Origin of the sequence: Sphingomonas cynarae (assembly GCF_039537815.1) — a bacterium.
GTDB lineage: Bacteria > Pseudomonadota > Alphaproteobacteria > Sphingomonadales > Sphingomonadaceae > Sphingomonas > Sphingomonas cynarae.
Window position 1 is genome coordinate 170,817 of record NZ_BAABBF010000001.1, and the last position, 55,241, is coordinate 226,057.

The window sequence follows — 55,241 nt, forward strand, 5'->3', positions numbered from 1 at the left end:
CGCGCGTCTCCGCCACGATCAGCGGCGCATCGCCCTGATCGTCCTCCTCGGTCGATTCGGCGAACAGGGTGTAGCCGGCATTGTCATAGGCGCCGGCCTCCGCCACCTCGATCGCCTGCGCGGCGTGGCGGTCCTTCAGGCGGCGCATATAGCGGCGCAGCTGCTTCTCGATCTTCTCGGCTGCGCCGTCGAAGGCGGGGTGTGCATCCTGGGCATCGTTGCTGCCCTTCAGCACCAGGCCCTTCATCACGTGCGCGACGATATCGCACCGGAAACCGACATCGTGCGGACCGCTGCCGAAAGTGACCTCGGCGGAAATGGCCCGGCTGAAATATTTGTCGGCGATACCCTGGAGTCGGTCTTGGACATGGATCTTGAGCGCGTCGCCCGTTTCGACCTGATGACCTGAAATCCGGATATCCATTGTCTTCTCCATTGAACGGACAGTCCTGTTGGCTCTGCCCCGAACGGCGTCATCCGGACGCCACGGCCCCCTCGATCGATGGTCCCCACAGGGAATCGGGAATACCTTTCATGAACGCCGCATGGGCGGCAACGTCTCCCTCGGGGACGGTGAAAACGCGCATCGGCCGGACCGGACGGCGCACGTCTGCGACGACCGGCGCCGCACCGGCCGCCGGCGCCGCCTCGCCCAGCCCAAGCCCGATCTGGCGACCGCCCATCAGCTCGACATAGACCTGCGCCAGCAGTTGCGCGTCGAGCAGCGCGCCGTGCAGGACGCGGTGCGACCGGTCGATCCCGAACCGCGCGCACAGCGCATCCAGCGTATGCTTGGCGCCGGGATGCCGGGTCCGCGCGATCTGGAGCGTGTCGATCATCCGCGTGCGCTGGCAGATCGCCGAATGGCCCGCCTGCATCAGTTCGCCGTTGATGAAGCCGAAATCGAAACTGGCATTGTGCGCGATCAGCGGCGCATCGCCGACGAAGTCCAGCAGCTCGGCCACGCCGTCCGCGAACAGCGGCTTGTCACGCAGGAAAGCGTCGGACAGGCCATGGACCCGTTCGGCATCGGCGGGCATCGGCCGCTGCGGGTTGTAATAGGCGTGGAAGGTGCGGCCCGTTTCCACCCGGCCCACCATCTCGACGCAGCCGATTTCCACCAGCCGGTCGCCTTCGGAAAACTTGAACCCCGTCGTCTCGGTATCGAACACGATCTCGCGCATCGGTACGGTATCGCCCTTCGCGATCGATCAGGCAAGCGCCCCGCTGCGCAGGCCGGCGATCATCCGGCGCACCACGGCGCGGGTATCGCCCAGCGATCCGTCGGTCGGGATCACGATATCGGCGCGCGCGCGCTTCTGCGCATCGGGCAGTTGGCGGGCGAGGATCGCGTCCAGCCGGGCGGGCGTCATCCCCGGCCGCGCCAGCACCCGCGCCCGCTGTACCGCCTCCCCCGCCGAGACGATGGCGACCCGGTCGCAATGGCGCTCGCCCCCCGTCTCGAACAGCAGCGGCACATCGAGCACGACCAGCGGCGCGGTCGCGTGATCCGCCAGAAACGCCGCGCGCTCGGCCGCCACGGCGGGATGGACGATCTCCTCCAGCCGCGCCAGCGCCGCCGGGTCGCCCAGCACCGCCTGTCCCAGCGCCGCCCGGTCCACCCCGTCCGCGCCGGTGGTGCCGGGAAACGCCGCCGCGATCGCCGCCACCACCCCGCCGCCCGGCCCCTGCAACCGGTGCACCGCGGCATCCGCGTCGAACACCGGCACGCCTTCGTCCGCGAACATCGCCGCGACGGTCGACTTTCCCATCCCGATCGATCCAGTGAGGCCGAGGACGATCATCCCCCCCTCACCCCGCCAGCAGCGCCCGCAATTCGTCGTCCCGCTCGCGTGGCGGTTCGGTGCCGAACAGGATCGCGAACGCCACCGCCGCCTGCGCGATCAGCATCTCCAGCCCATCGACCGTATCCAGCCCCCGCGCCCGCGCCGCCGCCAGCAGCGGCGTTTCCAGCGGCGCATAGACGATGTCGTAGACGATGCCGTCGTCGGGCATCGCCGACAGGTCGATATCGAGGGGTGGTTGCCCGGTCATCCCCAGGCTGGTGGCGTTGACCAGCAGCGCGGCCGGCGGCACCTGCGGCGTCAGCGGCAGTGCCTGCCCCTTCAGCCCGAACGACGACAACAAGGCCGCCGCCTTCAACGGGTTGCGGTTCAGCACAGTCACCTTGCCCACCCCGACGCGCGCCAGCGCCCACAGGATCGCCCGCGCCGCGCCGCCCGCGCCGATCACCGTCACCGGTTGCCCGGTCAGGTCGAGATCGCCGATCGGACTCCAGAATCCGGCGGCATCGGTGTTAGTCCCCGCCAGCGCCCCGTCCTGGCGGAACACGGTGTTGATCGCGCCGATCGATGCGCGCACCCCGCCCGGATCGGCGACATGGCCCAACGCCTCCACCTTGTGCGGCACGGTGATGTTGCACCCGCGCCAGTGCGAGTCGTCCGCCCGCGCGGCGAAGAACGCCGCCAGATCGTCCGCCGCCACGCGGGTGGCGCGGTAGTCGCCGTCGATCCCCAGCGCGTCCAGCCAGAAGCGGTGGATAAGCGGCGACTTGGAATGCGCGATCGGATCGCCGATCACCTCGGCATAGGGGCGGTTCGGGCTCGGGTCGCCCGCGGCGAAGTCGGTGAACGAAGTCATGGCCGTCGACCTATCGCGATTCCCGTGCGCTGCGAAGCCGGGAAGAAGGTAGAGAGGTTCGCGCGGAGACGCGGAGACGCGGAGGGGTTGCGTGGCCGGCGATCGGAAGACCGATCACGAACGATGGAAGTGAGCGGGCCGTGGGAGGCGAAGGTCGTGCCTCATTCGATCCTCCGCGTCTCCGCGTGAACCTCTTCTTCTTTGCGGCTTCGCGTAAACTTGTCTTATCGCATCAACATTCCGCGCACCCGCGCATAGTCGAGCACCTGCAGCAACGGCAGGCCGAGGATGGTGAAATGGCTTCCGTCCAGCCGGCTGAACAACTGCACCCCCGGCCCCTCGACCCGGAAACAGCCGACGCAGCCCGCGATCGCCGGCCATTCCGCATCCAGATACGCCGCGATGAAGTCGTCGGACAGCAGTCGGACATGCAGCCGTGCGCGGTCGACATATCGCCACACCGCCGCCCCGCCCTCCGCGACCACCGCCGCGCTCCAGAGATCGTGGGTGCCGCCGCTCATCCGCCGCAGATGGTCCGCCGCCTCCTCGCGGCTTTCGGGCTTGTCGAGCCGGGTGCCGTCGGCCAGCGCGATCAGCGAATCCGATCCCAGCACCAGGTCGCCCGGTCGGCTCCGCGATATCTTCACCGCCTTCAGCTCCGCCAGCGCATCGGCCAGATCGCGCGGGGAAAGATGCGCCATCGCCGCCTTCGCCGCGTCCTCGTCGACCCGCGCGGGCACCGCCTCGAACGGCACCCCTGCCGCGTCCAGCATCGCCCGGCGCGACGCGCTTTGCGAGGCGAGAACGAAACTCACAGGTCCACCCCGACATCAGGTGCGGGGTTGGCGCGCCGCTGGTTGACCAGCGAGACGATCGCGGCGGCGGTTTCCTCGATCGAGCGGCGGGTCACATCGATCACCGGCCAGCCATTGTCCGCGAACATCCGCCGCGCGAACGCGATCTCGCGCGCCACCGCGTCCTGTTCGACATAGGGGGTGTCAGCCTGCTGGTTCAGCGACAGCAGGCGGTTGCGCCGCACCTGGATCAGCCGGTCGGCGCTGGTCGTCAGCCCGACGATCAGGGGGTTGCGCAGGCGATAGAGGATCGGCGGCGGCGGGCTTTCGACCACCACGGGGATGTTGGCGGTCTTGTAGCCGCGATTGGCGAGGTAGATCGAGGTCGGCGTCTTGGACGAACGGCTGACCCCGGCCAGCACGATGTCCGCCTCTTCCCATTCCTCCCACGCGATGCCGTCGTCATGCGCGATCGTCCACTGGATCGCATCGACCCGCGCGAAATAGGCCGCATCCAGCACGTGTTGCCGCCCCGGCCGCGCCTTGGCCTGCTGCCCCAGCATCGCCGACAGCGCGTCGTTGACCGGATCGATCGGCGCCACCGCCGGCAGGCCCAGCGCCGCGCAGCGATTCTCCAGAATCCGCCGCGTCGTCGGATTCACCAGCGTATAGACGACGAGGCCGGGATTTTGCGCGATCTCCTGCAGGATGCGCTCCAGATGCGTCTCGGTGCGCACCATCGGCCAGAAATGACGCACCGTCTCGACGTCGTCGAACTGCGCCAGCGCCGCCTTGGCGATGTTCTCCAACGTCTCGCCGGTCGAATCCGACAGCAGATGGAGGTGGAGCCGGGTCAGCGCCACGCGCTGTTCCGGGCGGCGGGGCAGGGGGGCGAAAACCCCCGGTATCGGGCTGTGGATAACATGAGGGCGAATCGTAGCGTAACCGGCCGGGGCCGCCAAGCCGCGCCGCGGCCGGTGATAATCCCCGACTTATCCACAGGCGCGTCCACAGGGCATAAAGTTATCCACAGATTGTGGAAAACGTGTGCTCATGATTCCGAATCGTGGAGGCCCGGCGCATGCGTATGAGTCAAGCTGTTGGCAATCCGGGGATGAATCCGTAATCCCCATTGCCCACGCGCCTACTACTACCACGACCTTTTTCGATTCTTCTTTGATGAGTAGATGCTCCTGACCGACGCTGTTTTCGCCGCCGATGCGGCTTTCGCCCCCGTCAAGCCGCTGATCGCCACCTTGCGTGGGGAAAAACCGGCCGTGCCGCCGCTCTGGCTGATGCGGCAGGCGGGCCGTTACCTGCCGGAATATCGAACGTTACGGTTCGATAAGGGTGGCTTCCTCGCGCTGGCGACCGATCCGGAAGCGGCGGCCGAGGTGACGGTGCAGCCGATCCGCCGCTTCGGCTTCGACGGCGCGATCCTGTTCTCCGATATCCTGATGGTGCCATGGGCACTGGGGCAGGAACTGAGCTTCGGAGCAGGGGAGGGGCCGCGACTGGAGCCGCCACTGGTCGATCACGCGCTGGCGGCGCTGGAACGGGTGCCTCAGCGGCTGAAGCCGGTCTATGCCACCTGCACCCGCGTCGCGGCGATGCTGCCGCCCACGACCGCATTCCTGGGCTTTGCGGGCAGTCCGTGGACGGTCGCGACCTACATGGTCGCCGGGCGCGGCTCGAAGGATCAGGGCGAAACCCGCCGCTACGCCTATCGCGACCCCGCCGCCTTCGCCGGGATCATCGATGCGATCGCCGCGATGACGGTCGACTACCTGATCGCGCAGGCGGATGCCGGGGTGGAGGCGGTGCAGCTGTTCGACAGCTGGGCCGGCTCGCTGTCGCCGGCGCAGTTCGAACGCTGGGTGATCGCCCCCAACGCCGCGATCGTCGCCGCGCTGAAGGCGGCGCGGCCGGACCTGATCGTCATCGGTTTCCCCAAGGGGGCAGGGGGCAAGCTGCCCGCCTATGCCCGCGAAACCGGGGTCGACGCGCTCGGGCTGGACGAGACGGTGGACCCGGTCTGGGCCGACCGGCATCTGCCGAAGGGATTGCCGGTGCAGGGTAATCTCGATCCGCTCGCGCTGATCGCGGGTGGTGCGGAACTGGACGCGGGGGTGGACCGTATCATCGCCGCGCTAGCGGATCGCCCGCACGTGTTCAACCTGGGCCACGGCATCCTGCCCGATACGCCCATCGCCCATGTCGAGCGCCTCGTCGCTCGCGTCAGGAGGACCGCATGACCGGCTGGCTGGGCGCTGCCTATGACTGGGTCAAGGCCGCGCATCTGATCTTCGTGATCTTCTGGATGGCGGGGCTGTTCATGCTGCCGCGCTATCTGGTCTATCATCAGGAGGCGCTCGCCGCCGGCCGCACCGACGAGGCGGCCCTGTGGGTGGAGCGGGAGGGCAAGATCCGTGGCATCATCCTCACCCCCGCGCTGGTCGTCGTCTGGGTGCTGGGGCTGGCGCTGGCGGCCAATCTGGGGCTGTTCGACGGGGTACCGGGCCTTGGTTGGCTCCATGCCAAGCTGGCGCTGGTGCTGCTGCTGTCGGGCTATCACGGCTGGACCATCGCCTATGCGAAGAAGCTGGCCCGCAATCGCCCGACCCTGACCGGCCGCCACCTGCGCATGATCAACGAAATCCCCGCGCTGGCGGTGACGCTGATCGTCGTGCTGGTGATCGTGAAGCCGTAAGCTCGCCCGCCGCCAGTTATCCGGCATCCAACCTCCGTCATCCGGGTATCGGCCAGGATGACGGATGGGCGCGATCTCCCGCTTGACGCAGGTGGATCACGCGCCTACCACACTCCCCAAGCGTAGAGCGGCGTCCTGCCGTCACGCATTGCTACTCCAGCATCGTCGCAGCGTCCCGCCGACCACGCTATACCCATCCTACCCGCGCATCCGGATCGATCCATGCATCTCAAAGACCTGAAGAAGAAGACGCCCGCCGATCTGGTGCAGCTGGCCGAGGAACTGGGCGTCGAAAGCGCGTCGACGCTGCGCAAGCAGGACCTGCTGTTCGCGATCCTGAAGGAACAGGCGGAACGCGGCGACCAGATCATGGGGCTGGGCACGATCGAGGTGTTGCAGGACGGCTTCGGCTTCCTGCGCAGTCCGGAGGCGAATTATCTCGCCGGTCCCGACGACATCTACGTCTCCCCCAATCAGGTCCGCAAGCACGGCCTGCGCACCGGCGACACGGTGGAGGGCGAGATTCGCGGGCCGAAGGACGGCGAACGCTATTTCGCGCTGACCCGCCTGACCACGGTCAATTTCGACGATCCCGATGCGGTGCGACACCGCGTCAACTTCGACAACCTGACGCCGCTCTATCCGGAATCGAAGCTGACGCTCGATCCGGAAGATCCGACGCAGAAGGACAAGTCGGCGCGGGTCATCGATATCGTCAGCCCGCAGGGCAAGGGCCAGCGCACGCTGATCGTCGCACCGCCCCGCGTCGGCAAGACGGTGATGCTCCAGAACATCGCCCGCGCGATCTCGGAGAACCACCCGGAAGTCTTCCTGATCGTGCTGCTGATCGACGAGCGGCCCGAGGAAGTCACCGACATGCAGCGCAGCGTGAAGGGCGAGGTCGTCTCCTCCACCTTCGACGAACCCGCGCAGCGCCACGTCCAGGTCGCCGAGATGGTGATCGAGAAGGCCAAGCGGCTGGTCGAGCACAAGCGCGACGTCGTGATCCTGCTCGACTCGATCACCCGCCTCGGCCGCGCGTACAACACCGTCGTGCCCTCGTCGGGCAAGGTGCTGACCGGCGGTGTCGACGCCAATGCGCTGCAACGCCCCAAGCGGTTCTTCGGCGCGGCGCGCAACATCGAAGAGGGCGGCTCGCTCTCGATCATCGCCACCGCGCTGATCGACACCGGCAGCCGCATGGACGAGGTGATCTTCGAAGAGTTCAAGGGCACCGGCAATTCCGAGATCGTGCTGGACCGCAAGGTTGCCGACAAGCGCATCTTCCCCGCGCTCGATGTCGGCAAGTCCGGCACCCGCAAGGAGGAATTGCTGGTCGCCAAGGACAAGCTGTCCAAGATGTGGGTCCTGCGCCGCATCCTGATGCAGATGGGCACGATCGATTCGATGGAATTCCTGCTCGACAAGATGAAGAACTCGAAGACCAACGAGGATTTCTTCGACAGCATGAACCAGTAAAGCCGCAAGCGGCCTACCGGTTCATGCCGGTCGGCAGGGCGAACCGCCCCGACCGACGAGGCGGGTTTTGCCCGCGAGGGGGCGAGTGCGTCGGAGGCGATGGCTCCCGCACCGCCATCGTCGATTGATTCGCATCCGTATTGATTTAAACCTGTGATGCTGGCTGGGCCGAACCAACCAGGATCATGCGAAGGTTTAGTCGCCGATGAAAGCAATCATGGCTATGTTGATAGCGGGCATGGCATTGCCGGCTATCCCCGTTGCCGCCCAGACCTCCGGCGATGTCACGGAAATGGCGCAAATATTTCAGGACGATCAGGCAGTCCGAGAGAACATCAAGCCCGAACAGTTCAAGGATCGCGAATTCGTTACGCGAATGATCGCGCAGGACAAGGCAAGGCGCGCGCGGACCGCCAAGTTGATGGAGCAGGGCAAGCTCACGACTGCCGACGACTTCTATCATGCCGCTTTCATATTCCAGCATGGCAGTGAGCCCGGCGACTATTTGCTGGCCCATTCGCTCGCCATCGCGGCGACGGCTTTGGGGAGAAAGGACGCGTCATGGATCGCGGCCGCGACACTCGACCGCTATCTTCAGGCGATCGGGCAGAAGCAGATTTACGGCACTCAGTATCGCAACAGCCCGGAAACCGGTCCAACGATGGAGCCATATGATCATGTCCTCATATCGGATGCGCTTCGCCGGACGCTGGGTGTTCCGGTCCAGATGGAACAGCAGAAACGGCTCGATGGAATGAAAGCCCAGCTTCCCGCCGGTAAGTAGAAACGGATCAAACCCTTTCTCTACCATCCCGGCCCTATTACGGTATGACGCCACGAAACCGCCGGGGCAGGGCGATCGTTGCTGGCCCCATGCAACCGGGAGCCCGACGACCTTGACCATAATATCCATGCTGGCTGCGGCCGCGTCCACGGCCGGGCCGGGTTCGCCCGCCGAGATCTGGCAGCACATCGTCAACGATTTCTCGAACCTGTCCGACCCGGCGGCGCTAGCGGCGTTCGGGTCGGTGCTGATGATCGATCTGGTGCTGGCGGGCGACAACGCGATCGTCGTCGGCGCGCTGGCGGCGGGTCTGCCGGCGGAACAGCGCAAGAAGGTGATCCTGATCGGCATCGGCGCGGCGCTGGTGCTGCGCATCTTCTTCGCGCTGATCGTGACGTGGCTGATGGGCATCGTCGGCCTGATCTTCGCCGGCGGCCTGTTGCTGCTGTGGGTCAGCTGGAAGTTCTGGCGCGAGATTCGCGAGGGCGGGAATCACGAGGCCAATGTCGAACAGGGCATCAAACCGGTGAAGAGCTTCGCCGGTGCCGCCTGGGCGGTCGCGGTGGCGGACGTGTCGATGAGCCTCGACAACGTGCTGGCCGTCGCCGGCGCCGCGCGCGAACATCCCGGCATCCTCGTGATCGGCCTGTTGCTGTCGGTGGCGCTGATGGGACTGGCGGCGAACTTCATCGCCCGGATCATCGATCGCTATCGCTGGATCGCCTATTTTGGCCTCGCCGTGATCCTGCTCGTCGCGATCAAGATGATCTACGAGGGCTGGACCGGCACTACCGACACGCTGGGGCTGGTCAGCCTGTTCACCTGATTGTACATCGCCTGACGTAACGAAAAGGCCCGTCCCTCCATCATGGGGGGCGGGCCTTTTCTATGGACGATCAGACCTAGCGAACCGGCGTCGACGCCGTGGTGCTTTTGACGAGGCTGATGCCATAATCGCAATTCGCCTCCGTCGTGTACCCTTCGCCCGATGCGACGATTTCGTGGTTGGCGCCACGTAGACGCCAGCGCCATTCCACACCGGCACGATACTTCTCGAAATACATCGACATCCCCTCATCGTTCACGATGCCTGCTTCGACAGGCACCCGAAGGAGATAAGCAGAAGTTACGGGTTTCTCGACGCCGACTGGCTCGGATTCGGATGTTTTACCTTACCCCAGATGCGCCGCGAAGAACGCGGCGGTGCGCCCCTCCGCCAGCGTCGCCGCCTCTTCCGACCGGCGCGATCCGATCGCGGCGGCGAAGCCATGATCCTCGCCCGGATAATCGTGCAGCGTCACCTTGGGATGATCGTCCAGCCCGGCATGGATGCGCGCCTGCGCATCGTGATCGACGAAATGATCCTCGACCGGGATATGTAGCATCAGCGGCCGGGCGATGCCGTGCTTCTCGCCGAGCAGCCCGTCGATCCCGACCCCGTAATAGCCGACGCTGGCATCCACGTCCGTCCGCGTGGCGACCATGAACGCCAGTCGCCCACCCAGACAGAAGCCGACCGCACCGACCTTACCGTCCTTCGGCAGCATCCCGCGCGCCGTCCGGATCGTCGCCTCCAGATCACCGATGGCGGCATCCTGATCCAGTTGCCCCATCAGCTGCAGCGCGCGCTCGAACTCCGGCTTCACGTCGGGGTCCAGTTCGACCCCCGCCGCGAACTGCCAGAACAGGTCGGGGGCGATCGCCAGATAGCCGGCCTCTGCGAACAGGTCGCACTGGCGACGGATACCAGCGTTGATTCCGAATATCTCCTGGATCACGACGATGGCGCCACGCGGCGTGCCGGCGGGGTCGGCGCGATACGCCCCAAAGCTGCCGTCGTCGGTATCGATGGTGATGCTGCCCGTCATGATCATTCTCCTGCCGTTGCCGGTTCGTCGTCCGGCTCCTACTCTTCCGGCTATGGCGTCGCGATCCCGCGGGCTCAAGCACGTCCTGATCAGGGGATACACGACGATGAAGGTGACGATCGAGATCGACTGCACGCCCGAGGAGGCGCGTCGCGCGATGGGCTTGCCCGACCTGACGCCGCTGCATGATCGCTATCTGGCGATCGCGGGCGAGGCGATGGAGGGCAATGTCCGCCCCGAGATGGTCGAGGCAATGATGCGTAACTGGGCGCCGATGGGCGAGGCGGGAATGAACTTCTGGCGGCGGCTGATGGAGAATGCGGGCAAGCCGACCGGATGAGGGTCAGCGACGTGACCGGCACCATGATGGGCGATACGATCTTTGCGGTATCGAGCGGTCGTCCGCCCGCCGGCATCGCCGTGATCCGGTTGAGCGGTCCGCAGGCGCGCGACGCCGCAACCGCCCTTGCCGGTCGGTTGCCCGAGCCGCGCCATGCCAGCCTGCGGGGACTGCGTGACGGGGCAGGGGCATTGCTCGACCGCGCGCTGGTGATTCTGTTTCCCGGCCCCGCGACCGCGACCGGCGAGGATGTCGTCGAGTTCCACTGCCACGGTGGCCGGGCAGTGACGCGGGCGGTGGAACGGGCGCTCGCTGCACAACTTGGTTGCCGCCTGGCCGAACCCGGCGAGTTCACCCGCCGTGCGTTGCTTAACGGTCGCATCGATCTGGCTGAAGCAGAAGGGTTGGCCGATCTCCTTGAAGCCGAAACAGAGGGGCAGCGGGTCGCCGCGCTGGCGGCGGCGGAGGGGCGGATCAGTCGGCAGGTCGCCGACTGGCTGGCGCAGGTCGCGGCCCTGTCCGCCCGGATCGAGGCGGAGCTGGATCATGCCGATGAGGACGATGTCGCGGCGGACGATAGCCATGTCGCTGCTGTCCGGGACGAGGCGATCATGCTCGGCCACGCGATCGCGGCAGTCGCATCGGCACCCCCGGTCGAGCGGCTACACGACGGTATCCGTGTGGTGATCGGTGGTCCGCCCAACGCCGGTAAATCAACTTTGCTCAATCTTCTGACGGAGCGTGATGCGGCGATCGTTTCCCCGATCGCGGGGACCACGCGAGATAAAATCGAAGCCGGCGTCCGGCGGCATGGAATCGCCTATAATATGGTTGATACCGCGGGACTGACTGACACCGACGATGTGGTGGAGGCGATCGGCGTGGAACGGGCGACGGCGGCGATCAATGCGGCCGACGTGCTGGTCTGGCTGGCGGACGAACCACCGCCACGCGACGATGGGCTCTGGGTCCATGCGCGGGGCGATGCGGTGGGACGCGAGGCAATACCGGCGGGACGGGTGGCAATGGTGCGGCAGGACCGCCCGGAGACGGTGGAGGCGTTGTGGTGGTTGATCGAGGATCGGGCAAAGGCGCTGCTGCCACAGGTGGATGCGTTGCCACTGAGGGAACGGCACCGGTCATGGTGTAAGGCTGCGGCAACGGCATTGGAGACGATGCCGGTCGACCCCCTGCTGATCGGCGAACATCTGCGCGAGGCGCGGAGATCGTTGGCCGCAGTGATCGGAGTCGATGCCACCGAAATAATGCTGGACGCGTTGTTCTCCCGGTTCTGCCTGGGGAAGTGATGTTCCACGTGGAACAGTTTTGACGCGCCCCCGCCACTCGCGGTAGGGCGCTGTCATGTTCGATGTCATCATTATTGGCGGTGGTCATGCCGGGGTCGAGGCCGCATGCGCTGCGGCCAGACGTGGCGCACGTACCGCCCTTGTCACGTTTCATACCGACAATCTCGGCGTCATGTCGTGCAATCCCTCAATCGGCGGGCTCGGCAAGGGGCATATCGTCCGTGAGATCGACGCCTTTGACGGGGTGATGGCACGGGCTGCGGATGCTGCGGCAATCCATCACCGGATGCTCAATAGAAGCAAAGGTGCAGCGGTGCAGGGGCCGCGGATCCAGGCCGATCGGAAGCTTTATGCCTGTGCCGTACAGGCGATGGTCACCGCCCAATCGGGACTCGACGTGATCGCTGGTGACGTGGAATCGCTGCTGATTAATGGTAATCGGGTAGCTGGCGTGACGCTGGCAGATGGCCGCGTGATCGCGGCATCGGCGGTAGTGATTGCCACTGGTACGTTCCTCGGCGGGCGCCTGTTCCGGGGGTCCGAGCGTGGCGAGGGCGGCCGGGTCGAGGAGCGTGCGGCTGGTCCGCTGGCGGCGCATCTCCGCGCGCTCGACCTGCCGATGGCGCGGCTGAAGACGGGGACACCACCGCGACTGGATGGCCGCACGATCAACTGGGCGATGCTGGAAGAGCAACCATCCGACGCCGATAGCTGGACGATGTCGGCGATGACGCCACACCGGTTGTTGCCACAAGTCGCCTGCGCGATCACCCGAACGGTGGTAGCGACGCACGACGTGATCCGCGACGCGATCCCGGAATCGCCCTTGTTCTCCGGCGCGATCGAGGGGGCGGGGCCGCGCTACTGCCCGTCGATCGAAGACAAGATTCATCGCTTCGGTGACCGTGACGGCCACCAGATATTCCTTGAGCCGGAGGGGTTGGACGATGCCACCGTCTATCCCAATGGCCTGTCGACCTCGATCGGGGAAGCGGCGCAGGCGGCGATGATCGCGACAATCCCGGGGTTGGAACGCGCGCGGATCACGGTGCCCGGCTATGCCGTGGAGTACGACCATATCGATCCCCGCGCACTCGATTCGACGCTGGCGGTGCGCGGGATGGCCGGGTTGTTTTGCGCGGGGCAGATCAATGGCACTACCGGATATGAAGAAGCGGCGGGGCAGGGGTTGGTGGCAGGGCTCAATGCGGCAGCCCATGCCATCGGGTTGGAACCGGTGATCCTCGACCGCGCATCGAGTTATCTGGGGGTGATGATCGACGACCTTGTCTTGCAGGGTGTCACCGAACCCTATCGAATGCTGACCGCCCGCGCCGAATATCGCCTGTCGCTTCGCGCCGACAATGCCGCCACCAGATTGGGGAAGATCGCCACGGCGGTGGGAAGTTTGGGACCCGACCGACTGGCGCAACAGCGGGATGCGGCAACCGCCCGAGGCGCCTTGATGGAACGGTTGGCGATCCCGCGTACCGCCTCCTGGGTTGCGGATCGTGGCGCGCCGGTCAGCCGCGATGGGGCGGTACGGTCGGCATGGGAGTGGCTCCGGTTCGAGGGAGTGACGGTCGATCAGATCGCCCCCGATGCGGTAACGGGGATCGAAACGACGGTGGTGGAGGAGGTGCTGCAGGATGCACGCTATGCGCCCTATCTGGAACGGCAGGCGGAGGAGGTGGCACGCCTGCGCGCCGAGGAGGAAATATTGTTGCCAGAGGCGATCGATTATCGCGGCATCCCCGGTCTGTCGTCGGAGATGATCGCACGGCTCAGTGCCAGCCGTCCCCGCTCGCTGGCGGCTGCGGCACGGGTGCGTGGCGTGACGCCGGCAGCGCTTTCGGCGGTGTTGCTTCATACCAAGCGGCGCGCGGCATGACCGAAGATGAAGCCCGCGACTGGGTACGGGGCCAGGTCGATGGCGTCGCGTTCGATCGTATCAGCCGCTTCGTCGATTTCGTCGTGTCGGAGAATCAGAGCCAGAACCTCATCTCGCCCGCAACGATCCCAACGATCTGGGAACGCCATGTCGTCGATTCCCTGCAACTGCTGACGATCGTGCCGGCTGATGCAGGACGTTGGATGGATATAGGTACTGGCGGCGGTTTCCCCGGCATGGTGCTGGCGATTGCCGGTGCGCGGCCCATTCTGATGGTCGAGCCACGCCGTAAGCGTGCTGAATTTCTACGCAATTGTGTTGCGGTCTTGAGTTTGGGAGGAGCCGAGGTTGCTGCATCCAAAGTGGAACAAGTCGATTGGGTGGCGGACGTGATTACCGCGCGCGCGGTCGCATCGGTCGAAAAGCTTTTGCTTGCCGCCGCTCATTGCGCCACAACATCGACGCGATGGCTGCTCCCGCGGGGAACGGTGGATGTGGCATCGCTCCCCGCGCTGTGCGCCCGTCATCAGTTGGTGTTTCACGTGAAACAAAGCCTCACCCATCCGGACTCGTCCATCGTATTTTTTTCACCGATGGTTTCCGGAGGCCGGGCATGACCACAGTCATCGCCGTTGCCAACCAAAAGGGCGGCGTGGGCAAGACCACCAGCGCGATCAATCTTGCCACTGCCATGGCGGCGACTGATCTTCGCGTGTTGCTGATCGATCTCGATCCGCAGGGCAATGCGTCGACGGGGTTGGGCGTAGGGCAGGCGCAGCGCGAGCGTTCCAGTTACGAGGTACTGATGGGCACCGTGACGATGGGTGAGGCGGTGGTGCCGACCCGCGTACCGGGACTGGACCTGTTGCCAGCCACGGTCGATCTATCTGGAGCCGAGGTCGAACTGATCGATTTCGAGGCACGCACGCATCGGCTCGACCTCGCGCTGAAGGGGGCGAGCACGAAATGGGATATCGTGCTGATCGATTGCCCGCCATCACTTGGCCTGCTGACGATCAATGCATTGGTTGCGTCGGACGTCCTGCTGGTGCCGTTGCAATGCGAATTCTTCGCGCTTGAAGGGCTGTCGCAATTGCTCAGCACGGTCGAGCGGATCAGGGGGCGGTTCAATCCCGGCCTGTCGATCCTGGGGGTGGCGCTGACGATGTACGATCGGCGCAACCGGTTGACCGAACAGGTTGCCAGCGATGTCCGTGCCGTGCTGGGGGCGGTGGTGTTCCAGACGGTGATCCCGCGAAACGTTCGTTTGTCGGAAGCGCCAAGCCATGGCTTGCCCGCACTGATCTACGACCATCGTTGTTCCGGATCGGAAGCCTATATCGCATTGGCGCGTGAGATGATCGCGCGGCTGCCGCGCAAGGCGGTGGCGGCATGAGCGAGACGGTTCGGCGGTCGCGCGGTGGCCTGGGGCGCGGGTTGAACGCGCTGCTCGGCGAAATGGCGCAGGAAGCACCGATCACCGGCGGAGCGGAGCAACCGTCCGGTGTGCGGATGCTGCCGGTCAATTCATTGGCGCCGCATCCCGGCCAGCCACGCCGACGCTTCGACGAGGCGACGCTGGACGAACTGGCGGCATCGATCGCGATGCGCGGGGTGATCCAGCCGATCGTGGTTCGCCCGCATGGTCACCAGTTCCAGATCGTCGCGGGCGAGCGGCGCTGGCGCGCGGCGCAGCGTGCGAAACTCCACGAGGTTCCCGTCGTTGTCCGGATAATGGACGATGCAGAGACGCTGGAAGTGGCGCTGATCGAGAACATCCAGCGGCAGGATCTGAACGCGATCGAAGAGGCGCAAGCCTATCAGCGGCTGGCACAGGATTTTGGTCACACGCAGGATGTGCTGGCGAAGATCGTCCACAAGTCGCGCAGCCATGTCGCCAACCTGCTGCGGCTGCTCGAACTGCCCGATATGGTGCAGGGGCAGGTGGTCGATGGATCACTGTCGATGGGCCATGCCCGCGCGCTGTTGGGTGCGCCCGATGTCGAGGAACTGGCGGCGCAGGTCGTCAGCCGGCGCCTGTCGGTGCGTGAAACCGAAAAACTGGCGCGTGATCGCAAGACGGTACGTGAACGTGCGCCGACGACGGCACGGACCGGCGATCGAGGCGAGATGGTGGGCGACGCCGATACCGCCGCACTGGAGCGGCAACTGGCCGACCTGCTGGGGGTGACAGTGTCGATCGCGCATGACGGCGATGGCGGCAGGGTGACGCTGGGCTATGGCACGCTCGATCAGCTCGACATGATCTGCCAGCGATTGACCGGCGAGCCGCTATAGGTGGTTTCCCGGCGCGACGGGATCGCTGCGCTATATGCTCGCTATAACAGGGGACGGTAGCGGGAAGGCCGGGGATAAAATAAAGTCTAGATATTGCGAAGCGTTATCATTTGGGTGTGGTTTCGCTGGATATTGACTGCCCGTTGTGCTTAGGGCGGTACGTTTTTACGATAGCGAGTGAGGCTGCGCCCATGAACATCCACGAATATCAGGCCAAAGAACTGTTGGCGAAATTCGGCGTTCCCGTGCCGGCCGGCTTCGCGGCGCTGACTGTCGAGGAAGCGGTCGAAGCTTCGAAGAAGCTGCCCGGACCGCTTTATGTCGTGAAGGCGCAGATCCATGCCGGTGGTCGCGGCAAGGGCAAGTTCGTCGAACTCGGCCCGGATGCCAAGGGCGGCGTGCGGCTGGCCAAGACCGAGGACGAGGTCCGCGCGGCGGCGACCGATATGCTCGGCAACACGCTGGTCACGATCCAGACGGGTGACGCGGGCAAGCAGGTCAATCGCCTGTACGTGACCGACGGTGTCGACATCGCCAAGGAATTCTACCTCGCGCTGCTCGTCAACCGCGCGACCGGCCGCGTCTCGATGGTCGCCTCGACCGAGGGCGGCATGGACATCGAGACCGTGGCGCATGACACGCCCGAGAAGATCCATTCGATCGATATCGACGCCGCCACCGGATTCCAGCCGCATCATGGCCGCGCCGTCGCTGCCGCGCTGGAACTGACCGGCGATCTCGCCAAGCAGGCCGCCTCGACCGCATCGAAGCTGTACGATGCGTTCCTGGGCACTGATGCCGAGCAGATCGAGATCAACCCGCTCGCGGTCACCGACGACGGCAAGCTGATGGTGCTCGACGCCAAGGTCGCCTTCGACGGCAACGCCATGTTCCGTCACAAGGACCTGATGGAACTGCGCGACACCACCGAGGAGGACGCGATGGAGCTGGAGGCGTCGAAGTACGACCTTGCCTACATCAAGCTCGACGGCGACATCGGCTGCATGGTCAACGGCGCCGGGCTGGCGATGGCGACGATGGACATCATCAAGCTGAACGGGATGTTCCCGGCCAACTTCCTCGACGTGGGCGGCGGCGCCAACAAGGAGAAGGTGACCGCGGCGTTCAAGATCATTCTCGCCGATCCGGCGGTGAAGGGCATCCTCGTCAATATCTTCGGCGGCATCATGAAGTGCGACATCATCGCCGAGGGCATCGTCGCCGCGGCGAAGGAAGTGAACCTGTCGGTGCCGCTGGTCGTCCGCCTCGAAGGGACCAACGTGCAGGCGGGCAAGGACATCCTCGCCAATTCGGGTCTGGCGATCGTCCCCGCCAACGATCTGGGCGACGCCGCCAAGAAGATCGTCGCCGAGGTACAGAAGGCGGCCTGATTCGGGCACTTTCCACCGCGACGAACGGGGCCTGGACGGAAACGTCCGGGCCCTTCTTCGTTCAGGGGAGGACGGGACATGGCGGCCGTAACGGCAGACGTGCCGATTGGATGGTTTTCCATACCGGACTTGTGAAAACCGCCCGTTTCCGACTAGTGACGAGCCGATACGGCCGTCGAAACACGTGAGAGGAACGCTCGATGAAGGTGGTGGTGCCGGTCAAGCGCGTGCTTGACTACAATGTGAAGCCGCGGGTGAAGGCGGACGGGTCGGGCGTCGATCTGGCCAACGTCAAGATGAGCATGAACCCGTTCGATGAAATCGCGGTCGAGGAAGCGATCCGCCTGAAGGAAAAGGGGACGGTCACCGAAATCGTCGTCGTGTCGATCGGCGAGCAGAAATCGCAGGAGACGCTGCGTACCGCCCTGGCGATGGGCGCAGACCGCGCGATCCTGGTGACGAGCGAGACGAAGGTGGAGCCGCTGGGCGTCGCCAAGCTGCTCGCCAAGATCGTCGAGGAGGAGGCGCCGCAACTGGTGATCCTGGGCAAGCAGGCGATCGACGACGACAACAACCAGACCGGTCAGATGCTGGCCGGGCTGCTCGGCTGGGCGCAGGGCACCTTCGCCAGCAAGATCGAGATCGCGGACGGCAAGGCGACCGTGACGCGCGAGATCGATGGCGGGCTGGAGACGGACGCGCTGACGCTGCCCGCGATCGTGACCACCGACCTGCGTCTGAACGAACCGCGCTATGCGTCGCTGCCCAACATCATGAAGGCGAAATCGAAGCCGATGGCGACGAAGACGGCCGCCGATTACGGCGTCGACGTCGCACCGCGTCTGACGACGCTGAAGGTGGTGGAGCCGGGCAAGCGCTCGGCCGGCGTCAAGGTAGCGGACGTCGACGAACTGGTCATGAAGCTGAAGGCGATGGGAGTGGCGAAGTGAAGACACTGGTCTGGGTCGATCACGACGGCGCGGCCGTCAAGGATGCCACGTTGTCGGCGGTCACTGCCGCGTCGCAACTGGGCGAAGTCCATCTGCTGGTGGCGGGGCAGGGCGTCGGCGTGGTGGCGGAGGCCGCGGCGAAGATCGCCGGGGCCGGCAAGGTGCATGTCGCCGACGATGCCGCCTATGCCCATGCGTTGGCGGAGAACGTCGCGCCGCTAGTGGTCGAGCTGATGGGGCACCACGATGCCTTCGTCACGGCGGCGACCACCACGGGCAAGAACATCGCACCGCGCGTGGCTGCGATGCTCGACGTGATGCAGATCAGTGAAGTGCTGTCGGTCGAGGGGCCGGATACCTTCACGCGGCCGATTTATGCCGGCAATGCGATCGCAACGGTGCAGACGTCGGACAAGAAACTGGTGCTGACGATCCGTGGCACCGCGTTCGAGAAAGCGGCGGCCGAAGGCGGCAGCGGCACGATCGAGGCAGTGGCGGCCACCGGCGACAAGGGGTTGTCCAGCTTCGCCGGCTCGGAGATCGCCGCCAATGCGCGGCCGGAACTGACCAGCGCGAAGATCATCGTGTCGGGTGGCCGGGCGTTGGGGTCGGAGGAGAAGTTCCACGAACTGATCGATCCGCTCGCCGATGCGCTGGGCGCGGGCGTCGGCGCGTCGCGCGCGGCGGTGGATGCGGGTTATGCCCCCAATGATTATCAGGTCGGGCAGACCGGCAAGATCGTCGCCCCGGAAATCTATGTCGCGGTCGGCATCTCGGGGGCGATCCAACATCTGGCGGGGATGAAGGACAGCAAGACGATCATCGCGATCAACAAGGACGAGGATGCACCGATCTTTCAGGTCGCGGATCTCGGACTGGTCGGCGACCTGTTCAAGGTGGTGCCGGAACTGACCGGCAAGCTGTAGGCCGGTGATCGCCCCGGTTCCCGCGTGCAGATGCTGCGTGGCGGGGACCGGGCCCGATCAGGGCAGGGCGGACAGATAGGATTCCATCGCCTCGACCCCGTTCTGGCTCAACGATACCTCCAGCCGGCGGCGATCGACGCTGTCGACGACCCGATTGACCAGCCGCAGCTTGTGGAGGTGTTCGATCCACCGTTGCGAGGTGGTGACGGGGGCATCGGCGCAGGCGACGAGGCTCTTCACGTTCAGTACCCGGCCCTCGTCATGCGCGATGTAGAGCGCCAGCATCATGTCCCAGGCCGGTTCGTGAAACAACTCGGCAGGCAGCGAACGGCGTCGCAGCCGGCGCTGGTCGGACAGGGTGCGGGCCTTTTGGGCCAGCGATACCGTCATGTCGGGTGCCGCGTCCGTCGGCGCATCGACCCGTTCGACACGCCCGCTGAACTCTTCCGCCACGGCGGACAGCCGGGACGTCAGGTCCTTGATAAGCGACACGACTGCTTCTTCGTTCACGATCCCTCCGGTCATGACGTGACGGGATGCAGCGCCCTGCCGCTGCCCACCGTCACATGATCCGCCCATGGCGAAGAAGATAAAAAGACAAACATGCTTACCTTTTGCATCCTTCGCCTCGTCCTAGACATGCGGCGTTCAGGTTCCGCACGCAAGCTTTAGTCATATTGATCCAGATCAGTATATCACCGTAATTCAGGTAAAGGCGTCATTTTTGTCATACGGTGGCACATGAGCCGGCTGCCGCAAGTCGACGGTAATGGCGACAGGGCTGGATGATGCAGGGGATAGAGGCAGTCTGACTGCCCTATCAGGCCGTGATATACCGCGATGGTCACGAGATGATGGCTTATGGCACTACATGGCCCGGTCGACTGTTGACCGCCCATGACCGAAGGAGCCTCGTGACCGCCCATCTCCATGCCATCGGCGTCGCGACGCCGGACCATGACATCCATGCCGCCTTCATCGACTGGGCCGGTGCGCGCATCGCATCGGCGGAACGTCGCCTGTTCGAACGGATGACGCGGCGGGCGGGGATCGCGCATCGCTGGTCGGTGTTGCCCCCCACCGTCACCGGCGGTGCGCCGACCGCGACGGGCGGCTTCTATGGCGATGGCGGGATGCCCGGCACCGCCGCGCGGATGGCGATCTATGCGGATGCCGCCCCGACCCTGGCGATCGCGGCAGTGGAGGCACTGGCGGCGCAGGTGCCGCTGGCGGGGATCACGCATCTGGTGGTGGCAAGCTGCACCGGCTTCGTCGCGCCGGGGCTGGACCAGATCGTGGCGAGGCGACTGGGGCTGGCCGGCTCGGTTGAGCGACTGCTGATCGGGTTCATGGGCTGTTATGCGGCGGTCGCGGCGCTGCGCAGCGCGCGGCATATCGTCCGGTCCGAACCGGCGGCGCGGGTACTGGTGATCGCATGCGAACTGTCGACGCTGCATTTGCAGGACGACGACCGGGCGGAGCCGCTCTTGGCGCAGCTTCAGTTCGGCGACGGCGCGGCGGCGGCGCTGGTGACGGCGGACCCCGCCGGGTTCCGGCTCGACCGGCCGTTCGCGGCGACGCTGCCCGACAGCGAGGCGCTGATCCGCTGGGCGATCACCGATCGCGGTTTCGCGATGCACCTGTCGGGCGAGGTACCGCGCCGGATCGCGGCCGGGCTGGCCGATCCCGGTTTCCGGGCGGCGGTAACCGGCGGACACGACCCGGCGGCGATCGATGGCTGGGCGGTCCATGCCGGCGGGCGATCGATCCTGGATGCGGTGCAGGCCAGCCTGGCGTTAGCGCCGGATGCGCTGGACGCGTCGCGCGCGGTGCTGGCGGCCAATGGCAACATGTCGTCGGCGACGCTGATGTTCACGCTGGCGCGGTTGCTGGAGGGATCACCGGTGGAACGCGGCGTGGCGCTGGCATTCGGGCCGGGGCTGGCGGCGGAGGGCTTCGGCTTCGGGAGCGTGGCGTGACGCTCGCCGTCAGGGCCGAGGGGCCGGAACTGATGGACGCCGACGATCTCGATCCGGCGGTCTATGCTGCGGTCGTCGCCGATCTGGCGCGGGTCAACCGGGTGACGCTGGCAGCGCGGCCGACGCTGGCGTTCCTCTACCGGATCGCGACGGGTGCCGGGTCGCTCAGGATCATCGATATCGGCTTTGGCGACGGCGACATGCTGCGGCGGATCGAACGCTGGGCGATGAAGCGGCGGTTGCCGGTGGAGCTGGTCGGGGTCGACCTGAATCCCCGCAGCGAGCAGGCGGCGCGCGCGCATACGCCGCCGGGCTCGACGATCCGCTGGGTGACGGGCGACTATGCCGATCAGGGTGGCGGCTGGGACGCGGCGATCAGCAGCCTAGTCGCGCACCACATGACCGACGCCGAACTGGTCGCGTTCCTGCGCTGGATGCAGGGCAACGCGCGGGCGTGGTTCGTCAACGATCTGATGCGGCACGGCTTCGCGTATCGCGGTTATCCGGTGCTGGCGACGCTGGCGCGGTGGCATCCGATCGTGCGGCACGACGGCAGATTGTCGATCGCGCGCTCGCTGCGGCCCGCCGAATGGCCGCCGTTACTGGCGGCGGCGGGGGTAGCGGATGCACGCGTGTTCCGGGCGTTTCCATTCCGGCTGTGCGTGGAGCGACGATGCGCGACATAACAGCGTTGATCCTGGGTGGCGGCCCGGCGGGGACGGCGGCGGCGATCGCGCTGGCCGCCAATGGCACGCGGGCGGTGGTGATCGAGCGCGATCGGGAGATGCGAGACGCACTGTGCGGCGGGTTCCTCAGCTGGCGCAGCCTGCGGACGCTGGCGGTGCTGGGGGTGACGGCGGACGAGCTGAACCGGGAGCGGATCGTCCGCACCCGCCTGTTCGCCGGCGGCCGGCAGGCGGAGGCGCGGCTGCCGGCGCCGGCGGTGGCGGTGTCGCGGCACCGGCTCGACACGCTGCTGATGGCGCGGGCGGGGCAGGTGGCGGGGATCGAACGCGGCGTGGCGGTGCGCGCGGTCGAGGATGGGCAGGTGCGACTGGCGGACGGGGCGACGATTACGCCCGATTCGCTGTTCCTCGCCACCGGCAAGCACGACCTGCGCGGGCTGGCCCGGCCGGAAGCGGCGCGCGGGGCGGACCCGGCGCTGGGTCTGCGGGTGCGGCTGGCGGCGCATCGGGCACTTGATCGGTTGGTCGGCGATGCGGTGGAACTGCATCTGTTCGCGCATGGCTATGCCGGGATCGCGCGGCAGGAGGACGGCAGCGTCAATCTGTGCCTGGCGGTGCGACGATCGCGGCTGACGGCGGCGGGCAGCCCGGCGGCGCTGCTCGACCGGTTGGCGCGCGAACACCCCGCGTTGGGCGAGCGCATCGCGTTCATGGCGGGCGATGCCGCGATCGATGCGGTCGCCAACGTCCCCTATGGCTGGCGCGCGCGCGACGGGCGGGCGGGGCTGTTCCGGCTGGGCGATCAGGCGGGGGTGATCCCGTCGCTGGCGGGCGAGGGGATGGGGATCGCGCTGGCGAGCGGCGTGGCGGCGGCGGCGGCATATCGACGCGGCGGGGCCGGGGCGGCGGCGGCGTGGCAAGCCAGCTTCGCGCGCGCGCTGGCGCGGCCGCTGGGGGTGGCGGGCGCGGTGCGCGCGGTGGCGGAGGGACCGGCGGCGGCGTGGCTGGTCGGCGCGGCATACCCTGCGCTGATCCGGATCATCGCCCATGCCACGCGGATCGGTGCTCTTACCGGCAGCGCGGTGCTTGAAGGACCGGGGCCGGCGAACCAGATGGGATGACATGGAAAAGCTGACCCTGTCCGACGCCGAATGGCGCACCCGCCTGACTCCGGCGCAATATCATGTGCTGCGCGAGGCGGGCACCGAACGTGCCTTTGCCGGCGCGTTGAACGACAACAAGGCGGACGGGCTGTATGCTTGCGCGGCGTGCGGCAACACGCTGTTCGACAGTGCGGACAAATATGACAGCGGTTCGGGCTGGCCGAGCTTCACCCGGCCGATCGGCGAGGAGGCGGTCACCGACCATAGCGACCGCAGCCACGGCATGGTCCGCACCGAAACGCGGTGCGCGCGGTGCGACAGCCATCTGGGCCACGTCTTCCCGGACGGTCCGCCGCCGACCCGGCAGCGATATTGCATGAATTCGATCTCGCTGGATTTCAGGGCTCGCGAGGACGGGTAGAATAAGTTTTGTTCGCGCGGAGGCGCGGAGAAGAAGGGGTGGAAGCGCTGCCCGTGCCGTAGCCGGTCGTGATCCGGTGGGCATGGGGAATAAAGGACACCTGTGGCGTCGGGACCTGATCGCGCGCAGCGCCTTACCCTGTTCTTCTTCTCCAAGTCTCCGCGCGAACCAAACTTCTCTCGTTCCGCACCTACTGCCGCTATCCCTTGTAGCGGGCGCGGATAGCGCGTATTTCGCGGCGGCTCATGGCTGCCAAGCGTCCCGCTCCCCGCTCGCCCCGATCTTCCCGGTCAACCCCCGCGGCGCGTTCGCCGTGGCGGCGACGGCTGATGACGACGGTCAAGATCCTTGTCGGACTGGCGGTGCTGGCGCTCGCGGCGCTGGCGGTAGCGGTCTACGTCGCGCGGGCGCAGCTGCCGAGTTTCGAGGAACTGAAATCCTCGCCCAATGGACAAATGATCCGCGTCCATGCCGCCGACGGCAGCGTGATCGTGTCGCTGGGGCCGAGTTACGGTGAATGGCTGTCCTATTCCACCATCCCGCTGGTGATGCGCGACGCGACGATCGCGGTCGAGGATCGCCGGTTCCGCAGCCATCCCGGTATCGACCCGATCGGGATCGCCCGCTCCGCGATGATCCGGTACGAGCGCGGCCGCTGGATCCAGGGTGGATCGACGATCACGCAGCAGATCACGCGCACGATCTTTCTGAACAACCAGAAGAAGTTCGGTCGCAAGTTCCGCGAATGGATATTGTCGCTGGCGATGGAGCGCAAATTCTCCAAGGACCAGATCCTCGAACTCTATCTGAACAAGGTCTATTACGGCGGCGGCGCGTATGGCATCGATGCTGCGTCGCGCAAGTTCTTCGGCCACGGCGCCGAGGAACTGAGCCTTGCGGAGGCGGCGGTGATCGCCGGGCTGGTCAAGGCGCCGTCCAACTATTCGCCCACCGCCGATGCGGACGCCGCGGTCGGCCGCGCCGGGGTGGTGATCCAGCAGATGGTGCGCAACGGCTATGTCACGCCCGCCCAGGCTGCCGCCGCCGATCCGAAGGGGTTGAAGCTGGCACCGGCGGCGCGGCAGAACAGCGCGCGCTACTTCACCGATTGGGCACTGCCGCTGCTCGACACGCTGATCGACGAGACGCAGGCCCCGCTGGAGGTGTGGACGACGATCGATCCGGCGATGCAGCGTCAGGCCGATGCCGCGATCCGCGCCAACGTGCCGGCGGGGGCGCAGGGCGCGCTGGTGTCGCTGGACCGTGACGGCGCGGTGCGGGCGATGGTGGGGGGGACGGACTACGTCTCGTCGATCTACAACCGCGCGACGCAGGCGGTGCGCCAGCCGGGATCGTCGTTCAAGCTGTTCGTCTATCTCGCCGCGCTGGAGGCGGGGCACAAGCCCGAAGACAGTATCGTCGACGAACCGGTGACGATTGACGGGTGGAGCCCGCGCAACGATTCGCGGCGTAATTCCGGGCCGGTCAGCCTGCGCACCGCCTTCGCCTATTCGCTCAACACCGTGGCGGCGAAACTGGGGCAGGAAGTGGGCTTCACCACCATCGCCGACATGGCCCGCCGGTTCGGTATCACCACGCCCGTCAATACGCATCCCGCGATGGTGCTGGGCACGTCGGACGTGCGGCTGATCGACATGACCCGCGCCTTTGCCAGCGTCGCCGCCAAGGGGGTCGATGTCGTCCCCTATGGTATTACCCGCGTGACGGCGCGGGGGCAGACGATCTACACGCACGAGGTGGATCGCAGCCGCGTGCTCGTCGCTCCCTATGTCGCCGCGGAGATGACCGACCTGCTCCAGACGGCGGTCAACACCGGTACCGGGCGACAGGCGCAGATCGGCCGACCGGTGGCGGGCAAGACGGGGACGACGACCTCGTTGCGGGACGGCTGGTTCCTGGGCTTCTCCAGCGGACTGACGACGGGCGTGTGGATGGGGCGCGACGATGCCCGGCCGGTGCGCGGGCTGCACGGCGGCACCGCGCCCGCGCGCGCCTTCGCCGCGTTCATGAAGCCCGCCACCGCCACCCGCCCGGTCGAGCAGTTCGACACACAGGTGACGCTGCCCGAATGGCAACTGGAGCCGGACGAGGCGAGCTATTTCGGCACCCCCGACGAGGGCATGGCGGTGGACGAGGACGGCAACCCGATCGCCACCGCGCCCGCCGCCACCGTCGAGCCGGAGACGGCGCCCGCCGCCCCCGTCGAACCGGCCGCCCCGCCCGCGCGCAGCCCGCAGCAGCAGCTGGACGACCTGATCGACAGCGTAACCCGCGACACTCCCGCGCCGGCTCCGCTACCGACCCGCGCGCCGGTGCGCCCGCTGCCGCCCGGCACGGTGCCGCCGCGACAGCCGCCGGTTCAGTCCGGGGACCCGCGCCCGACCCAGTGAAGCGCCGCGCCGTGTTCGCGCAGCCAGGCGCGGGCCGGTGTCGGGTCTTCCCCCAACAATAACGCGACCAGCGCGTGGAAGGCGGGGCCGTGGTTCATATGGACGCGGTGCGCGACCTCGTGCGCCACCGTCGCGCGGCGGACCCAGCCGGGGGCCAGCACCAGCCGCCAGCTATAGCGGATCGCGCCCGACCACGCGCAACTGCCCCAGCGCCGCCGGGGATCGCCGACCGCGACGGCGCTGACGGTGACGCCCGCCTTCGCGGCGAACTCGGCGGTTTCGCGGGTGAGCAGGTCGAGCGCGGCGCGGCGCAACCACGCATCGACCCGGCGGGGGATCGTCTCCTCGGGGCCGGCGAGCAGCAGCCGGTCGCCCGCCCGTACCACCGTGCGGCGGGAGCCGGCGTCGCGGACGATCGTCAGTGTTTCGTCGGCGACGGTGATGGTGGTGCCGGGAGCGAAGGGGCGGGGGGCGGGCAGGCGCGCGCGCTGTTCCGCCAGCCATGCCGCCTTGTCCGCCGCCCAGGCGAGCGCGGGTTTCAGTGCCGCGCGCTTCGGGATCACCAGCCGCGCCCGGCCGCTGGCGGGGTCGAACGACAGCATGCATCGCCGCGCGGTGGGATGGCGGACGATGTCGAGATCAGGGGGGATCGCAGGTGGCTTACGATCGATCACGATGCCCTCTCCCGCCATCAGCCCGTCCTGCCAGCATAGCGCCTCCGCCGGGGATGCCGGGCGATGATGGTCACCAGTCCTGCATGACGGGTCATGCTCCGGTCACAGCACCCGGTCGACGAGGTGATCCTCCATGTCGCCGACATCGTCCTCGCTGACCGTCCAGCCGCGCACCGACTGGCCGGCGCGATGCACCGCCTCGCGGTCGCCGCTGACCAGATAATGCCAGTCGGGCAATGGCTGGTCGTTGGCGCGGAGGCGATAGGCGCAGGTGGAGGGCAGCCAGTCGATATCGCGGACGTTGCCGTTGGTCAGCCGCACGCATTCCGGCACATAGGCGCGGCGGTTGCGATAGTCCGAACAGAAGCCGCTGCGCCGGTCGAGCAGGCGGCAGGCGACGTTGGTCGGCAGCACCTCGCCCGTCTCCTCGTCCTCCAGCTTGTGGACGCAGCATTTGCCGCAGCCGTCGCACAGCGCCTCCCACTGACCACGGTCGAGCCGGTGGAGGGGCGTGTCTTCCCAGAAGCGTGCGGGTGCTGCGGTCATTTCGCCCATTTCTCGATGGTGTCGGCGACCGCTGCCGGCGTCTCGTCCTGCGGGACCAGCGCGAGCGGGCGGTTGTCGGGGTCCATCAGATAGGTCTGCCGGCTGTGATTGACGAGGTAGCCGCCGGGCGAGGCCAGCCCTTTCGACGCATAGACCGCATAGGCCTTCTCCGCCTGCGCCACCGCCTGCGGACTGCCGGTCAGCCCGACCAGCCGGGGCGAGAAGGCGGCGGTGAACTGTTTCAGCACGGCGGGCGTGTCGCGCGCGGGATCGACGGTGACGAAGATCGGCACCACCCGCGCCGCCAGCGCCGGATCGCGCTTCTCCAGCTCGGCCAGTCCCTGCGCGATCGTCTGCACGTCGACCGGGCAGACATCGGGGCAATAGGTATAACCGAAATACATCACCCGGTATTTGCCCGCGAAGCTGCGGTCGGTGACGGGGCGGCCATTCTCGTCGATCAGGGCGAATGGGCCGCCGATCTTCGCGCCGGCCAGCGGGGGCCGGGCGTCGGTGGCGGTGCCCGACTGGCACGATGCGAGACAGAGCACAGCCAGACAGGGCGCGAGGCAGACCGCGGAAAGGAACGACGGGGTTCGGCGCATGGTCATGATCCCGGCACCCTTGACCCCTTCGCGGGCTCCGCGCAAGCAGGGCGGGACCAGCCGAGGACGTTCCCGAGGACCAGCGCCATGACCAAATTTCTGTTTCCGGCCGCCGTGGCGGTGGCCATCGCCCTTACCCCGTCGACCCCTGCGTTCGCGCAGCAGCAGTCGGAAAGCTACAAGTTCCTGCAGGCCATCAAGGAGGCCAAGGGCAACGACGTGATCGCGATGCTGGACCGGCCGGGCAGCACCATCGTCAACGCGCGCGACGTGACGTCGGGCGAGGGGGCGCTGCACATCGTCATCAAGCGCGGCGACCAGACCTATCTACGCTACCTGCTCCAGAAGGGGGCCGATGCCAACATGCGCGACCGGGCGGGCAACACGCCGCTGATCCTGGCGGTGCAGCTGGGCCAGCGCGACATGATCCCGATCCTGACCGCAGCGAAGGCGAACATCAACCTGTCCAACCAGTCGGGCGTGACGCCGCTGATCCTGGCGGTGCAGGGGCGCGATATCGATATGGTCCGCCAGTTGCTGGCGGCGGGCGCGAATCCCGACCAATCCGACCGGATGGCCGGCCAGTCCGCGCGTGACTATGCCACCAACGATCCCCGCAACACCGCGATCGCCAAGCTGTTCACCGATACGCCGCGTCGCCAGCAGGCGGCAGTGGCGGGGCCGAAATTCTAGGGTTTTCTGGTCGCCCCGTCATCACGGGCGTGGTGAAGCGGGCCGGGGCGTTGCGCGCCGGGCTCTGGATTGCTTCGCTGCGCTCGCAATGACGGAAGATGGGGTGCGGGGGAGCGTGGCCTACTTCCGTTCGTGCCGAGCGCAGTCGAAGCACCGGTCTGCGCACAACGCCTTGTATCTTTTCGGCAATCCCCTTCGACTTCGCTCAGAGCGAACGCCTATACCGCCGGATAACGCAGCCGGCCGATGAAACGGGACAGGCTGGGGCGATGTTCGGTGCGTTTCAGGAAGCCGGCCTTGGCCTTTTCGAAGCGCATGATGCCGTCGATCCGGCGCGACAGGAAGGCGCGGGTGTCGACATGATCCTCGCTGTCGTCGTCGAGGAAGACGGTGACGGTGGCGCCGTAAACGCCGAGCAGGATCGTGCGCTTGGTATAGTGGTTGTAATCGACCGCGGTATCGCCCGCCGCGCGCCAGATCACATCGACTGACCGCCAGCCGAGCCGGGTGCCCCGCGCCAGATTCTGCGGCAGCGCGAGGATGGCAAGCGCGCGGCGCAACGCCTCGCGCTCGGGCACCATCGCGTCCAGCCGTGCCTCGACCAGTGCGATGATGCGCTGGCGTATCTTCATCGCCGCGCGCGCCTCGGCCGGGACGGCGGCATGCATCGCGGCGTCGATATGCGCGAACCAGGCGTCGATCATCGCGACCGGGCCGTCGGCGAAGGCGAGGCGGGCGATATCGGGATCGATCCCGGCCGCCGATGCCGCCATGTCGCGCGCCTCGTCGCCCCAGCCGTCGAACGCGGCGTTGGCGGCGATGCCGGGGGCAAGCGCGGCGCGAACCTCCGTCAGCGTGAGATCGGCGGTCGCATCCGGCATGGGGTCGGCCAGAACCGGATAGGCAGGGATCGTGTCGGCCATCATGAAGGACTCCTCAATCGTCCAGATGCGATGCCGCCGGCGCGTGCGCAAGGCGTGGCGTGCGGCGTACGAGGACGAGCGCGATCGCGACCATCGCGACGCCGACCAGATCGACCGCGCCCAGCCGCTCGTCATAGACGATCCAGCCGACCGTGCCGGCCACCACCGGCTGGATCAGCAGCGCGATGCCCACCACCAGCGGTGACAGCCGGCCGAGCGCGTGAATCATGCAACCCTGCCCCAGCACCTGGCTGACCAGCGCGAGGCCGATCAGCGGCGCCCAGCTGTGCGGCCAGACATTCTCGCCGAGCAGGATCGCGAAGATCAGCAGCGGCACCACGCTGGCGATGCTGGACAAGGCGAGCGCGGGCAGCGGCGCCATCCGGTCGCGCACCCGCGCCATGACGATGAAATAGCCGGTATAGAGCAACCCGGCGGTCAGGCAGAGCAGGTCGCCCATCAGATGGCCGGGATCGAGCTGGTACGACCGCCCCATCAGCAGCACCCCGCCGATACCGGCCAGCAGCAGCGCCGCCCCTTGCGTCCGCGTCGGCCAGCTGCGCGCGACGAGGAAGCCGTAGACGGGGAAGATCAGCGTCGCGCAATTGCCGAACAGCGTCGCATTGGCGAGCGTGGTGCGCAGGATGCCGAGATGCCACGTGCCGAGATCGGCGGCGAACAGCACCCCCGCCACCGCCAGCATCGCCCAGAGCGGCAGCGGCAGCCGCTGCGGCCGGGCACCGCCCGCCCCGGCCAGCACCGCCAGCATCGGTGCGGCAAGCGCGATCCGCCAGAAGGCGGCGGCGACCGGGCCGGTATCGGCGGCGCGCACGAACCATGGCCCGAAGGCGAGCGCGACATTGGCGACGATCAGCGTGGCGAACGCGATCGCCCCGCCGGACCCGACCGGCACGCCGGACTTGCGTCGCACGCCGGACCCGCTTGGGCCGTCAGGAGTTTTTCTTGGGGAGGCGTCGCCGTGCATGGCGCGCTGTAGCGTCCTATCTTCCCATCCGACAGCCGCCGGCCCGATCCGGCGATCATTATCAGCTATTATCAGGAGCCTTCATGCCCAATCTGTTCGATCCCGTGACCATCGGCGCCATCCAGGCCCCCAATCGCATCCTGATGGCGCCGCTGACGCGCGGCCGGGCCGACCGGGATGCGGTGCCGACGCCGATCATGGCGCAATATTACGCGCAGCGGGCGAGCGCCGGCCTCATCATCTCCGAGGCGACGGGCATCAGCCGCGAGGGACTGGGCTGGCCGTTCGCGCCGGGCCTGTGGTCCGACGCGCAGGTGGCGGCATGGCAGCCCGTGACCAAGGCGGTCCACGAGGCCGGCGGCCGGATCGTCGCGCAGTTGTGGCACATGGGCCGGCAGGTCCATTCGTCGGTGACCGGCGGTCAGCCCGTATCGTCCTCCGCCACCGCGACCGCGGGGCAGGCACACACCTATGAGGGCAAGAAGGATTTCGAAACGGCGCGGCCGCTGGAACTGAACGAGATCCCCCGCTTGCTCGACGATTACGAACTTGCGACGCGCAACGCACTGGCCGCCGGGTTCGACGGGGTGCAGATTCACGCCGCCAATGGTTATCTGATCGACGAATTCCTGCGTGACGGCGCCAACCACCGCGAGGACGCCTATGGCGGCAGCCCGGAGAACCGCATCCGTCTGCTCCGCGAGGTAGCCGAGCGGGTGATCTCGGTGGCGGGCGCGGACCGGGTGTCGGTGCGGCTGTCGCCCAACGGCGATTCGCAGGGCGTCGACGACAGCGATCCCGCCTCGGTCTTCGTGCCGGCGGCCAAGGCGCTGTCCGATCTGGGCATCGCCTTCCTCGAACTGCGCGAGCCGGGGCCGGACGGCACCTTCGGCAAGACCGACGTGCCCAAGCTGAGCCCGGAAATCCGCAAGGTATTCACCGGCGTGCTGGTACTGAATTCCGACTATACCACCGCCGACGAGGCGCAGGCGAAGCTGGACGAGGGCGTGGCGGATGCGATCAGCTTCGGCCGCACCTTCCTCGCCAATCCCGACCTGCCGGAACGGCTGCGCACCGGCGCACCGCTCAACCAGGACGATATGAAGACGTGGTACAGCCAGGGGCCGGAAGGATATATCGACTATCCGGCGCTGGAAACGGTGGACGCCTGAACGGACGGGACGTCGCTGTCTGCGGCGTCCCTCTCCCGTTCGCCCTGAGCGAAGTCGAAGGGCCTTGCCGGGCGTAGTCGAGGCGTACCTAGCGGTGCGTCCTCGGCTTCGCTTGGAGAAGTGCTTCGACTTCGCTCAGCACGAACGGGGCTGAGAACGTGTTTGAACACGCGCCCGGGCACGTGTTCAAACGGACTTTCAGCCGAAGCGGGTGCGCAGTTCCAGCATCGCCAGCGCGGCCTTCGCCGCCTCGCCGCCTTTGTCCTTCTCGTCCGGGCGGGCGCGGGTGAGGGCCTGTGCCTCGTTCTCGGTGGTCAGGATGCCGTTGCCGATCGCGAGGCCGTCCATCGTCAGCGCCATGATGCCGCGCGCGCTTTCGCCCGCGACGATCTCGAAATGGTACGTCTCGCCGCGGATCACGACGCCGAGCGCGACGAACGCGTCGTAGGATTCGGCCGCCAGCGCGATCGCGCCGGGTACTTCCAGCGCGCCGGGGACGGTGATCGTCTCGTGGCTGTGGCCCGCCGCCTCGATCGCGGCACGGGCGCCGGCCAGCAGCAGGTCGTTCAGATGGTCGTAGAAGCGCGCCTCGACGATCAGGATATTCGCCATGTCTATTCCTCGATGCGCCGCTCGCCGACGATCGACAGGCCGTAGCCGTCGAGTCCTACAAGCGTGTGGTGGGTGTTGGTGAGCAGGATCATGTCGTGGACGCCCAGTTCGGCGAGGATCATCGCACCGACGCCGTAATCGCGCAGTTCTTCCATCGGCACCTCCACCTGCTCGCCCGCCTGGCGGCGGACGGCGGTGGTGAAGGCGTCGGCGCGCTGGCGGTTGATGAGCACGATGACGCCGGAGCCGGCCCGCGCGACCGCCTCCATCGACCGCGCGAGCATCCCGCCGCGATCGTTATCCTCGCCGAAGAGGTCGCCGAACGGGGACAGCGCGTGCATCCGCACCAGCACCGGCTGCGACGGATCGATCCGGCCCTTGACCAGCGCGACCTGTTCGGTGCCGGTCGCGGTGTTGCGATACGCCAGCGTCCGCCACTCGCCGCCCCAGCGGCTGGTGAAAACGGCCTCCGACGTCTTCTCGACCAGATGGTCGTAGCGGCGGCGATAGGCGATTAGATCACGGATCGTACCGATCTTCAGGTTGTGGAACTGCGCGAAGGTGACGAGATCGTCCATCCGCGCCATCGTGCCGTCCTCGTTCATGATCTCGCAGATCACGCCGGAGGGGTTGAGGCCGGCGAGGCGCGACACGTCCACCGCCGCTTCGGTATGGCCGGCGCGCACCAGCACGCCGCCGTCGCGCGCGACGAGGGGGAAGACGTGGCCGGGGGTGACGATCTCGGCCGCGCCCTTGGTACCGTCAATCGCGGTGGCGATGGTGCAGGCACGGTCGGCGGCGGAGATGCCGGTCGTCACCCCCTCGCGCGCTTCGATCGAGACGGTGAAGGCGGTTTCGTGGCGGGTGCCGTTGTGGCGGCTCATCAGGTCGAGCCCCAGTTCCTGCGTCCGCGCCTTCGTCATCGCCAGGCAGATCAGGCCACGGCCGTGGCGGGCCATGAAGTTGATCTTTTCCGGCGTCGCCATCTGCGCGGGGATGACGAGATCGCCCTCGTTCTCGCGGTCCTCGTCGTCGACGAGGATGAACATGCGGCCGTTGCGCGCCTCGTCGATGATCTCCTCCGGCGAGGAGAGGAAGGCGTGGCGCAACGAGGCCAGCGTGGGAGTTGGGGCGGGATCAGCGGCCACGATAATGCTCCATGCGCTGCAGGTAACGGGCCAGCACGTCGATCTCGATATTCACCCCCTGTCCGGGTGCCAGCGCACCCAGCGTGGTGACGGACCAGGTATGCGGGATCAGATTGACCCAGAAATGCGTCGAGGCGTCCTGATCGGCGACCTCGTTGATGGTCAGCGACACGCCGTCGACCGTGACCGATCCCTTGGTCGCGAGGAAGGGCGCGAGCGCGGCATCGACGCGCAGGCCGATGCGGTGCGAATCGCCGGTCTTTTCCACCGTCAGCACGGTGGCGACGCCATCGACATGGCCGGTGACGATGTGGCCGCCGAGTTCGTCACCCAGCTTCATCGCGCGTTCCAGGTTGAGCGCGCGGCCCTCGTGCCACTGGCCGGGGGCGGTGCGGGCCACGGTTTCGCCCGATATGTCGACCGCGAACCAATCGCTGCTGTCGTCACGCCCCTTCTCGACCACGGTCAGGCAGACGCCCGAACAGGCGATCGACGCGCCGAGATCGACGGTGGCGGTGTCATAGGCGGTGGCGATCCGCACGCGGGTGTCGCCCCGCGGTTCGATGCGGACGATCCGCCCGATGTCGGAGACGATGCCGGTGAACATGTTACCTCGTTGCCCCCGTGATTGCCGCCGCACTGGCGACGCGCTCGCGCTCGTAGACCTCCACCCGGTCGCTGCCAAGCATCCGCGCGTCGACCGCGCGCCAGCGGCCATGCGCGGCGGCGAGTGCGTCGAGGCCGATATCGCCGAGCGCACGCACGCCGCCTCCGATCAGGATCGGCGCGCGGTAGAGCAGCAGCCGGTCGACCAGATCGGCGGCAAGGAAGGCGGCGGCGGTGCGGGCGCCCCCCTCCACGAACAGATGATCGACGTCTTCCAGTCCGGCGATCGCGGCGGGGGTGGCGATCGCGGTCCAGCCGGCGGGGGGCGCGGCGCTGGTCAGGACGATACGGCGGGGGCTGCGTGTTACGAGGCCCGGCAGGCGCACGTCGAGGCGGGGGGCATCGGTGTCCAGCGTACCGCGCCCAACGAGGATCGCCTCGTGCCGGCTGCGTTCGAGATGGACATGCGCGCGCGCCGCCGCCCCGGTGATCCAGCGGCTTTCGCCCGAGGCAAGCGCGATCGCGCCGTCGAGCGAGGTGGCGAGCTTCAGCGTGACATGGGGCCGCCCGGCGGCACGGCGGGTGAGGAATCCCGCCATGGAGGCACGCGCGGCGGCGGCGACGGGACCGGTCGGGGGGGCGATGGTGACGGCGATACCGGCCGCGCGCAGCCGGGCGAAGCCGGCGCCGGCGGTGCGGGGATCGGGGTCCTCCAGCGCGGCAACGACATGCGCGACGCCCGCCGTGACCAGCAGGTCGCTGCACGCCGGCCCCCGCGCCGAGACATGGGCGCAGGGTTCTAGCGTGACGTGGCAGGTCGCGCCGCGCGCCGCTGCGCCCGCCTGCGCCAGCGCCATCGCCTCCGCATGGGGGCGCCCGCCTGGCTGGGTCCAGCCATGCCCAACGACCCGGCCGTCACGGACGATCACGCAGCCGACATTGGGGTTGGGGGCGGTGCGGCCGCGGGTTCGCCCGGCCAGCGTCAGCGCGGCGCGCAGCCAGCCGGCATCGTCATCGCCGCGGGTCAAAGCCCCCAGCGCGAGAGCTGATCGTCGGCCTTCTTGAATGCGGCCTGCTGCTTATCGCGCGCGGCCTGCACCTCGGCCATCCGCTTCGCCTTGATCGGCGCGTCGATCGCCTGTTGCGCGCGAATCTCAGCATCGGTGCGGTCGGCGCTCCATTGCTGCACATAGATGATGTTGCGCTTGTATGCCGGCTCTTCATAGGAATCGTGTGCGAACGCGTAGACGAGGAACCCGGTGATCGCCATCGCCAGCGCCAGGAACCCCAGTTCGTACCGCTCGCGGGTGGCGAGGAAATCGCGCAGATCCTTGTAGGCGCGCAACGGTGACATGCGGCTGAAAAAATTCATGTCAGGGAAATAGGGCGGCGGGGCGGTGAGTGCCAGTGGTTGTGCGGAGCAGCCGGGCCGATCGCGGTTTTCAGGCGCGCGGGGCGACCGGATGCGGTATGACGGTGATACCCGTCAGCGGGCCGTTTCCAGATGTCATGTCATCCGTTGCGGAGGCCGAACATGCTCAAGATGGACGAAAAGGGACATATCGATCATCCCGATATCAAGCTGCACATCGTCGACACATTGGCGCGGGGCAAGATGGGGGTCGTGAACGGGATCATCGTCCACCAGACCGGCGGCGCGACCGCGGAGGCTGCCTTCGCCGGCTACAAGGCGCGCCCATATGGCACGCACTTCCTGATCGATAAGGACGGGACGATGTATCAGAATGCGTCGCTGCTTTATTACACCGCGCATGTCGGCAAGCTGAAGGCGCGATGCCTCGCCGAACATCGCTGCACGCCGGTGGAGATGAAGCAATATGCCCGCTTCAATCCGACGCTCCAGAACCGGATCGAGACGGCGAAACCGGCGGGCGAGCGATATCCGTCGAACGGCGATTCGATCGGCATCGAACTGGTCGGCGAAGCGCCGGGCGACAGGTTCGTGGATGTGACCGCGCAACAGAATACGTCGCTGGCATGGCTGGTGAAGGAACTCGGCCAGACGTTCCGCGTACCGATGACCGAGGTCTTCCGGCACCCGCAGGTGTCGTGGAAGCAGGAGACGGAGGCGAGTACGGCGCGATGGTGATCCTGTCCCTTCTGATGGCCGCCGCCGGCTGCACCGCCGGCACCGAGCTGACCCCGCCGCTGTGCCCGACGGGGCTGCCGGCGATCCGCAGCGTCGCCGTGACGCGATCGGGCTATGCCGTGGGGCCGGTCACCGATCCGTCGATGCGCTGTTCGACGTTCCGTCCCACCGTGGCGCAGGTCCGCGCCTATCTGACCCGGGCGAAGCGGGTGCCCGATTTCCAGTCTGCGGATGCGACGATCGACATGGTGCCATGTCGGGCACGAGGCACGATACGGTTCGCGGACGGACGCCGGGGCCAGTGGGAGGTGGAACAGGCGCGGTTCGGCAATGTCACCGTGCCGGGGCGGCCGAAGATGCTGCTATACACCACCGCCCGGCTGGGGCGGCCGTTCCTCGACTGACTGCTTGAGGGGGGGGTCTGGCCGTGTCCGTCATCGTGCACGGCGCCCAAACCGCAGTACCGGCCGACGACGATCTGGTGGTCGTCGGTCAGAAATTGCGGACGGTGCGCATCCACTATCAACGGCAGGGCACTATCAACGGCAGGGGCAGCGACTGACCAGTTGCGCGATCACCAAATCCAGCGGCAAGCCTGCCATCGATCACCTGATGTGTGCCTTCGTCCGCAGTTGCGTGGCCAACGGCTTCACGTCGCCCCGCCGCGCCATGGGCTGCGTCAACGAGCGCATCGATCGCCTTGCGGCCGAAAGCCCTGATGCCGTTCCGGCGATACCGATGACCGAACCGGTTCCGACGCCCGGGGATAGCGACGAGATCGTGGTCGTCGCTTCGCGGCCTGTCGTCCCGTCGGGCTATTGGACCTTTCTCCAGACGGGGCATTAGAAGTCCAACCACTCGGACACGCCGCTACCGGCACGGCGATGAAAGATGTGCATCAAGGACGGCGAGACCGGCCGGGCCATCAATCGTATCTTGCGGATCGGGTCGGCATCCTCCGTGCAGAAATCGCTGCCGCCCGCCGCGTGCCGGCACTGGAAAATCCGGATTGATGGCAAAAACGCAACGGGGTCACGGAATTGCTTCATCGACAGAAGCCGCATGACGGGAGAGCTGATCGGCTATCCGGGCGACGATATCGTGCAGTTGACCAGAACGGATCGATCGCTCGGCCCGGGATTTCGGGCGAGCGGCTGGTCCGATATCGTCGGTACGCGGACCGGCCGTTTCGGGTAAGCGGCGGGAATATCGCCACGACGGGGTGGGTCAAGCCGATGCCATCTCCCCTCGGGTCCCGCCATCGCGGATCGCGGTATCGCTGAACGAAAAAGGGGCGGACCTTGCGGCCCGCCCCTTCCTTTTATCACCCGCAGCAGCGGACCCGCGTCGCCGGTCCCCGCTTTCCGCGAGGGCGGCCTGCCTTACGACGACAGCTTCGCGCGGCTCGCCTTCTTGCGCTCGTTGGCGTCGAGGTGGCGCTTGCGCAGGCGGATCGACTTCGGCGTGACTTCGACCATCTCGTCGTCGTCGATGTACGCGATCGCTTGCTCCAGCGTCGCGCGCTTCGGCGGGGTCAGGCGGACCTGATCGTCTTTGCCGCCCGAGGCGCGGAAGTTGGTCAGCGCCTTGGTCTTCATCGGGTTGACCTCGAGGTCGTCCGGCTTGGCGTTCTCGCCGACGATCATGCCCTCGTACAGCGCCTCGCCGTGGCCGACGAACAGGATGCCGCGCTCTTCGAGCGGCCCCAGCGCGTAGGAATTGGCCTCACCGGCGCCGTTGGAGATCAGCACGCCGTTCTTGCGGCCCTCGATCTGGCCCTTGTGCGGGCCGTACTTCTCGAACAGCCGGTTCATGATGCCGGTGCCGCGCGTGTCCGACAGGAACTCGCCATGATAGCCGATCATCCCGCGCGACGGCGCGGAGAAGGTGATGCGCGTCTTGCCGCCGGTCGACGGGCGCATGTCGGTCATCTCCGCCTTGCGCAGGTTCATCTTCTCGACGACCGTACCCGAATATTCGTCGTCCACGTCGATGATGACGGTCTCGTACGGCTCGGTCTTCTTGCCGTTCTCGTCCTCGCCGAACAGCACGCGCGGGCGGCTGATGCCCAGCTCGAAGCCTTCGCGGCGCATCGTCTCGATCAGCACGCCCAGCTGAAGCTCGCCGCGGCCCGCCACTTCGTAGCTGTCGCGGTCGGCGGCCTCGGTCACCTTCACGGCGACGTTCGACTCGGCCTCGCGGAACAGGCGGTCGCGGATCATCCGCGACGTCACCTTGGTGCCCTCGCGGCCGGCCATCGGCGAATCGTTCACCGCGAAACGCATCGACAGCGTCGGCGGATCGATCGGCTGCGCGTGCAGCGGCTCGGTGACGGTGACGTCGGCGATCGTGTTGGCGACGGTCGCGATCGACAGGCCGGCCAGCGAGATGATGTCGCCCGCCTTCGCCTCGTCGACCGGCACCCGCTCCAGACCGCGGAACGACATGATCTTCGACGCACGGCCCGTCTCGACGATGTTGCCGTCGTTATCGAGCGCGTGGATCGGCTGGTTCAGCTTGATCGTGCCCGAGTTGACCCGGCCGGTCAGCACGCGGCCGAGGAAGTTGTCGCGGTCGAGCAGGGTAACGAGGAAGGTGAACGGTACGTCCTCGATTTCCACCTTGGGCGCGGGGACGTGGGACACGATCGTCTCGAACATCGGGATCAGCGTGCCTTCGCGCGCGTCCATGTCGGTCGAGGCATAGCCGTTGCGGCCCGAAGCATAGAGCACCGGGAAGTCGAGCTGTTCGTCATTCGCGTCGAGCGAGACGAACAGGTCGAACACCTCGTCGAGCACTTCCTGGATGCGCGCGTCGGGACGATCGACCTTGTTGACGACGACGATCGGCTTCAGGCCCAGCGCCAGCGCCTTGCCGGTCACGAACTTCGTCTGCGGCATCGCGCCTTCCGACGAATCGACCAGCAGGACGACGCCGTCGACCATCGACAGGATGCGTTCCACCTCACCGCCGAAATCGGCGTGGCCGGGGGTGTCGACGATGTTGATGCGGATGCTCTCGTCGGCGCCCGGCGGGGTCCAATCGACCGAGGTCGGCTTGGCGAGAATCGTGATCCCGCGCTCCTTTTCGAGGTCGTTCGAATCCATCGCCCGCTCCTCGACCCGCTGGTTGTCGCGGAAGGTGCCCGACTGGCGGAAAAGCTGGTCGACCAAGGTGGTTTTACCATGATCGACGTGCGCGATGATCGCCACGTTGCGGAGGCTCATGAGGAATCCTGAATGTCTGGGGCTATAATTGCGTGCGCCCATAGCGCAAATGGTGCGCCGCGGGAAGGGGCGGGGCGGCACCGGGTTCCGGCGCGCCATGCTCAACGGCCGATGGGCATCCTGATCGAGATCATGATCGTGCGTCCGGCCGGGTCGAGCAGCCACGGGTTCAGCGTCCTGCTGCCGGTCCGGTCGAACGTGCGGATGCGGGGGCGGGCGTTGGTGATGTTGTCGACCGCCAGTTCCAGACGATATCCGCCGCCGGCGGCCGCGGTGGCGCCGGGCGGCCGCAGGGTCAGGAAGACGCGCCCGTCGATCCGCACCAGCGGCGCGACATCGACCCCCGTCGCCGGATCGGCCACCGATGTGGATCGCACGCCCCCGGTTCGGCTGGCGGTGAGGTTCGCCCCCAGCCTGGGGCCATTCACGCCCATCTGCCCGCTCCACCGCTGTCGTCCCTGGACGCCGGTCGACACGCTCAACGGGTTTGACAGCGTGTCGATGACGGGGATCGCCGGCCCCAGCCGCAACGATTGCCGCAGCTGCCGTTCGCCCTGAATGCCGACGTTCCAGTTCGTCCTGCCGCCCGCCCGGCTGCCCGACAGGCCGATCGTGCCCGTCACGCTTTCGGCCACCTGCCGCACCGCGTTGAACGGGCGGGTGTCGACGCTCACCAGCCGCCCGACCGCGTCGCGCCCGAACCGGTCGGGGAAATAGCGTTCGGCGAAGGCCGACGGTTCGGTCAGGCGGATCGTCGGCCGGTCGGTCGCGGTTCTGGCATAGCCGGCACCGGCGTTCAGCCGGCTCTTGCCGACCGTGCCGTTATAATCGGCGTTCAGGCGGAAATCCCGCCTGGTCTGGGCGACCAGCGCCGCGCCGCCGGTGACCTGCTCGACGGGGACCAGCGCCCCGATGCGATAGTCGTAGACGGTCAGGCCGATCAGCCGCTGGACCGGTGCGTTGATCTGATCGTTCGACGGCAGCGATCCGCTGCGGACCAACGAGGCGTTGATAGACAGGTCGGATACCGGTTGCCAGTTGAGGGCGACGGTCGTGCCGGTCACATGCCCCGTCCCGTCGATCGCGTTGTAATTGATCGACGGCGTCAGATCGATCTGCCCCAGCATGCCGAGCACCGGCGTCGAGGCGGCGATCAGCGGCAGGTTGACATTCGCCTGCGCGGAGGTGGTGGCATAGTTTGTGTCGATGACCTGACGGTTCAGTCGATCGGTCGTGGTGGTATGCGCCCGGTTGCGCCGTACCGTCAGGTTGACCCGCATGTCGCCGGCCGGCAGCGACCCGATCTTGCCGATCATCAGCCCGGCCAGTTCGGCACTGGTCGTCGCGCTGTCCTGATCCTGCACCATGCCGCATCCGACGCATGACGACGTATCCGCGCCGGCCCGGATCCGCGACCGGCTGGTGCTGCGCCCGACATCGGAAGACACGGTCAGAAAAACGTCGCCAACGATATTGGAATAGGTCGTGTTCAATCCGGACGACCGGTTGCGCCCCTCCTGCCGGACGCCCCCGCCCTGCCGCCGGCTGTCCTGCGTACCGGATGTCCGCAGGCCGATATCGAGATTGCCGGCACCCAGCGGTCGCGCCGCCCCCAGGGTGCCGGAAAACAGCCGCGACCGGGGCACGAGGCTCTGGTCCCCCGGCACCGGCTCGCTCCCACCGGCGATACCGGGCCGCTGGCGGGCCAGCAGTCCTTCGTTCGCGCGGGCATTGGCGAAGCCGTTCAATCGATCGTCACCGTTCAGCCTGGCGCCCCGCCCGCCGCCCGATACGCTCGCGCCCCCGCCATCGGTCGTGCCGCGCCCTTCCCCTTCCAGCGACAGCGACCCGAATTTCCGTTTCAGCGACAGGTTCAGCAGCGGCTCGTTCGCGCCGAAGCCGAACCGCAGCGCCTCCGCGGGATTGTAGATCTCGATCGCCTGCAGCGCTTCGGCGGGCAGTTCGCCGAGATCGGCCAGCGAGCCGAGACGACGACCGTTGACGATGATCGAAAAGGGCCGGCCGCCCTGTCGCCGTTGCAATTGCTGGATCAGGTCGTTGACCGACCGCGCGCCATAGGTGGAGATGCGCGCCTCCGACAATTCCTCCACCGGTGTCGCGTTCTGAAGCGATTTCGGTCGTGCCGGGGCGGTCACGACGATCTCCGGAACGATGGCCTGACCGGCGGGCGCGGTGCCCGGGTTCTGCGTCGTCGCCTGCGCAGCGGAGGGAGGCGAAGACGGTGGAACGGCATCGATAACGAACATGGCCTGTCCCCTGATCTCGATGCAGCATCGCCGGCCAAGCTTGCACAAGGCTGACAGGGTATACCATCCGCATCGGATTGCGACGACCGGCCATTGTGTATTGTTTTAACAATACACTTGAACGCTTACACCACACCCGGCACATTGGCGGTCGCTGCCGGCCGGTGCCGGCTGGAGGACGATGATGGCGACCACTGCCGAGACGATTGCCGAACCCGGTCTGGTGCTGACGCCCCCCGATCCCGTCCCCATGGTGACCCCGGCGAAGGCGGCGGGGCTGGTGCCGGTGGACGAGGGCAAGCGCAGCGAACTCGACAACCGGGTCGACGGGTTCGTCGCCGATCTGGTCGCGCAGGATGTGAACTCGCCCGAATTCGGCCGCCGCGTCGATGCGATCACCGCGATGGGCGCGAAGGAGATCCGGGAGGCGGCGGGCCAGTCCAACCGTTTCCTCGACCGCCCGGTGAAGGCGATGAACGCCGACAGCGGCGTCGGCAAGGATCTGGCCGAGCTGCGCCGCGTGGTCGAGGACCTCGATCCGGGCAAGAAGGGCAGCCTGACCGCACCGCAGAAGCTGTTCGGGATCATCCCGTTCGGCAACAAGATGCGCGATTATTTCGACGGCTATAAATCGTCGCAGACGCATATCAGCTCGATCCTGAAAAGCCTGGCCAGCGGCAAGGACGAACTGCTGATGGACAATGCCGCGATCGATACCGAGCGGGCGAACCTGTGGGCGGCGATGGGGCGGCTGGAGCAGATGATCCACCTGTCGCGCCAGCTGGATGCGAAGCTGGAGGACACCGCCAACGACCTCGACCACAGCGACCCCGCCAAGGCGAAGGCGATCCGCGAGACGGCGCTGTTCTATACCCGCCAGCGCACGCAGGACCTGCTGACCCAGATGGCGGTGACGGTGCAGGGCTATCTGGCGCTGGATTTGGTCAAGAAGAACAATGTCGAGCTGGTGAAGGGCGTCGACCGTGCATCGACCACCACGGTCGCGGCGCTGCGCACCGCCGTCACCGTCGCGCAGGCGCTGACCAACCAGAAGCTGGTGCTGGAACAGATCACGCAACTGAACACCACCACCGCCAACATCATCGAATCGACCGGACGGTTGCTGAAGGAGAACACCGCACGCATCCACGAACAGGCCGCCAGCGCGACGATCCCACTGGAAACGCTGCAACGCGCGTTCCAGAATATCTACGACACGATGGATGCGATCGACACGTTCAAGCTGAAGGCGCTCGATTCGATGAAGACCACGGTCAACACGCTGGGCAACGAGGTGGAGAAGTCGCGCGGCTATATCGCCCGGGCGGAGGGGGCGGCGCAAGGGCAGCTGAAGGGCCCGTCCGACCAGTTCAAGCTGGAGTCGCTGTAACGCCATGAGCGATGTCGACGATGCGATCGCCGCCGCGCGATCCAGCTGGTCGCGGATCGCCGATCCCGACCCCGCCATGCCCGATCGCGCGCCGCGCCGGGCGGGGCAGGGCGCGCGCCGGCTGAAACGCATCGCCGCCGCGGTGATCGCGATCCTGATCGCGGCGTTCGTCGCGGGCATCGTGTCCCCGATCGGCATCATGGGCGTGTTCCTGACGATCGTCGCGATGCTGGCGGTGACGGTGGCGATCGCGATGTGGCCGACCGCCGCCGATCGCCCGCCGCCGCCGCCCGAGAAGCTGCGGACGCTCGACCTGAAGGCGCTGCCCGCGCAGACCGAGCGGTGGTTGCAGGCACAGCGCCGCAGCCTGCCCGCCCCCGCGCAACACCTGATCGACCGGATCGCGGAGCGGTTGCGCACGCTGTCGCCGCAACTCGCGCGGGTCGACCCGGCGGGCGAGAGCGCGGACGAGATCCGTCGCCTGATCGGCGAACAATTGCCCGCCTTCGTCGACGATTATGCGCGCGTGCCGACGACGCTGCGCACCACCGAGCGCGGCGGCCGCACCCCGGATGCGGCGCTGTCCGACGGGCTGGGCGTGATCGAGCGCGAGATCGCCGCGATGACCGAGCGGCTGGCACAGGGGGATCTGGACAGCCTGCAGACGCGGGGCCGGTATCTGGAACTGAAGTACAGCGGCGATGATTCGGCGGGCTAGAACCGGATGACATCAGGTTGAACCGGATGTTCGTCGTTGCGATCGGAGCGAAGCAATCCAGGGCGTCCTGGTCCGGCGCTGGATTGCTTCGCTACGCTCGCAATGACGGATTGGGTCAGACCAATGTCATCCCACTCTAAGGCGGGCGGGTCGAGTCGGGCACGATCCGGTTTCACGGGTGGCACCCCGGCAAACGGGGTCTGCCATCGCGGAAAGTCGCACGGAAAGTCACGAAAGTCGCATCCTACAGGGGTGCGGGCGGATCGGGACGGGGGCATGGCCGCGACGGCGCGTGCCGTTGTTGCGCTGCCCTTCGTCCCCCGTCGCTGGTGCATCTGATCCCCCCGTGCCGCGCCGGTGGAAGCAGCGACCGGGGGGATTTACCGGATCGCGATCGTGTAGGACAGGTCGTGCGGGGCAGGCGCGTTGGTCATCCCGCGTGCCGCGTTGGCGATGGGCGGATGTGGCGCCATTGTTGTGGCCGTTATCGCGGGCGTAGCGAAGCAGTCCAGAGCGTCACACGCCGGGCTCTGGATTGCTTCGCTGCGCTGGCAATGACGGAAGTGAGGGTATGGCGGGGGCGGGTCGGGAAGTGCGTTGCCGGAGGGCCGGCCGGTCAGAAGCGGAAGGCCGTCCCGACATAGACCGCCTGGCTGTCGCGCCGGACGTCGGTCTGGGTCAGCCGGTCACGATCGGACCGGTAGCGGACGCCGGCGGTGACATCGATGTTGCGCGTCAGCGAATAGGCGCCGCCGAGATCGACCGAATAGCTGGGCAACACCGTCACCGCGCGTGGCGTATCCGCCAGCGGCCGGTCGGTCGCCGCCTTCACCCGGCCGCTGAACCGGGTACCGGTGTAGCTGACCGCCAGGTCGGCCGCCTCGCGCCCGCCGGGCTGGGCGGCGAGATCGACGCGGCTGACGTCGCTGGCGATCGCGAATCGCTTCCACCCCAGCGCGACGCCGAGATTGTAGGAGATCGGGGTCAGCCCCACGGTGTTGTCGGACACCACGCTGCGGGTCGAGGCGGCCCGATTGGTGCGGGCGCGCACCGCCACCGTCACCGCGCGGGTATCGCGCCGGGCCTCGGCAGGGGTGAAGCGGAATTCGCTGCCGCTGCCGGCGTCGAAACCGCCGCGGGCGAGCAGCGCCGCCAGTCGCGGATCGCCTGCCGCCGGGGTGAAACCACCTATGCTGCGAACCTGCTGGCGGGGTGCGGGCACCCTGGCCGATTGCTTGTCGAGCGCGGCGAAGGCGGGCGCGACGAGTGCACAGGCGGCCATGGTGGCCCCCGCTGCGATCCCGACGATGATACGCCCCGTTTTCATTACCACTCCCGGCCGGTCCTGACTGAACCTTCGCCCCGAACATCAGCTAGCATGATTCGATCCGCCGCCGCCATCAGGCCGGTACCAATTTGTCCGACCTGTTGCATCAGACACACAGCCCCGGATACCGCACCCGTGCCCGGCCCCGATCGGCACCGTCGGATGACACCCGCATCACCCGCACGCTGCTTGCGGGGCCGCACCGGCCCCTGTAGAGGCGTGGATCGCCATTTTCCCGCAGGATCAACGCCCATGCCCCGCCGTTTTGCCGCCCCCGTCGCGATCGCGCTGGGGCTCGTCGCCTCGCTGTCCCTGTCCGCCTGCGCGGGCAAGGCCGATCGTCCCAAGAGCGATCTCGCCGCGTCCAAGGTCACCACGATCGGCGTCAACAGCTATCTGTGGCGCGCCACGCTCGACACGCTGTCGTTCATGCCGCTGGTGCAGACCGACTCCAACGGCGGGGTCATCGTGACCGACTGGTACATCAATCCGCAGAGCCCGACCGAGCGGATGAAGGTGACGGTGACGATCCTCGATCAGGACCTGCGGGCCGATGCGATCCGCGTCGCCGCGCTGCGCGAGACCAGCCGTGGCGGCCAGTGGGTCGCCGCGCCCGTGCAGGCGGCCACCACGCAGAAGCTGGAGGACCTGATCCTGACCCGCGCCCGCGACCTGCGCCGTTCCTCGGTCGCCGGCTGACCAGATATGACGGGACCGGGCATGACGGGTACGCGGTTCAACGCGCGGACGGCCGATGCGCACTGGCAGGCGGTATGGGACGAACGCGGCACCTTCGTCGCCGACGACCATAGCGCCAAACCGCGCGCCTATGTGCTGGAGATGTTCCCCTATCCATCGGGGAAGATCCATATGGGGCACGTCCGCAACTACACGATGGGCGACGTGCTGGCCCGGTTCCGCCGGATGACCGGGCACGAGGTGCTGCATCCGATGGGCTGGGACGCCTTCGGGATGCCGGCCGAGAACGCCGCGATGGAAAAGGGCGTGCATCCGGGCACCTGGACCCGCGCCAACATCGCCGCGATGAAGGCGCAGCTGAAGCGCCTGGGCTTCGCGCTCGACTGGAGCCGCGAACTGGCGACGTGCGAGCCGGATTATTACGGCCACGAACAGGCGCTGTTCCTCGACCTGCTGGCCGGCGGGCTGGTCTATCGCAAGGAATCCTCGGTCAACTGGGACCCGGTCGACATGACCGTGCTGGCCAACGAGCAGGTGATCGACGGGCGCGGCTGGCGATCCGGCGCGGTGGTCGAGAAGCGCAAGCTGAACCAGTGGTTCCTGAAGATCACCGATTTCGCCGACGAGCTGCTCGACGGGCTGGCGAGCCTGGACCAGTGGCCCGACAAGGTGCGGCTGATGCAGGAGAACTGGATCGGGCGGAGCAAGGGGCTGACGTTCCGGTTCGATCCGCTGGTGCCGCTGACCGAGGCGATCGAGGTCTATTCCACGCGGCCCGACACGATCTTCGGCGCCAGCTTCGTCGCGATCGCCGCCGATCACCCGATCGCGCGCGAGGTCGCGGCCCGCGATCCCGAGGCGGCCGCCTTCATCGAACGCTGCAAGCAGGGCGGCACCACGGCGGCCGAGCTGGAGACGCAGGAAAAGCTGGGCTTCGACACCGGTTACGAAGTGCTGCACCCTTTCGACGGCGGCTGGACGCTGCCCGTCTATATCGCGAACTTCGTGCTGATGGAGTATGGCACCGGCGCGGTGATGGGCGTGCCCGCGCACGACCAGCGCGATCTGGATTTCGCGCGGAAATACGGCCTCGACGTGACGCGGGTGGTGTCGGACGGCGAGGTGGTCGCCCCGGTGTTCGAGGGCGACACCGCGCATACCGGTTCCGGCGCGATCGTGAACTCGCGCTTCCTCGACGGCCTGTCGATCGAGGAGGCGAAGGCCGCCGTCATCGCGCGTGCCGAATCGGAGGGCTGGGGCACCGGCTCCACCGTGTTCCGCCTGCGCGACTGGGGCGTCAGCCGCCAGCGTTACTGGGGCACGCCGATCCCGATCGTCCACTGCGCCGCCTGCGGCGTGGTGCCGGTGCCGCACGAGCAACTGCCGGTGGTGCTGCCCGACGACGTGTCGTTCGCGATTCCCGGCAACCCGCTCGACCGGCATCCGACGTGGAAGCATGTCGCCTGCCCGTCCTGCGGCGCGGCGGCGGTGCGCGAAACCGACACGCTCGACACCTTCGTCGATTCGTCGTGGTATTTCATCCGCTTCGCCAGCCAGCCCGATGACCGGCCGTTCGACCGCGCGATCGCGGAGCAATGGCTGCCGGTCGGCCAGTATATCGGCGGGGTCGAGCACGCGATCCTGCACCTGCTCTATGCGCGGTTCTGGACGCGCGCCCTCCGCCACATCGGCAAGCTCGACATCGCCGAGCCGTTCGCCGGCCTGTTCACGCAAGGCATGGTGACGCACGAGACGTACAAGTCCGACGACAATCGCTGGCTGTCGCCTGAGGAGGTCGACGCCGGCATCGAGACCGCGACCGGCAAACCCGTGACCATCGGCCGCGTCGAGAAGATGTCGAAGTCGAAGAAGAACACGGTCGATCCCGAACCGATCGTCGATCAGTATGGCGCCGACGCGGTCCGCTGGTTCATGCTGTCCGACAGCCCGCCCGAACGCGACCTGCCCTGGTCGGAAGCGGGGATCGAGGGGGCGTGGCGCTTCGTGCAGCGGTTGTGGCGGCTGTTCGGCAACGAACCGGGCGCGGCGGGTGAGGATGTGCCGTTGCGCAAGCTGGCGCACCGGACCACCGCCGGCGTTGCCGAGGCGATCGAGGGGTTGCAGTTCAACAAGGCGGTGGCGCTGCTCTACACGCTGGCTGGTGCCCTGGAGAAGGCGGCACCGTCGCGCGACCGCCACGATGCGATCGCGACGCTGCTCCGCCTGGCCGCGCCGATGGTGCCGCATATCGCCGAGGAGGCATGGACCGCCGCCGGCCATGACGGGCTGGTCGCGGATGCCGCCTGGCCCGTGGTCGATCCGGCGATGCTGGTCGACGACGAGGTGACGATCGCGATCCAGATCAACGGCAAACTGCGCGACACCATCACCGTGGCCAAGGGCATGGCGAAGGACGAGCTGGAGGCCGCCGCGCTCGCCGCCGACAAGGTGGTGCGCGCGCTGGAAGGCAAGGCGCCGCGCAAGGTGATCGTGGTGCCCGACCGCCTCGTGAACATCGTCGCATGAAGACGGGGGGCATGAAAAGGGGGGGCATGAAGACGCCCGCCCTGCTGCTCGCCGCCGCGCTGGCGCTCACCGGCTGCGGGTTGCGGCCGCTTTATGGCGGCGGGCCGAACGGGGCGGTCGCCTCGTCCCTGACCGCGGTCGAGGTCGGGCCGATCGAGGGCAAGGCGGGCTGGCTGGTCGCCAATGCGCTGCGCGACCGGCTGGGGGCCAGCGGCAGCGCGCGCTATCGCCTCGACATCCGGCTCGACGACCAGATCCAGGGGCTGGGCGTGCGCCGCGACGACAGCGTCACCCGCGAACGCCGCACGTTGCGCGCGCGGTACCAGCTGGTCGATCTGGCGGACGGGGCGGTGCTGGTCGATGCCACCGCCGGATCGGACGCGGGGATCGATGTCGTCCAGTCCGAATATGCGACGATCGCGGCGGAGAACACCGCGCTCGAACGCCTGTCGGGCATCGTCGCGGACGAGATCGTCGCCAGCATCGCGCTGTATGCGCAGCGTCGGGCCGCGGCGCCCGCCGCCACGCCGACCGCCGCGCCGGCTCCTGCGCCGGTACGGTGAAGGCGAACGCCAACCAGATCAGGCAGGCGCTGGCCGCGCCGCGGCTGCGTTTCTACCTGCTCCACGGCCCCGACGATTCGGGTGCCGCCGCGCTGGCGACGATCCTGGCGCAGGCGATGGGCGGCCGGGCGGAGCGGGTCGACCTCGATATCGCGACGCTGAAATCCGATCCCGCCCGGCTGGCCGACGAGGCCGCGTCGCTGTCGCTGTTCGGGGATGCCCGCCATATCCGCGTGACGGGGATGGGCGAGGAAAGCGTCGCGGCGGTCACCGCGCTGCTCGCGGCGGAGGCGGCGGGCAATCCCGTGGTCGCGATCGCGCCATCGGTGAAGGCGAGCGCGAAGCTGGTGAAGCTGGCGATCGAATCGCCGCTGGCGATGGCGTTCGCCTGCTACCCGCCATCCGCGCAGGATGCGGAGCGGCTGGCGGTGACGATGGCGGGCGAACAGGGCCTGCGCCTTGCCCCCGGCGTCGCGGCGCGGCTGGTGGCGGGCACCGGCGGCGACCGCGCGGTGATGGGCCGCGAGATCGACAAGCTGGCGCTGTTCCTCGACGCCGCGCCCGATCGCCCGCACGAACTGGATCATGGCGCGCTCGACGCGATCGGCGCCGACCTCGACGAGGCGGAGGCGACCCGCGCGGTCGAGGCACTGGTCGAGGGGCGGCCGGACCGGCTGGCCGAGGAACTGGCGCGGCTGGGCGAGGCGGGCATCTCGCCCATCCCGTGGCTGCGCCAGATCGTCCGCCGCCTCGTCGCGCTGGCGGAGATGCGGGCCGAGATCGCGCGCGGCGAGCCGGCCGACACGGTGATGAAGCGCCACCGCGTGTTCTTCCGCGACGAGGACGCGACGGGGCGGGCGCTGCGCCGCTGGACTCCCGCGATGCTCGCCACCGCGATCGCCCGCCTGCGCGCGGCGGAGCGCGGGGTGATGGCGCCGGGCAATGCCGGCCCGGTACTGGCGGACGAGGCGGTGCTGACGCTGACCAGGGCGCTGGCGCGGCGGGGGTAGGGGTCGCCGAGGCTGGTCGTGACGGCGTCGGTTTACCCTGTTTCCGTCGTTGTGCGCGCGTCGACGCGATCCAGAGCGTCACGCGCCGGGCGCTGGATTGCTTCGCTACGCTCGCCATGACGGGAAGGGGGTTTCACGCCATTGTTGCTTGCGGCGGCACCCTTCTGCTTCCCCGGCGAAGGCCGGGGTCCAGTTGGGGAACGTTTGCCGTGACTTACGCCGGCCTTCCCCACTGGGCCCCGGCCTTCGCCGGGGAGGGGATACTGGCTGGATGATGTGGTCTTTCCCGGAGGTTTCGCCTGCGTCGGGGTGGTCGGATCGGCCCGGCGGACAGGGCGACGGCGAAGCTGGCGTTGGACGGGTGCGGCTGTTGCCGCCCCGCCGGCCGGTTCGACCGATCGCCCCTTCGGTCAGTCGAACAGGCTGGACACGCTCGTCTCGTCGGCGATGCGCTTGATCGCCTCGCCCAGCAGGGGGGCGATCGGCAGGTGGCGAATCTTGCCGGTGGAGGCGATGGTGTCGTGGTTGCCGATCGAATCGGTGATGACCAGTTCGCGCAGTGCCGAGCCGTCGACCCGCGCCACCGCCCCGCCCGACAGCACGCCGTGCGTGACATAGGCGACCACATCCTCCGCCCCCGCCTCGCGCAGGGCCGCTGCGGCGTTGCACAATGTGCCCGCCGAATCGACGATATCGTCGATCAGGATGCAGAACCGGCCCTCGACCTCGCCGATGATGTTCATCACCTCGGACTCGCCCGCCCGCTCGCGCCGCTTGTCGACGATCGCGAGGGGGGCGTTGTCGAGCCGCTTGGCCAGCACGCGCGCGCGCACCACGCCGCCGACGTCCGGACTCACCACCATCAGGTTCTTCGAGCGGAAGCGCGCCAGGATATCCGCCGACATCACCGGCGCGGCATAGAGGTTGTCGGTGGGGATATCGAAGAACCCCTGGATCTGCCCGGCGTGCAGGTCGACCGACAGCACCCGGTCCGCGCCCGCGACGGTGATGAGGTTCGCGACCAGCTTGGCGGAGATCGGCGTGCGCGGCCCCGGTTTCCGGTCCTGCCGGGCATAGCCCATATAGGGGACGACCGCGGTGATCCGCTTCGCCGACGCGCGCTTCAGCGCGTCGATGATGATGAGCAGTTCCATCAGATTGTCGTTGGCGGGATAGCCGGTCGACTGGAGCACGAACACGTCCTCGCCGCGCACGTTCTCCATGATCTCGACGAAGACCTCCTCGTCGGCGAAGCGGCGGACATGCGCCTCGGTCAGCGGAATCTCGCAATAGGCGGCGATCGCGTTCGCCAGCGGCAGGTTCGAGTTTCCGGTGATGAGTTTCATGTGGTGGCCCCTTCGGGTGTCGCCTTTATGCGGCATGGCCGGCCAGCGGAAGGGTATTCGCGCTTATCGTCAAACCCGATCCGTCCTAATGCGGGCGGATGATCGTGACCCGCTTCGCTCCCTCGCCCACCGGCCGGCTCCATGTCGGCAACATCCGCGCCGCACTGCATAACTGGATGTGGGCGCGGCGGCATGGCGGGCGGTTCGTGCTGCGGATCGACGATACCGATGCCGACCGCAGCGAGGAACGCTTCGTCGAGGCGATCCGGGCCGATCTCGACTGGCTGGGCCTGACCCCGGACGTGCAGGTCCGCCAGTCCGAGCGGTTCGCGCTGTACCAGCGCCGCTTCGATGCGCTGGTCGCCGCCGGGCGGATCTATCCCGCCTATGAAAGCGCGCAGGAACTGGACCTGAAGCGCAAGATCCTGCTGGGGCGGGGATTGCCGCCGGTGTACGATCGCGCCGCGCTGGCGCTGACCGAGGCGGATCGGGGGCGGCTGGAGGCGGAGGGGGTGCGCCCGCACTGGCGCTTCCGCCTGGATCACGACGCGCCGCTGGCGTGGGACGACCTGATCCGGGGACCGCAGTCGTTCGATCCCGCCACCATGAGCGACCCGGTGGTGCGCCGCGCCGACGGGTCGTGGCTGTACATGCTGCCCTCGGCGATCGACGATATCGATCTGGGCATCAGCCATGTCGTGCGCGGCGAGGACCATGTGTCGAACACCGCGCTGCAGCTCCAGATGTTCGCCGCAATGGACGCGGCGGCGCCCGCCTTCGCGCATACCGCGCTGCTGACCGGGGCGGAAGGGAAATTGTCGAAGCGGCTCGGCTCGCTCGGCGTCGATCATTTCCGCGAGGAGGGGATCGAGCCCGCGGCGGTCCGCTCGTTGCTGGCGCGACTGGGCACCAGCGATGCCGTGGAGCCGGTGGTCGATCCGGCGCCGCTGATCGCGGGCCTCGATTTCGCCCGGTTCGGCCGCGCGCCCGCCCGCTTCGACGAGGTGGAGCTGCAACAGGTCAATGCCCGCATCGTCCACCAACTGGATCACGATGCGGTCGCCGACCGGCTGCCGGCCGGCATGGGCGCGGCGGAATGGCAGGCGGTGCGCCCCAACCTGTCGCGCGTCGCGGAGGCGGCGGACTGGTGGCGGGTGATCGAGGGACCGATCGACGCGACGCCCGCCGAGGCGGATCGCGACTATCTGGCACAGGCCGCCCAGGTGGCCGCCACGCTGGACTGGTCCGCGGCCGATATCTGGTCGCGCCTGACCACCGCGCTGAAGGCGTCGAGCGGGCGGAGCGGCAAGGCGCTGTTCCTGCCGCTGCGCCGGGCGCTGACCGGGCTGGATCACGGCCCCGACATGGCGGCGCTGCTGCCGCTGATCGGCCGGGAGCGGACGCTGGCGCGGCTGGGCCACGCCGGCTGACCCGGCCCCGCCCGCGCCAAAAGGGTTACCGGTCGCGTTCGAGCCTGGTGACCTTGTCGCCCCGCTTCGCCAGGATGCCGCTGGTCCGTCGGGTCTGGACGATCGCCTGCCGACATCGTTCCTGTCGCATCGTGTCTACCCCCGCTTGCGGTCGTGACGATATACTGTCACCTTCCTGACTGCGAACGGCCGACTCGCGTCCCACAGGAGACGATCAAGGAGACAGCACGTGTATGCAGATCGCTTTGCCGGCGGACGCCGGTTCAACCCCGCCGGGCTGCTTGCAGCGGTGGGGATCAACGCCGGCGTCGTCGCCGCGCTGATGATCGCCGCGCCGCACGTCACGCGGACGTTCGACGATCCGCTGGAGATCACCAGCATCCCGATCACGCCGCCGCCTCCGCCGACGAAGCCCGAGCCGCAGCCGCGCACCGCCGCCGCCCGGCCCGACCGGATCGAGACGGTGCCGCCGGTCGTGCCCCGCCCCGTCGACGATGGCCCGATCGTGGTCGCCGATCCGCTGCCGACCTTGCCCGGCCCCACCGGCATCGGCACCGGGACCGGGATGGGCGAGGGTACCGGCATGGCGATCGATCCACCCGCGCCGCCCGCACCCGTCATCGTCGCCCCCGGTCTAGACCCACGCTATGCCGCTGAGCTCCAGCCCGATTATCCCGCCGCCGAGCGCCGGATGGGCAATCCGGGCAAGGTGACGGTGCGCGTCCTGATCGGTGCCGATGGCCGGGTGAAGGAGGTGGAGCCGGTGTCCGCCACCAGCGATGCCTTTTTCCGGGCCACCCGCGATCAGGCGCTGCGCCGCTGGCGTTTCCGCCCCGGCACGCGCGACGGCGTGCCGCAGCCGGCGTGGCGGACGATGAGCGTGACGTTCGTCATGCAGGACTGAGACGTGACGCACGCCTGACGCGGCCATCCGTCGATCCCTGCTTGCGGTGCCGGGCAAAGCCGTGGACCATCGTCGCGATGGCGCGGCCCGGCTGGACCCGGGGTGGCGAAGGGAGGGACGGATGGCGGGCAAGGCGATTGTCGCGGTGCTGGCGGGGGCCGTGCTGGCGGACGCGCTGTCCGCCGGTACGGCGGGGCCGGGCAGGGCCGGGCAGGAAACGGTGCGTCAGGACCCGCCGCCGATCGTGGTGGTCGGTCCGGATGCGGACATCGTCGTCACCGGACCGCAACCGGTGCTGCGCGGCGGGCTGTGGCAGTTCCGCCGATCGCCGACCTTGTTTCTGGGTGGCGGCGGCAGCAGGCGGGGGTTCGGCTTCACCACCTGTCTGGCGGATGGCGCGTTGCCCGCGACGATCCGGGCACTGGCGGGCGAGCGATCGGCGATGCCGCGTAATGGCATCTGCACGTCGCTGCGCCTGACCGTCGCGGAGGGACGGATCGCGGGCCGCCGTTCCTGTACCAGGCCGAGCATGCAGATCGGGACCGATGCGTCGAACAGCAAGCTCGCGCTGTCGGGCGGCTATGACAGCCGCCGGCTGACGATCGTGTTCCGGTCGGAGGACGAGTTCAACGGCATGGAGCGCAGCAGCGGCGCGGGCTGGAATCCGAAACGCCAGACCGGGCAACGATGGCAGGCGATCGCGACACGGATCGGGGATTGCCCCGCGACCCGCCGGCTCGACCAGCGGACGGCGGAGGAAGCGGTGCGCCGGCTGTTCGATCCGTTCGCATCCCCGGATGGCGACTGATGCGTGGCGATCCTGCCTGAACGGCGGCGAAACGGGCCATTCCGGGATCGTTCAGCGCGAATCGTGCATTGACCGGGATAAGATCGGCCACCCTTTCGACAGGCGCGGGCGGCGGATCGATGTTGGCGTGCAGGAGGTTCGTGATGAACGGATGGATGAAGAAGGCGACGCTGGGTCTGGTACTCGGCGCCACGGCGTTGAGTGCGGCGGCCCCGGCGGATGCGCAGCGGTGGCGCGGCTATCGCGGCCATCGGGGTGGTGGCAACGGCGTGGCGACGGGTGCGTTGCTCGGCGGTATCCTGGGGCTGGGCGTGGGGGCGGCGATCGCATCGGGCAACCGCGACCGCTATTACGACCGGCGCGACTATTATTACGACGCGCCGCCGCCGCGCGTGGTCTATCGCGACCGTTATTATGCGCCGCCGCCCCCGCCGGTGGTGGTCCGCGAGCGCTATTACGAGGCGCCGGGCTATTACGGGCGCGGCTATGGCGACCGGGGTTACGGCTACGGCTACGGTTACTGACGACGACCGGCAGCGCAGGGAGCGGCGCGGGGGCACGATCCCCGCGCCGTTTTTTGTGGCCGGGCGCGGGCGGCGGGGCTAAGCGGCGGACATGACCGACACGCCTCCCGATCGCCTCTCGATCAATGCCGACAGCCCTTACTTCGACCAGCCGCTGCTGGAGCGCGGCATCGGCATCCGCTTCAAGGGTGCCGAGCGCAAGGACGTCGAGGAATATTGCATCTCCGAGAGCTGGATCCGCGTCGCGCTGGGCAAGAAGGTCGACCGCAAGGGTCGCGCGCTGACGGTGAAGCTGAACGGCGAGGTCGAGGCGTGGTTCGAACGCCCGGCGGCAGGCGGCGACGCCGCGCCGGATGCCACGGACGATCAGCCCGCGGCGTGATCCCCGCGCCCCGCCACGCGGCGGGGCCGGGCGGCCTGGCCGGACGC

At 67.8% G+C, this 55,241-nt stretch carries 59 protein-coding genes (1 of these 59 only partly in view); 36 read left to right on the forward strand and 23 right to left on the reverse strand.

Annotation, left to right across the window (positions count from 1 at the left end; genetic code table 11):
- The 6 genes from hpf to ABD719_RS00820 form a co-directional block, all read right to left on the reverse strand.
- On the reverse strand, window positions 1-424 hold the 5' portion of the coding sequence (gene hpf / locus ABD719_RS00795; protein WP_344691330.1) for a ribosome hibernation-promoting factor, HPF/YfiA family. Its footprint begins 203 nt before the window's first position; the window shows 424 of its 627 coding nt (coding positions 1-424); it begins with the start codon at window positions 422-424; its stop codon lies off the left edge, out of view.
- Between the two features lie 49 nt (window positions 425-473).
- A complete protein-coding gene (gene dnaQ, locus ABD719_RS00800; RefSeq protein WP_344691333.1) occupies window positions 474-1,184 on the reverse strand; it encodes a DNA polymerase III subunit epsilon in 711 nt (236 codons plus the stop codon).
- 27 nt (window positions 1,185-1,211) lie between these two features.
- The gene (gene coaE / locus ABD719_RS00805) at window positions 1,212-1,805 is read right to left on the reverse strand and encodes a dephospho-CoA kinase (RefSeq protein ID WP_344691336.1); all 594 of its coding nucleotides are present in this window, start codon (window positions 1,803-1,805) and stop codon (window positions 1,212-1,214) included.
- 7 nt (window positions 1,806-1,812) lie between these two features.
- Window positions 1,813-2,661 carry a shikimate dehydrogenase gene (aroE, locus tag ABD719_RS00810; protein ID WP_344691338.1) on the reverse strand — a complete coding sequence of 283 codons (849 nt, stop codon included), beginning with the start codon at window positions 2,659-2,661 and terminating at the stop codon, window positions 1,813-1,815.
- Window positions 2,662-2,885: 224 nt separating this feature from the next.
- On the reverse strand, window positions 2,886-3,476 hold the full coding sequence (locus ABD719_RS00815; protein WP_344691340.1) for a Maf family protein: 591 nt from the start codon (window positions 3,474-3,476) through the stop codon (window positions 2,886-2,888).
- Window positions 3,473-4,312, reverse strand: a complete 840-nt coding sequence (locus ABD719_RS00820) for a pyruvate, water dikinase regulatory protein (protein WP_344691937.1) — start codon at window positions 4,310-4,312, stop codon at window positions 3,473-3,475. Before ABD719_RS00820 ends, ABD719_RS00815 begins: the two co-directional genes overlap by 4 nt.
- A 330-nt stretch (window positions 4,313-4,642) precedes the next feature.
- Here ABD719_RS00820 and hemE point away from each other — a divergent pair, with 330 nt between their 5' ends.
- From hemE to ABD719_RS00845, 5 genes are all read left to right on the forward strand, one after another.
- Window positions 4,643-5,710 carry a uroporphyrinogen decarboxylase gene (gene hemE / locus ABD719_RS00825; RefSeq protein WP_344691342.1) on the forward strand — a complete coding sequence of 356 codons (1,068 nt, stop codon included), beginning with the start codon at window positions 4,643-4,645 and terminating at the stop codon, window positions 5,708-5,710.
- Entirely contained in the window at window positions 5,707-6,165 is a 459-nt protein-coding gene (locus ABD719_RS00830) for a CopD family protein (protein WP_344691344.1), read from the forward strand. The genes hemE and ABD719_RS00830 overlap by 4 nt, the downstream gene beginning before the upstream one ends.
- 222 nt (window positions 6,166-6,387) lie before the next feature.
- Window positions 6,388-7,644 carry a transcription termination factor Rho gene (rho, locus tag ABD719_RS00835; protein WP_192126651.1) on the forward strand — a complete coding sequence of 419 codons (1,257 nt, stop codon included), beginning with the start codon at window positions 6,388-6,390 and terminating at the stop codon, window positions 7,642-7,644.
- Window positions 7,645-7,849: 205 nt separating this feature from the next.
- The gene (locus tag ABD719_RS00840; protein ID WP_344691348.1) at window positions 7,850-8,428 is read left to right on the forward strand and encodes a hypothetical protein; all 579 of its coding nucleotides are present in this window, start codon (window positions 7,850-7,852) and stop codon (window positions 8,426-8,428) included.
- A 127-nt stretch (window positions 8,429-8,555) separates the two neighbouring features.
- On the forward strand, window positions 8,556-9,254 hold the full coding sequence (locus tag ABD719_RS00845) for a TerC family protein (protein ID WP_425567095.1): 699 nt from the start codon (window positions 8,556-8,558) through the stop codon (window positions 9,252-9,254).
- A gap of 76 nt (window positions 9,255-9,330) precedes the next feature.
- Here the strand turns inward: ABD719_RS00845 and ABD719_RS00850 are convergent, their stop codons facing one another.
- Both ABD719_RS00850 and ABD719_RS00855 read right to left on the reverse strand, forming a co-directional pair.
- Window positions 9,331-9,498: a YegP family protein gene (locus tag ABD719_RS00850; RefSeq protein WP_344691350.1), complete on the reverse strand. Its 168-nt coding sequence runs from the start codon at window positions 9,496-9,498 to the stop codon at window positions 9,331-9,333.
- Window positions 9,499-9,600: 102 nt separating this feature from the next.
- Window positions 9,601-10,296 carry a dienelactone hydrolase family protein gene (locus tag ABD719_RS00855; RefSeq protein WP_344691352.1) on the reverse strand — a complete coding sequence of 232 codons (696 nt, stop codon included), beginning with the start codon at window positions 10,294-10,296 and terminating at the stop codon, window positions 9,601-9,603.
- Between the two features lie 106 nt (window positions 10,297-10,402).
- Between ABD719_RS00855 and ABD719_RS00860 the strand changes: the two genes are divergently transcribed.
- The 9 genes from ABD719_RS00860 (at window position 10,403) to ABD719_RS00900 (ending at window position 19,399) form a co-directional block, all read left to right on the forward strand.
- Window positions 10,403-10,636 (forward strand): DUF6489 family protein, encoded by a 234-nt coding sequence (locus tag ABD719_RS00860; RefSeq protein ID WP_192126654.1) that lies wholly within the window; start codon window positions 10,403-10,405, stop codon window positions 10,634-10,636.
- Window positions 10,637-10,662: 26 nt separating this feature from the next.
- Complete coding sequence (gene mnmE / locus ABD719_RS00865) at window positions 10,663-11,943, forward strand: tRNA uridine-5-carboxymethylaminomethyl(34) synthesis GTPase MnmE (RefSeq protein WP_344691939.1); 1,281 nt, start codon at window positions 10,663-10,665, stop codon at window positions 11,941-11,943.
- A gap of 55 nt (window positions 11,944-11,998) precedes the next feature.
- Window positions 11,999-13,834: a tRNA uridine-5-carboxymethylaminomethyl(34) synthesis enzyme MnmG gene (mnmG, locus tag ABD719_RS00870; protein ID WP_344691355.1), complete on the forward strand. Its 1,836-nt coding sequence runs from the start codon at window positions 11,999-12,001 to the stop codon at window positions 13,832-13,834.
- Window positions 13,831-14,451, forward strand: coding sequence for a 16S rRNA (guanine(527)-N(7))-methyltransferase RsmG (gene rsmG / locus ABD719_RS00875; RefSeq protein WP_344691357.1), 621 nt, complete (start codon window positions 13,831-13,833; stop codon window positions 14,449-14,451). Before mnmG ends, rsmG begins: the two co-directional genes overlap by 4 nt.
- A complete protein-coding gene (locus tag ABD719_RS00880) occupies window positions 14,448-15,230 on the forward strand; it encodes a ParA family protein (RefSeq protein ID WP_344691359.1) in 783 nt (260 codons plus the stop codon). Before rsmG ends, ABD719_RS00880 begins: the two co-directional genes overlap by 4 nt.
- Entirely contained in the window at window positions 15,227-16,132 is a 906-nt protein-coding gene (locus ABD719_RS00885; protein ID WP_344691361.1) for a ParB/RepB/Spo0J family partition protein, read from the forward strand. The genes ABD719_RS00880 and ABD719_RS00885 overlap by 4 nt, the downstream gene beginning before the upstream one ends.
- Before the next feature lie 191 nt (window positions 16,133-16,323).
- Window positions 16,324-17,523, forward strand: coding sequence for an ADP-forming succinate--CoA ligase subunit beta (gene sucC, locus ABD719_RS00890; protein ID WP_192126667.1), 1,200 nt, complete (start codon window positions 16,324-16,326; stop codon window positions 17,521-17,523).
- Between the two features lie 200 nt (window positions 17,524-17,723).
- Window positions 17,724-18,473 (forward strand): electron transfer flavoprotein subunit beta/FixA family protein, encoded by a 750-nt coding sequence (locus ABD719_RS00895; RefSeq protein WP_344691363.1) that lies wholly within the window; start codon window positions 17,724-17,726, stop codon window positions 18,471-18,473.
- On the forward strand, window positions 18,470-19,399 hold the full coding sequence (locus tag ABD719_RS00900; protein WP_344691365.1) for an electron transfer flavoprotein subunit alpha/FixB family protein: 930 nt from the start codon (window positions 18,470-18,472) through the stop codon (window positions 19,397-19,399). The genes ABD719_RS00895 and ABD719_RS00900 overlap by 4 nt, the downstream gene beginning before the upstream one ends.
- Window positions 19,400-19,456: 57 nt before the next feature.
- Here ABD719_RS00900 and ABD719_RS00905 read toward each other — a convergent pair whose 3' ends face one another.
- A complete protein-coding gene (locus ABD719_RS00905) occupies window positions 19,457-19,909 on the reverse strand; it encodes a hypothetical protein (RefSeq protein WP_344691367.1) in 453 nt (150 codons plus the stop codon).
- 404 nt (window positions 19,910-20,313) lie between these two features.
- Here ABD719_RS00905 and ABD719_RS00910 point away from each other — a divergent pair, with 404 nt between their 5' ends.
- The 5 genes from ABD719_RS00910 (at window position 20,314) to ABD719_RS00930 (ending at window position 25,999) form a co-directional block, all read left to right on the forward strand.
- Window positions 20,314-21,378 carry a type III polyketide synthase gene (locus ABD719_RS00910; protein WP_344691369.1) on the forward strand — a complete coding sequence of 355 codons (1,065 nt, stop codon included), beginning with the start codon at window positions 20,314-20,316 and terminating at the stop codon, window positions 21,376-21,378.
- Window positions 21,375-22,064, forward strand: a complete 690-nt coding sequence (locus tag ABD719_RS00915; protein WP_344691371.1) for a methyltransferase domain-containing protein — start codon at window positions 21,375-21,377, stop codon at window positions 22,062-22,064. Before ABD719_RS00910 ends, ABD719_RS00915 begins: the two co-directional genes overlap by 4 nt.
- The gene (locus ABD719_RS00920) at window positions 22,052-23,185 is read left to right on the forward strand and encodes an NAD(P)/FAD-dependent oxidoreductase (RefSeq protein ID WP_344691373.1); all 1,134 of its coding nucleotides are present in this window, start codon (window positions 22,052-22,054) and stop codon (window positions 23,183-23,185) included. Before ABD719_RS00915 ends, ABD719_RS00920 begins: the two co-directional genes overlap by 13 nt.
- Before the next feature lies 1 nt (window position 23,186).
- Window positions 23,187-23,588, forward strand: coding sequence for a peptide-methionine (R)-S-oxide reductase MsrB (gene msrB, locus ABD719_RS00925; RefSeq protein WP_344691375.1), 402 nt, complete (start codon window positions 23,187-23,189; stop codon window positions 23,586-23,588).
- A 329-nt stretch (window positions 23,589-23,917) separates the two neighbouring features.
- Window positions 23,918-25,999, forward strand: a complete 2,082-nt coding sequence (locus ABD719_RS00930) for a transglycosylase domain-containing protein (protein WP_344691377.1) — start codon at window positions 23,918-23,920, stop codon at window positions 25,997-25,999.
- On the opposite strand, the gene ABD719_RS00935 is transcribed toward ABD719_RS00930, so the two are convergent.
- The 3 genes from ABD719_RS00935 to ABD719_RS00945 form a co-directional block, all read right to left on the reverse strand.
- Window positions 25,969-26,691, reverse strand: a complete 723-nt coding sequence (locus ABD719_RS00935) for a M48 family metallopeptidase (protein ID WP_425567077.1) — start codon at window positions 26,689-26,691, stop codon at window positions 25,969-25,971. The two genes, ABD719_RS00930 and ABD719_RS00935, sit on opposite strands and share 31 nt — an antisense overlap.
- 84 nt (window positions 26,692-26,775) lie before the next feature.
- A complete protein-coding gene (locus tag ABD719_RS00940; protein WP_425567078.1) occupies window positions 26,776-27,219 on the reverse strand; it encodes a YcgN family cysteine cluster protein in 444 nt (147 codons plus the stop codon).
- Window positions 27,216-27,824 (reverse strand): SCO family protein, encoded by a 609-nt coding sequence (locus tag ABD719_RS00945; RefSeq protein WP_425567096.1) that lies wholly within the window; start codon window positions 27,822-27,824, stop codon window positions 27,216-27,218. Before ABD719_RS00945 ends, ABD719_RS00940 begins: the two co-directional genes overlap by 4 nt.
- Window positions 27,825-27,911: 87 nt before the next feature.
- On the opposite strand from ABD719_RS00945, the gene ABD719_RS00950 reads away from it, so the two are divergent.
- On the forward strand, window positions 27,912-28,517 hold the full coding sequence (locus ABD719_RS00950; protein ID WP_344691384.1) for an ankyrin repeat domain-containing protein: 606 nt from the start codon (window positions 27,912-27,914) through the stop codon (window positions 28,515-28,517).
- A gap of 218 nt (window positions 28,518-28,735) precedes the next feature.
- On the opposite strand, the gene ABD719_RS00955 is transcribed toward ABD719_RS00950, so the two are convergent.
- Together ABD719_RS00955 and ABD719_RS00960 are read right to left on the reverse strand one after the other, a co-directional pair.
- Complete coding sequence (locus tag ABD719_RS00955; protein ID WP_425567079.1) at window positions 28,736-29,443, reverse strand: COQ9 family protein; 708 nt, start codon at window positions 29,441-29,443, stop codon at window positions 28,736-28,738.
- Window positions 29,444-29,453: 10 nt separating this feature from the next.
- Window positions 29,454-30,371: a DMT family transporter gene (locus ABD719_RS00960; RefSeq protein ID WP_344691389.1), complete on the reverse strand. Its 918-nt coding sequence runs from the start codon at window positions 30,369-30,371 to the stop codon at window positions 29,454-29,456.
- A gap of 137 nt (window positions 30,372-30,508) precedes the next feature.
- Between ABD719_RS00960 and ABD719_RS00965 the strand changes: the two genes are divergently transcribed.
- A complete protein-coding gene (locus ABD719_RS00965) occupies window positions 30,509-31,597 on the forward strand; it encodes an alkene reductase (protein ID WP_344691391.1) in 1,089 nt (362 codons plus the stop codon).
- 198 nt (window positions 31,598-31,795) lie between these two features.
- Here the strand turns inward: ABD719_RS00965 and ribH are convergent, their stop codons facing one another.
- The 5 genes from ribH to ABD719_RS00990 are packed head-to-tail and all read right to left on the reverse strand — an operon-like array spanning window position 31,796 to window position 35,335.
- Entirely contained in the window at window positions 31,796-32,209 is a 414-nt protein-coding gene (gene ribH / locus ABD719_RS00970) for a 6,7-dimethyl-8-ribityllumazine synthase (protein WP_344691393.1), read from the reverse strand.
- A 2-nt stretch (window positions 32,210-32,211) separates the two neighbouring features.
- Window positions 32,212-33,357 carry a 3,4-dihydroxy-2-butanone-4-phosphate synthase gene (ribB, locus tag ABD719_RS00975; protein WP_344691395.1) on the reverse strand — a complete coding sequence of 382 codons (1,146 nt, stop codon included), beginning with the start codon at window positions 33,355-33,357 and terminating at the stop codon, window positions 32,212-32,214.
- Window positions 33,347-33,964 carry a riboflavin synthase gene (locus ABD719_RS00980; RefSeq protein ID WP_344691397.1) on the reverse strand — a complete coding sequence of 206 codons (618 nt, stop codon included), beginning with the start codon at window positions 33,962-33,964 and terminating at the stop codon, window positions 33,347-33,349. The genes ribB and ABD719_RS00980 overlap by 11 nt, the downstream gene beginning before the upstream one ends.
- Window position 33,965: 1 nt before the next feature.
- Window positions 33,966-34,991, reverse strand: a complete 1,026-nt coding sequence (gene ribD, locus ABD719_RS00985) for a bifunctional diaminohydroxyphosphoribosylaminopyrimidine deaminase/5-amino-6-(5-phosphoribosylamino)uracil reductase RibD (protein WP_425567081.1) — start codon at window positions 34,989-34,991, stop codon at window positions 33,966-33,968.
- Window positions 34,988-35,335: a hypothetical protein gene (locus ABD719_RS00990; RefSeq protein ID WP_344691399.1), complete on the reverse strand. Its 348-nt coding sequence runs from the start codon at window positions 35,333-35,335 to the stop codon at window positions 34,988-34,990. Before ABD719_RS00990 ends, ribD begins: the two co-directional genes overlap by 4 nt.
- 162 nt (window positions 35,336-35,497) lie before the next feature.
- Between ABD719_RS00990 and ABD719_RS00995 the strand changes: the two genes are divergently transcribed.
- The 4 genes from ABD719_RS00995 (at window position 35,498) to ABD719_RS01010 (ending at window position 37,270) form a co-directional block, all read left to right on the forward strand.
- Window positions 35,498-36,073: a peptidoglycan recognition protein family protein gene (locus tag ABD719_RS00995; protein WP_344691401.1), complete on the forward strand. Its 576-nt coding sequence runs from the start codon at window positions 35,498-35,500 to the stop codon at window positions 36,071-36,073.
- Window positions 36,070-36,477: a hypothetical protein gene (locus ABD719_RS01000; RefSeq protein ID WP_344691403.1), complete on the forward strand. Its 408-nt coding sequence runs from the start codon at window positions 36,070-36,072 to the stop codon at window positions 36,475-36,477. The genes ABD719_RS00995 and ABD719_RS01000 overlap by 4 nt, the downstream gene beginning before the upstream one ends.
- Window positions 36,478-36,500: 23 nt before the next feature.
- The gene (locus ABD719_RS01005; protein ID WP_344691405.1) at window positions 36,501-36,635 is read left to right on the forward strand and encodes a hypothetical protein; all 135 of its coding nucleotides are present in this window, start codon (window positions 36,501-36,503) and stop codon (window positions 36,633-36,635) included.
- A 329-nt stretch (window positions 36,636-36,964) separates the two neighbouring features.
- Window positions 36,965-37,270 (forward strand): hypothetical protein, encoded by a 306-nt coding sequence (locus tag ABD719_RS01010; RefSeq protein WP_344691407.1) that lies wholly within the window; start codon window positions 36,965-36,967, stop codon window positions 37,268-37,270.
- A gap of 185 nt (window positions 37,271-37,455) precedes the next feature.
- Here the strand turns inward: ABD719_RS01010 and typA are convergent, their stop codons facing one another.
- Complete coding sequence (gene typA / locus ABD719_RS01015) at window positions 37,456-39,300, reverse strand: translational GTPase TypA (RefSeq protein WP_344691409.1); 1,845 nt, start codon at window positions 39,298-39,300, stop codon at window positions 37,456-37,458.
- A 101-nt stretch (window positions 39,301-39,401) separates the two neighbouring features.
- The gene (locus ABD719_RS01020) at window positions 39,402-41,567 is read right to left on the reverse strand and encodes a TonB-dependent receptor (RefSeq protein ID WP_344691411.1); all 2,166 of its coding nucleotides are present in this window, start codon (window positions 41,565-41,567) and stop codon (window positions 39,402-39,404) included.
- A 184-nt stretch (window positions 41,568-41,751) separates the two neighbouring features.
- Between ABD719_RS01020 and ABD719_RS01025 the strand changes: the two genes are divergently transcribed.
- Entirely contained in the window at window positions 41,752-42,957 is a 1,206-nt protein-coding gene (locus tag ABD719_RS01025; RefSeq protein WP_344691413.1) for a toxic anion resistance protein, read from the forward strand.
- A gap of 4 nt (window positions 42,958-42,961) precedes the next feature.
- Window positions 42,962-43,675 (forward strand): hypothetical protein, encoded by a 714-nt coding sequence (locus ABD719_RS01030; protein ID WP_344691415.1) that lies wholly within the window; start codon window positions 42,962-42,964, stop codon window positions 43,673-43,675.
- Window positions 43,676-44,291: 616 nt separating this feature from the next.
- Here ABD719_RS01030 and ABD719_RS01035 read toward each other — a convergent pair.
- Complete coding sequence (locus ABD719_RS01035) at window positions 44,292-45,002, reverse strand: hypothetical protein (protein WP_344691418.1); 711 nt, start codon at window positions 45,000-45,002, stop codon at window positions 44,292-44,294.
- 252 nt (window positions 45,003-45,254) lie between these two features.
- Between ABD719_RS01035 and ABD719_RS01040 the strand changes: the two genes are divergently transcribed.
- The 4 genes from ABD719_RS01040 to holA are packed head-to-tail and all read left to right on the forward strand — an operon-like array spanning window position 45,255 to window position 49,800.
- Window positions 45,255-45,701, forward strand: coding sequence for a DUF3576 domain-containing protein (locus tag ABD719_RS01040; protein WP_344691420.1), 447 nt, complete (start codon window positions 45,255-45,257; stop codon window positions 45,699-45,701).
- A gap of 21 nt (window positions 45,702-45,722) precedes the next feature.
- Window positions 45,723-48,227 carry a leucine--tRNA ligase gene (leuS, locus tag ABD719_RS01045; RefSeq protein ID WP_344691422.1) on the forward strand — a complete coding sequence of 835 codons (2,505 nt, stop codon included), beginning with the start codon at window positions 45,723-45,725 and terminating at the stop codon, window positions 48,225-48,227.
- A gap of 26 nt (window positions 48,228-48,253) precedes the next feature.
- Window positions 48,254-48,790 (forward strand): LPS assembly lipoprotein LptE, encoded by a 537-nt coding sequence (gene lptE / locus ABD719_RS01050; protein ID WP_344691424.1) that lies wholly within the window; start codon window positions 48,254-48,256, stop codon window positions 48,788-48,790.
- Window positions 48,787-49,800, forward strand: coding sequence for a DNA polymerase III subunit delta (gene holA, locus ABD719_RS01055; protein WP_344691426.1), 1,014 nt, complete (start codon window positions 48,787-48,789; stop codon window positions 49,798-49,800). Before lptE ends, holA begins: the two co-directional genes overlap by 4 nt.
- A 410-nt stretch (window positions 49,801-50,210) precedes the next feature.
- On the opposite strand, the gene ABD719_RS01060 is transcribed toward holA, so the two are convergent.
- Window positions 50,211-51,146, reverse strand: a complete 936-nt coding sequence (locus ABD719_RS01060) for a ribose-phosphate pyrophosphokinase (RefSeq protein ID WP_192125525.1) — start codon at window positions 51,144-51,146, stop codon at window positions 50,211-50,213.
- A gap of 98 nt (window positions 51,147-51,244) precedes the next feature.
- Between ABD719_RS01060 and ABD719_RS01065 the strand changes: the two genes are divergently transcribed.
- The 5 genes from ABD719_RS01065 to ABD719_RS01085 all read left to right on the forward strand — a co-directional run bounded on the left by ABD719_RS01065 (window position 51,245) and on the right by ABD719_RS01085 (window position 55,194).
- A complete protein-coding gene (locus ABD719_RS01065; RefSeq protein WP_344691429.1) occupies window positions 51,245-52,576 on the forward strand; it encodes a glutamate--tRNA ligase in 1,332 nt (443 codons plus the stop codon).
- A gap of 229 nt (window positions 52,577-52,805) precedes the next feature.
- Window positions 52,806-53,480: an energy transducer TonB gene (locus ABD719_RS01070; protein WP_344691431.1), complete on the forward strand. Its 675-nt coding sequence runs from the start codon at window positions 52,806-52,808 to the stop codon at window positions 53,478-53,480.
- A 121-nt stretch (window positions 53,481-53,601) separates the two neighbouring features.
- Window positions 53,602-54,288: a hypothetical protein gene (locus tag ABD719_RS01075; RefSeq protein ID WP_344691434.1), complete on the forward strand. Its 687-nt coding sequence runs from the start codon at window positions 53,602-53,604 to the stop codon at window positions 54,286-54,288.
- 143 nt (window positions 54,289-54,431) lie between these two features.
- Window positions 54,432-54,812, forward strand: coding sequence for a hypothetical protein (locus tag ABD719_RS01080; protein ID WP_244646556.1), 381 nt, complete (start codon window positions 54,432-54,434; stop codon window positions 54,810-54,812).
- A 91-nt stretch (window positions 54,813-54,903) separates the two neighbouring features.
- The gene (locus ABD719_RS01085; protein WP_344691437.1) at window positions 54,904-55,194 is read left to right on the forward strand and encodes a DUF3297 family protein; all 291 of its coding nucleotides are present in this window, start codon (window positions 54,904-54,906) and stop codon (window positions 55,192-55,194) included.
- Window positions 55,195-55,241 lie beyond the last annotated feature (47 nt).

Excerpts from the sequence above, each read along its gene's own strand:
- ABD719_RS00860 (WP_192126654.1), top strand. The coding sequence starts at position 10,403 with ATGAAGGTGACGATCGAGATCGACTGCACGCCCGAGGAGGCGCGTCGC.
- ABD719_RS00945 (WP_425567096.1), bottom strand. The coding sequence starts at position 27,824 with ATGCGCCGAACCCCGTCGTTCCTTTCCGCGGTCTGCCTCGCGCCCTGT.
- leuS (WP_344691422.1), top strand. The coding sequence starts at position 45,723 with ATGACGGGTACGCGGTTCAACGCGCGGACGGCCGATGCGCACTGGCAG.
- ABD719_RS00990 (WP_344691399.1), bottom strand. The coding sequence starts at position 35,335 with ATGAATTTTTTCAGCCGCATGTCACCGTTGCGCGCCTACAAGGATCTG.
- rho (WP_192126651.1), top strand. The coding sequence starts at position 6,388 with ATGCATCTCAAAGACCTGAAGAAGAAGACGCCCGCCGATCTGGTGCAG.
- msrB (WP_344691375.1), top strand. The coding sequence starts at position 23,187 with ATGGAAAAGCTGACCCTGTCCGACGCCGAATGGCGCACCCGCCTGACT.
- ABD719_RS01040 (WP_344691420.1), top strand. The coding sequence starts at position 45,255 with ATGCCCCGCCGTTTTGCCGCCCCCGTCGCGATCGCGCTGGGGCTCGTC.
- ABD719_RS01010 (WP_344691407.1), top strand. The coding sequence starts at position 36,965 with ATGTGCATCAAGGACGGCGAGACCGGCCGGGCCATCAATCGTATCTTG.
- hemE (WP_344691342.1), top strand. The coding sequence starts at position 4,643 with ATGCTCCTGACCGACGCTGTTTTCGCCGCCGATGCGGCTTTCGCCCCC.
- ABD719_RS01075 (WP_344691434.1), top strand. The coding sequence starts at position 53,602 with ATGGCGGGCAAGGCGATTGTCGCGGTGCTGGCGGGGGCCGTGCTGGCG.
- ABD719_RS01085 (WP_344691437.1), top strand. The coding sequence starts at position 54,904 with ATGACCGACACGCCTCCCGATCGCCTCTCGATCAATGCCGACAGCCCT.
- mnmE (WP_344691939.1), top strand. The coding sequence starts at position 10,663 with ATGGGCGATACGATCTTTGCGGTATCGAGCGGTCGTCCGCCCGCCGGC.
- ABD719_RS00965 (WP_344691391.1), top strand. The coding sequence starts at position 30,509 with ATGCCCAATCTGTTCGATCCCGTGACCATCGGCGCCATCCAGGCCCCC.
- ABD719_RS01020 (WP_344691411.1), bottom strand. The coding sequence starts at position 41,567 with ATGTTCGTTATCGATGCCGTTCCACCGTCTTCGCCTCCCTCCGCTGCG.
- ABD719_RS01030 (WP_344691415.1), top strand. The coding sequence starts at position 42,962 with ATGAGCGATGTCGACGATGCGATCGCCGCCGCGCGATCCAGCTGGTCG.
- ABD719_RS00930 (WP_344691377.1), top strand. The coding sequence starts at position 23,918 with ATGACGACGGTCAAGATCCTTGTCGGACTGGCGGTGCTGGCGCTCGCG.
- ABD719_RS00880 (WP_344691359.1), top strand. The coding sequence starts at position 14,448 with ATGACCACAGTCATCGCCGTTGCCAACCAAAAGGGCGGCGTGGGCAAG.
- mnmG (WP_344691355.1), top strand. The coding sequence starts at position 11,999 with ATGTTCGATGTCATCATTATTGGCGGTGGTCATGCCGGGGTCGAGGCC.
- typA (WP_344691409.1), bottom strand. The coding sequence starts at position 39,300 with ATGAGCCTCCGCAACGTGGCGATCATCGCGCACGTCGATCATGGTAAA.
- ABD719_RS00840 (WP_344691348.1), top strand. The coding sequence starts at position 7,850 with ATGAAAGCAATCATGGCTATGTTGATAGCGGGCATGGCATTGCCGGCT.
- ABD719_RS00830 (WP_344691344.1), top strand. The coding sequence starts at position 5,707 with ATGACCGGCTGGCTGGGCGCTGCCTATGACTGGGTCAAGGCCGCGCAT.
- ABD719_RS00845 (WP_425567095.1), top strand. The coding sequence starts at position 8,556 with ATGCTGGCTGCGGCCGCGTCCACGGCCGGGCCGGGTTCGCCCGCCGAG.
- ABD719_RS01025 (WP_344691413.1), top strand. The coding sequence starts at position 41,752 with ATGGCGACCACTGCCGAGACGATTGCCGAACCCGGTCTGGTGCTGACG.
- ABD719_RS00955 (WP_425567079.1), bottom strand. The coding sequence starts at position 29,443 with ATGATGGCCGACACGATCCCTGCCTATCCGGTTCTGGCCGACCCCATG.
- coaE (WP_344691336.1), bottom strand. The coding sequence starts at position 1,805 with ATGATCGTCCTCGGCCTCACTGGATCGATCGGGATGGGAAAGTCGACC.
- dnaQ (WP_344691333.1), bottom strand. The coding sequence starts at position 1,184 with ATGCGCGAGATCGTGTTCGATACCGAGACGACGGGGTTCAAGTTTTCC.
- ABD719_RS00950 (WP_344691384.1), top strand. The coding sequence starts at position 27,912 with ATGACCAAATTTCTGTTTCCGGCCGCCGTGGCGGTGGCCATCGCCCTT.
- ABD719_RS00885 (WP_344691361.1), top strand. The coding sequence starts at position 15,227 with ATGAGCGAGACGGTTCGGCGGTCGCGCGGTGGCCTGGGGCGCGGGTTG.
- ABD719_RS01060 (WP_192125525.1), bottom strand. The coding sequence starts at position 51,146 with ATGAAACTCATCACCGGAAACTCGAACCTGCCGCTGGCGAACGCGATC.
- ABD719_RS00995 (WP_344691401.1), top strand. The coding sequence starts at position 35,498 with ATGCTCAAGATGGACGAAAAGGGACATATCGATCATCCCGATATCAAG.
- ABD719_RS01065 (WP_344691429.1), top strand. The coding sequence starts at position 51,245 with ATGATCGTGACCCGCTTCGCTCCCTCGCCCACCGGCCGGCTCCATGTC.
- ribH (WP_344691393.1), bottom strand. The coding sequence starts at position 32,209 with ATGGCGAATATCCTGATCGTCGAGGCGCGCTTCTACGACCATCTGAAC.
- ABD719_RS00980 (WP_344691397.1), bottom strand. The coding sequence starts at position 33,964 with ATGTTCACCGGCATCGTCTCCGACATCGGGCGGATCGTCCGCATCGAA.
- lptE (WP_344691424.1), top strand. The coding sequence starts at position 48,254 with ATGAAGACGCCCGCCCTGCTGCTCGCCGCCGCGCTGGCGCTCACCGGC.
- ABD719_RS01035 (WP_344691418.1), bottom strand. The coding sequence starts at position 45,002 with ATGAAAACGGGGCGTATCATCGTCGGGATCGCAGCGGGGGCCACCATG.
- ABD719_RS00895 (WP_344691363.1), top strand. The coding sequence starts at position 17,724 with ATGAAGGTGGTGGTGCCGGTCAAGCGCGTGCTTGACTACAATGTGAAG.
- sucC (WP_192126667.1), top strand. The coding sequence starts at position 16,324 with ATGAACATCCACGAATATCAGGCCAAAGAACTGTTGGCGAAATTCGGC.
- rsmG (WP_344691357.1), top strand. The coding sequence starts at position 13,831 with ATGACCGAAGATGAAGCCCGCGACTGGGTACGGGGCCAGGTCGATGGC.
- ABD719_RS00920 (WP_344691373.1), top strand. The coding sequence starts at position 22,052 with ATGCGCGACATAACAGCGTTGATCCTGGGTGGCGGCCCGGCGGGGACG.
- ABD719_RS00850 (WP_344691350.1), bottom strand. The coding sequence starts at position 9,498 with ATGTCGATGTATTTCGAGAAGTATCGTGCCGGTGTGGAATGGCGCTGG.
- ABD719_RS00855 (WP_344691352.1), bottom strand. The coding sequence starts at position 10,296 with ATGACGGGCAGCATCACCATCGATACCGACGACGGCAGCTTTGGGGCG.
- ABD719_RS00940 (WP_425567078.1), bottom strand. The coding sequence starts at position 27,219 with ATGACCGCAGCACCCGCACGCTTCTGGGAAGACACGCCCCTCCACCGG.
- ABD719_RS01080 (WP_244646556.1), top strand. The coding sequence starts at position 54,432 with ATGAACGGATGGATGAAGAAGGCGACGCTGGGTCTGGTACTCGGCGCC.
- ABD719_RS00935 (WP_425567077.1), bottom strand. The coding sequence starts at position 26,691 with ATGGCGGGAGAGGGCATCGTGATCGATCGTAAGCCACCTGCGATCCCC.
- aroE (WP_344691338.1), bottom strand. The coding sequence starts at position 2,661 with ATGACTTCGTTCACCGACTTCGCCGCGGGCGACCCGAGCCCGAACCGC.